This is a genomic window from Micromonospora sp. NPDC050417 (genome assembly GCF_044458865.1).
Taxonomy (GTDB): Bacteria; Actinomycetota; Actinomycetes; order Mycobacteriales; family Micromonosporaceae; genus Micromonospora_G.
On sequence record NZ_JBITIH010000001.1, the window covers coordinates 1 to 57,671 of the forward strand.

Annotated in this window: 35 protein-coding genes and 1 pseudogene (1 of these 36 running past the window's edge); 12 read left to right on the forward strand and 24 right to left on the reverse strand. The window is 69.5% G+C overall.

From position 1 onward, the window contains the following. On the reverse strand, window positions 1-959 hold a 959-nt coding region (locus ACIBF5_RS00005), incomplete at its 3' end, for a S8 family serine peptidase (RefSeq protein ID WP_396806439.1). Between the two features lie 549 nt (window positions 960-1,508). Between ACIBF5_RS00005 and ACIBF5_RS00010 the strand changes: the two genes are divergently transcribed. From ACIBF5_RS00010 to ACIBF5_RS00020, 3 genes are all read left to right on the forward strand, one after another. Next, window positions 1,509-2,165, forward strand: coding sequence for a choice-of-anchor M domain-containing protein (locus ACIBF5_RS00010; RefSeq protein ID WP_396806441.1), 657 nt, complete (start codon window positions 1,509-1,511; stop codon window positions 2,163-2,165). A 49-nt stretch (window positions 2,166-2,214) separates the two neighbouring features. Further along, window positions 2,215-2,868 (forward strand): choice-of-anchor M domain-containing protein, encoded by a 654-nt coding sequence (locus tag ACIBF5_RS00015; RefSeq protein ID WP_396806443.1) that lies wholly within the window; start codon window positions 2,215-2,217, stop codon window positions 2,866-2,868. A gap of 100 nt (window positions 2,869-2,968) precedes the next feature. Then, window positions 2,969-4,906 (forward strand): TIGR03773 family transporter-associated surface protein, encoded by a 1,938-nt coding sequence (locus ACIBF5_RS00020; RefSeq protein ID WP_396806445.1) that lies wholly within the window; start codon window positions 2,969-2,971, stop codon window positions 4,904-4,906. 82 nt (window positions 4,907-4,988) lie between these two features. On the opposite strand, the gene ACIBF5_RS00025 is transcribed toward ACIBF5_RS00020, so the two are convergent. From ACIBF5_RS00025 to ACIBF5_RS00040, 4 genes are all read right to left on the reverse strand, one after another. Beyond that, window positions 4,989-5,837 (reverse strand): anchored repeat-type ABC transporter permease subunit, encoded by an 849-nt coding sequence (locus ACIBF5_RS00025; protein WP_396806446.1) that lies wholly within the window; start codon window positions 5,835-5,837, stop codon window positions 4,989-4,991. A 1-nt stretch (window position 5,838) separates the two neighbouring features. After that, window positions 5,839-6,576 carry an anchored repeat-type ABC transporter ATP-binding subunit gene (locus ACIBF5_RS00030; protein ID WP_396807319.1) on the reverse strand — a complete coding sequence of 246 codons (738 nt, stop codon included), beginning with the start codon at window positions 6,574-6,576 and terminating at the stop codon, window positions 5,839-5,841. A gap of 29 nt (window positions 6,577-6,605) precedes the next feature. Further along, on the reverse strand, window positions 6,606-7,724 hold the full coding sequence (locus ACIBF5_RS00035; RefSeq protein ID WP_396806448.1) for a choice-of-anchor M domain-containing protein: 1,119 nt from the start codon (window positions 7,722-7,724) through the stop codon (window positions 6,606-6,608). A gap of 80 nt (window positions 7,725-7,804) precedes the next feature. Then, complete coding sequence (locus ACIBF5_RS00040) at window positions 7,805-9,433, reverse strand: anchored repeat ABC transporter, substrate-binding protein (protein WP_396806450.1); 1,629 nt, start codon at window positions 9,431-9,433, stop codon at window positions 7,805-7,807. Window positions 9,434-9,609: 176 nt separating this feature from the next. Between ACIBF5_RS00040 and ACIBF5_RS00045 the strand changes: the two genes are divergently transcribed. Further along, a complete protein-coding gene (locus tag ACIBF5_RS00045; protein WP_396806452.1) occupies window positions 9,610-10,248 on the forward strand; it encodes a response regulator in 639 nt (212 codons plus the stop codon). Window positions 10,249-10,251: 3 nt separating this feature from the next. Here the strand turns inward: ACIBF5_RS00045 and ACIBF5_RS00050 are convergent, their stop codons facing one another. Further along, window positions 10,252-11,979 carry a GAF domain-containing protein gene (locus ACIBF5_RS00050; protein WP_396806454.1) on the reverse strand — a complete coding sequence of 576 codons (1,728 nt, stop codon included), beginning with the start codon at window positions 11,977-11,979 and terminating at the stop codon, window positions 10,252-10,254. 216 nt (window positions 11,980-12,195) lie between these two features. Between ACIBF5_RS00050 and ACIBF5_RS00055 the strand changes: the two genes are divergently transcribed. Continuing rightward, window positions 12,196-13,236 (forward strand): alcohol dehydrogenase catalytic domain-containing protein, encoded by a 1,041-nt coding sequence (locus tag ACIBF5_RS00055; protein WP_396806456.1) that lies wholly within the window; start codon window positions 12,196-12,198, stop codon window positions 13,234-13,236. A gap of 102 nt (window positions 13,237-13,338) precedes the next feature. Here the strand turns inward: ACIBF5_RS00055 and ACIBF5_RS00060 are convergent, their stop codons facing one another. Further along, on the reverse strand, window positions 13,339-13,965 hold the full coding sequence (locus ACIBF5_RS00060) for a hypothetical protein (RefSeq protein WP_396806458.1): 627 nt from the start codon (window positions 13,963-13,965) through the stop codon (window positions 13,339-13,341). Window positions 13,966-14,062: 97 nt separating this feature from the next. Beyond that, the gene (locus ACIBF5_RS00065; RefSeq protein WP_396806460.1) at window positions 14,063-14,224 is read right to left on the reverse strand and encodes a hypothetical protein; all 162 of its coding nucleotides are present in this window, start codon (window positions 14,222-14,224) and stop codon (window positions 14,063-14,065) included. Between the two features lie 312 nt (window positions 14,225-14,536). Between ACIBF5_RS00065 and ACIBF5_RS00070 the strand changes: the two genes are divergently transcribed. The 4 genes from ACIBF5_RS00070 to ACIBF5_RS00085 all read left to right on the forward strand — a co-directional run bounded on the left by ACIBF5_RS00070 (window position 14,537) and on the right by ACIBF5_RS00085 (window position 21,231). Further along, a complete protein-coding gene (locus ACIBF5_RS00070) occupies window positions 14,537-15,466 on the forward strand; it encodes a carboxymuconolactone decarboxylase family protein (protein WP_396806462.1) in 930 nt (309 codons plus the stop codon). A 30-nt stretch (window positions 15,467-15,496) separates the two neighbouring features. Then, a complete protein-coding gene (locus ACIBF5_RS00075; protein ID WP_396806464.1) occupies window positions 15,497-16,063 on the forward strand; it encodes a TetR/AcrR family transcriptional regulator in 567 nt (188 codons plus the stop codon). A 309-nt stretch (window positions 16,064-16,372) separates the two neighbouring features. Then, entirely contained in the window at window positions 16,373-17,338 is a 966-nt protein-coding gene (locus ACIBF5_RS00080) for a LysR family transcriptional regulator (protein WP_396806466.1), read from the forward strand. A 329-nt stretch (window positions 17,339-17,667) separates the two neighbouring features. Beyond that, the gene (locus ACIBF5_RS00085; RefSeq protein WP_396806468.1) at window positions 17,668-21,231 is read left to right on the forward strand and encodes a S8 family serine peptidase; all 3,564 of its coding nucleotides are present in this window, start codon (window positions 17,668-17,670) and stop codon (window positions 21,229-21,231) included. Window positions 21,232-21,454: 223 nt separating this feature from the next. Here ACIBF5_RS00085 and ACIBF5_RS00090 read toward each other — a convergent pair whose 3' ends face one another. From ACIBF5_RS00090 to ACIBF5_RS00140, 11 genes are all read right to left on the reverse strand, one after another. Beyond that, the gene (locus ACIBF5_RS00090; protein ID WP_396806470.1) at window positions 21,455-23,125 is read right to left on the reverse strand and encodes a B12-binding domain-containing radical SAM protein; all 1,671 of its coding nucleotides are present in this window, start codon (window positions 23,123-23,125) and stop codon (window positions 21,455-21,457) included. A gap of 100 nt (window positions 23,126-23,225) precedes the next feature. Next, window positions 23,226-28,553 carry an amino acid adenylation domain-containing protein gene (locus ACIBF5_RS00095; RefSeq protein ID WP_396806472.1) on the reverse strand — a complete coding sequence of 1,776 codons (5,328 nt, stop codon included), beginning with the start codon at window positions 28,551-28,553 and terminating at the stop codon, window positions 23,226-23,228. A gap of 54 nt (window positions 28,554-28,607) precedes the next feature. Continuing rightward, complete coding sequence (locus tag ACIBF5_RS00100; protein ID WP_396806474.1) at window positions 28,608-34,970, reverse strand: amino acid adenylation domain-containing protein; 6,363 nt, start codon at window positions 34,968-34,970, stop codon at window positions 28,608-28,610. Then, window positions 34,967-39,814: an amino acid adenylation domain-containing protein gene (locus ACIBF5_RS00105; RefSeq protein ID WP_396806476.1), complete on the reverse strand. Its 4,848-nt coding sequence runs from the start codon at window positions 39,812-39,814 to the stop codon at window positions 34,967-34,969. The genes ACIBF5_RS00100 and ACIBF5_RS00105 overlap by 4 nt, the downstream gene beginning before the upstream one ends. A gap of 97 nt (window positions 39,815-39,911) precedes the next feature. Then, window positions 39,912-40,940, reverse strand: a complete 1,029-nt coding sequence (locus ACIBF5_RS00110) for an isocitrate/isopropylmalate dehydrogenase family protein (protein ID WP_396806478.1) — start codon at window positions 40,938-40,940, stop codon at window positions 39,912-39,914. Next, window positions 40,937-42,109, reverse strand: coding sequence for a pyridoxal phosphate-dependent aminotransferase (locus tag ACIBF5_RS00115; RefSeq protein ID WP_396806480.1), 1,173 nt, complete (start codon window positions 42,107-42,109; stop codon window positions 40,937-40,939). The genes ACIBF5_RS00110 and ACIBF5_RS00115 overlap by 4 nt, the downstream gene beginning before the upstream one ends. Window positions 42,110-42,117: 8 nt before the next feature. Continuing rightward, on the reverse strand, window positions 42,118-42,747 hold the full coding sequence (gene leuD, locus ACIBF5_RS00120) for a 3-isopropylmalate dehydratase small subunit (protein WP_396806482.1): 630 nt from the start codon (window positions 42,745-42,747) through the stop codon (window positions 42,118-42,120). 10 nt (window positions 42,748-42,757) lie between these two features. Beyond that, a complete protein-coding gene (gene leuC / locus ACIBF5_RS00125; protein WP_396806484.1) occupies window positions 42,758-44,158 on the reverse strand; it encodes a 3-isopropylmalate dehydratase large subunit in 1,401 nt (466 codons plus the stop codon). Next, window positions 44,155-45,333, reverse strand: coding sequence for a LeuA family protein (locus ACIBF5_RS00130; RefSeq protein WP_396806486.1), 1,179 nt, complete (start codon window positions 45,331-45,333; stop codon window positions 44,155-44,157). The genes leuC and ACIBF5_RS00130 overlap by 4 nt, the downstream gene beginning before the upstream one ends. Before the next feature lie 523 nt (window positions 45,334-45,856). Then, window positions 45,857-47,749, reverse strand: coding sequence for a DUF2207 family protein (locus ACIBF5_RS00135; protein ID WP_396806488.1), 1,893 nt, complete (start codon window positions 47,747-47,749; stop codon window positions 45,857-45,859). A gap of 28 nt (window positions 47,750-47,777) precedes the next feature. Then, on the reverse strand, window positions 47,778-48,293 hold the full coding sequence (locus ACIBF5_RS00140) for a LemA family protein (RefSeq protein WP_396807321.1): 516 nt from the start codon (window positions 48,291-48,293) through the stop codon (window positions 47,778-47,780). Between the two features lie 297 nt (window positions 48,294-48,590). Here ACIBF5_RS00140 and ACIBF5_RS00145 point away from each other — a divergent pair. Beyond that, a pseudogene (locus ACIBF5_RS00145) lies at window positions 48,591-48,827 on the forward strand (serine hydrolase); the annotation flags it as partial. Between the two features lie 151 nt (window positions 48,828-48,978). Here ACIBF5_RS00145 and ACIBF5_RS00150 read toward each other — a convergent pair. Then, a complete protein-coding gene (locus ACIBF5_RS00150; protein ID WP_396806490.1) occupies window positions 48,979-49,668 on the reverse strand; it encodes a hypothetical protein in 690 nt (229 codons plus the stop codon). Window positions 49,669-50,152: 484 nt separating this feature from the next. On the opposite strand from ACIBF5_RS00150, the gene ACIBF5_RS00155 reads away from it, so the two are divergent. Then, window positions 50,153-50,509: a hypothetical protein gene (locus tag ACIBF5_RS00155; protein ID WP_396806491.1), complete on the forward strand. Its 357-nt coding sequence runs from the start codon at window positions 50,153-50,155 to the stop codon at window positions 50,507-50,509. A 252-nt stretch (window positions 50,510-50,761) separates the two neighbouring features. Here the strand turns inward: ACIBF5_RS00155 and ACIBF5_RS00160 are convergent, their stop codons facing one another. The 3 genes from ACIBF5_RS00160 to ACIBF5_RS00170 form a co-directional block, all read right to left on the reverse strand. Next, entirely contained in the window at window positions 50,762-51,337 is a 576-nt protein-coding gene (locus tag ACIBF5_RS00160; RefSeq protein WP_396806493.1) for a TetR/AcrR family transcriptional regulator, read from the reverse strand. 78 nt (window positions 51,338-51,415) lie between these two features. Next, the gene (locus tag ACIBF5_RS00165; RefSeq protein ID WP_396806494.1) at window positions 51,416-52,828 is read right to left on the reverse strand and encodes an MFS transporter; all 1,413 of its coding nucleotides are present in this window, start codon (window positions 52,826-52,828) and stop codon (window positions 51,416-51,418) included. Between the two features lie 536 nt (window positions 52,829-53,364). Further along, window positions 53,365-54,549 (reverse strand): low temperature requirement protein A, encoded by a 1,185-nt coding sequence (locus tag ACIBF5_RS00170; protein ID WP_396806496.1) that lies wholly within the window; start codon window positions 54,547-54,549, stop codon window positions 53,365-53,367. A gap of 179 nt (window positions 54,550-54,728) precedes the next feature. Here ACIBF5_RS00170 and ACIBF5_RS00175 point away from each other — a divergent pair, with 179 nt between their 5' ends. Beyond that, entirely contained in the window at window positions 54,729-55,916 is a 1,188-nt protein-coding gene (locus ACIBF5_RS00175; protein WP_396806498.1) for a low temperature requirement protein A, read from the forward strand. Between the two features lie 54 nt (window positions 55,917-55,970). Here the strand turns inward: ACIBF5_RS00175 and ACIBF5_RS00180 are convergent, their stop codons facing one another. Continuing rightward, window positions 55,971-57,671, reverse strand: the 3' portion of a protein-coding gene (locus ACIBF5_RS00180; RefSeq protein WP_396806500.1) for a S8 family peptidase. The gene runs 1,500 nt beyond the window's last position; only the last 1,701 of its 3,201 coding nucleotides appear in the window; the start codon falls outside the window, past its right edge — the gene reads right to left on this strand; its stop codon occupies window positions 55,971-55,973.

A 57,671-nucleotide genomic window follows, 5' to 3' on the forward strand; every position in this document is an offset into this window, starting at 1 on the left:
CGGGAGGAGAACGGGGCCAACGACTCGTCCCGATCCACCGCACCAACAGTCAACGCCGACGCTGCCGTGCCGGGCGTACCGACGCTGTAATCCGTGCCCTCGTTACCGGCCGCGACCACGAAAAGCGTGTCACTCTCGGCGGTGATCCGGTCGACCGCCTCGCTCAACGGATCGCCGCCCTCACCCGGGGTGCCGCCGAGGCTCATACTGACCACCGCCGCGCCCTGTGCGGCGGCCCACTCCATACCCGAGATGATCCACGACTCGTAACCGCTGCCGTTGTCGTCGAGCACCTTCCCGACGAGCAGACTCGCACCCGGTGCCACGCCCCTGCGGGAGCCACCCGAGGCGGCGCCGGTGCCGGCCACCGTCGACGCCACATGGGTGCCGTGACCGTGGTGGTCCGTCGCGTCCACACTGTCGGTGAAGTTCCGCGCGGCCGTCACCCTGCCCGCGACGTCCGGGTGGGACTGGTCGATGCCGGTGTCGAGCACCGCGACCTTGACCCCGGTCCCGTCATAACCGGCCTGCCAGGCCGCGGGGGTCCCGATCTGGGCGGTACTCCGATCCAACGTCGAACGGATCCGACCATCCAGCCAGATCTGACTGATCCCCGCACCCAGCGCCGGAGCGGCGGCGGTGCCCGATCGGACCGTGGCACCGGCAGAGTCGGCCGGTACGGTGGTGCGCCAGAAGTCGGCCAGCGAGGACTTCCCGGCCACCAACGCGGCGCCACCGATACTCGGCAACGACCGGGCACCGGTCGTACCCGCGATCACGGCCCGGGCACCAGCCGGCTCCCGATAGCGGACGATGAGCGGCAGCCCAGCGGAGTTCGCGTCGCCGTACCCGTTAGCGATCAACTCCTGCACATCAAAAAGATCCGCGTCGAGCGTTCCAGCCGACACGTACGGCACCACATCACTGGGCAGCACCCGCAACCCACCATCGACCTCCACCGTATGAAAGGTCACCTGCTCCCGACCCGGGCCCGGACGCACCGAAGCAGCGAACCGACCGGCTCCCGCAGCGGAGACTTCGACCACGTCACCCGTGATAAGGGTGACCTTGGAACTGGCGCCGGCCGGCCCAGCAGGCGGGGCAACCGGTGGTACGGCCGCCGGTGGCGCGGCGGAGGCCACCGGTGGGCCAGCGATGATCGCGAGTACGGCCGTCAGGACGACAGCCGTACGACGCACATGCGTAGACATCGTGCGGACTCCTCGGGTTCAGCGGGACGCCATGGAAAATGTCGACAGCTGGGAGTCTGTGGCTTGATCATTTCCTCGTTCCACGTCTCGGGGTGCCGCAGAGGCGACATGGCGCCAAGTGGACATCCCGTCGCGGCTCATGGCGACGCGTGGCAGCACCTCTCCGAAGGATCGCGACAACGACTGCCGTCCCCCCGAAGATCCGTGGACCGCGCCACGTTCCTTGACAAGCAAATGAAAATCATTATCGTTTTGGTCGAGGCGCGGGAGGCGTCTCTGTCCATGAAGGAGAACCACATGCGTGGGAAAACCACAGGGCTCGTCGCCGCCACGGCGGCGTTCACCGCAGGCATCCTGGCCTTCTCCGCTCCGGCGCAGGCCAGCGCCGTCACGGTGATCTCGCAGGGCCACGTCGACGCCATCGACGTGGCCTACGAGGACGGCGAGTGGGGCATCACGATCCACGACGAGTCGGTCGAACCCGACGTCGAACGCGACCCGGCCGACGTCATCCTGGTCGCCAAGCGCGGGGCGAAGACCACCGTGCCCGACGACCCGACGTACGCGTTCCTCGGCGCCCCCGGCGCCAGGGTCTGGGTGCTACCCGAGACGCAGGACACCGCCCTGCTCTGGCCCGGCCTCTCCACCGAAGAGATCGAACCCGGCGTGTTCGTCGGCGACAGCGTCCAGATCCGGTTCAGGCAGGTGCTCGGCCCGGACGGGGTGAGCGTCTTCACCACCGACCCGGTCGGCGCCCCGACCGTCCTCGTCGACAGCGAGGACGGACTCCCGGACGCGGTCACCCTGCCGGCAGGTGCGCACCTGCACGCGAACTGGGCGTTCGAGAAGGCCGGCGTCTATCGGATCAAGGTCGACGCGACCGCCCGGCTCGCCGCGAACGGCACCCGGGTCACCTCGGCTCCGGCCTGGATCACGTTCGCCGTCCTTTCCTGAGACCGCCCGGACCGACCGGTTCGCGCCTCTGACCCCCGGAGGATTTTCCGTGACACTCAAGACCCGACTGCTCACCCTCACCTCGCTGCTGACCGTGGCGGCGACCATCTTCACCGCCTCGCCGGCGATGGCGGCCACCATCGAAACCGGGCACCTCGACGTGCTCGATGTCGACTACAACGCGACGAACAACACCCTCACCCTCGACCTCAAGACCTACGAGCCGGACAACGACGACCTGTCTCCGGCCGGCACGGTGCTCCGGGTGGTGCCCGCCGCCACGGCCACGATTCCCAGTGGGACCGCGTGGCAGTGCCTCGGCCCAGCCGGAACCTCCATGTACGTGGCCCCCCAGACCCTCGTGTCGGACCGGCTCTACGCCGGTTGGAACACCGCCGACGTGCCGGCCTCCCAGGGACCGGTCAAGCTGGAACTGACCGCCTGGACCGGGCCGCCCGGGTCCCGCTTCGCGCTCTACACCACCGCCGGATTCCCCGCGACGCCCAGCTTCAAGCTCAACACCAACACAGCCACCGGCTGCCCGGTCTCCGTGTGGCCGGGCGGCATCGCCAGCGGTACGCACGCCCACGGCAACTGGGCCTTCTCCACGGCGGGCACCTACACCCTGACCTTCAGGGCGACCGCGCAAAACGGCGCCGGGGCGACCTCCGGCGCGGTCACGTACACCTTCCAAGCCGGCTGATCGGCACCTCCGCGACCACGTCAACCGTGCGGGCCGATTCCACCCGGAGTCGGCCCGCACACCTGTTCACGAACATAGGGAGAACCAAGGAATGTCAGGCATGGCGAGAATCCGACTCGCCGCGGCAGCCGCCCTGGCGACAGCGGCGACAGCGCTCGCCTCGGCGGCACTGCCCGCCACCGAGGTCATGGCGGCACCGCCGGAAAGCACCGAGCGAACCGTGATCAACGACGTGCACACCGACGCCGTCGACGTGCAGTACGTGGACGGGAACCTGCGCCTCAAGACACGCATCGGCAACGCGCCGAACCACGTGACCGCCGACCCGAGCGAGGTCGTCTTCCAACTCTTCGACAACGAGTCCTCGGTGGCGGCCGTACCGGACCTCCCGGAGTACGCGTTCCTCGGACCGGTCGGTGCGCCGCTGTGGCTGGCCCCGATGACCCAGGTCGACGGGCTGCTCTGGCCGGGCTGGGACACCGAGAGCCTGCCCGGCGGACTCTTCACCGACAACGCCGTCGACCTCCACCTGCGGGCGGTACACGGACCGGGGCAGGTCGAGGTGTTCCAGACCGACCCGATCGGCATGCCCATCCGCAACTTCAGCTCGGCCGACCCGGCCTACACCTCGCTGCGCCAACCGGTGTTCTCACACGTACACGCCAACTGGGTCTTCACCGCGTTGGGGCGTTACACCCTCACCTTCGAGGTCACCGCCACCATCGCCGGTGGCGCGACACTGACCTCGGGACCGGTCGACTACACCTGGTTCGTCGGCGGCACCTCCGCCCAGGACGTCGTCGGCGCGCAGACCACAACCGTGGTCACGACCAGCCCGTCACCGTCGTCGGCGGGGTCGCCAGTGGCGCTGACCGGCGTCGTCGAACCGCCCGACGCCGACGGGTGGATCGAGTTTCTCGACGGTGACACCTCGCTCGGTTACGGCGAGGTCGGCGCCGACGGCACCGCCGAGCTCTCCACCACGACACTGCCGGTCGGCGAACACTCGATCACCGCCCGCTTCTCACCCCGGTACGGCAACGACTACCAGCCCTCGACGTCGTCGCCGGTAACCCACCAGGTCACGCCCGGCCAGGGCACCCCGCCCCCCACCGGGTCCCCCACCCCGACCGGGTCCCCCACCCCGACCGACACACCCACGCCCACTCCCACGCGCACCGGGTCTCCCGGTCCCACGCGTACCACCTCCCCCACCCCGACCACGGCCGCGACGGTCCGGCCGACCACCGCCGCGCCAACCACCCCGGCCTGCGTGCCGACCAACCGGACGACCGGTGTCGTGTTGAGCCAGGGGCACGTGGACTATGCCGTACGCATCATCGACGGCCGCCTCGTATCGCAGGTCAAGGACGGTACGACCAGCAACGGAACCACCTGGCGCAGCCCCGCACAGGTGGTGTTCCAGCTCAAACCGGCCGCGGCTGTCAGCATCCCGCCCGGCGGGCAGTTCGACTTCCTCGGCACCGCCTCCTCGACCGTGTGGCAGATCCCGCAGACCCAGAACCAGAACCTCCTCTGGGCCGGTTGGAACACCGAAGATCTGAAGGCGTCGCAGGTTTCCGGACCGGTGACGTGGAAACTCAGCGGGGTGAGCGGCCCCGGAGCGGTAGCCGTCTACCAGCTTGACGCGTTCGGCAAGCCGGCCGTCGTCTTCAACAGCAAGGACGGGCTCCCGGACAGCTACGACATCGCCCTGGGTACGCACGCGCACGGCAACTGGGCGTTCACGAAGCAGGGCGTCTACCGGCTCACCTTCACCCACTCGGCGAAACTGGCGTCGGGCACGACCTCTACCGACACCCAGGTGTTGACGGTCGCGGTCGGCGACACCGACCCGACCGCGCTGCTGACGAAGACCACCGCGACCGGCTGCGGCGGCTCGGGTGGTCAGCTTCCCACCACCGGCACATCGCTGGTCAAGCCAGTCTCCGTCGGCGCGGGTCTGCTGCTGGCCGGCACCTCGATGCTCCTGGCCACCAGGACTCGTCGCCGCCGGACGGTCGCGGCCGACAGCTAGGGCTCCCCGCACCACGAAAAACGACGCCGGGCAGGTACGGGTTTCCCGTACCTGCCCGGCGTCGTTCACGTTCCGACGCGGCCTAGCGGACGTACCTGACGAGCAGTCCGTGCCGGGGAGCGAACAGCCACGCCACCAGGAAGACGGCGGTGAGAGCGAGCACGATGGTGCCTCCCACGGGCAGGTCCCACGACCACGAGAGATACAGACCGATCAGGGCCGACAGGCCGCCGATCACGGGTGCCAGGAGCATCATCACGCCCAGCCGATCGGTCAGCAGCCGGGCCGCCGAGGCCGGGGTGACCAGCAGGGCCAGGACCAGGACGTTGCCGATCGTCTGGACCGAGATGACCACCGCCAGGGTGACCATCACGTAGAGCACGATGTCCAGCCAGAACGTCCGGAGCCCGACCGCGCGGGCCATCTCCCGGTCGAGGGTGACCGCGACGAACTCCTTGTGCAGCAGGAACGCGACCAGGAGCAGGGTGACCCCGGTCAGGCCCACGACAAGGATGTCCCGGTCCGGGATGCCGGTGATGGAACCGAACAGAAACTGTTGCAGCGAGCCGGCGTACCCCGGCGCCCGCGAGATGACCACGACGCCGAGCGCGAACGCGGCGACGAAGAAGACGCCGATGACGGAGTCCTCCTTCAGCCTTCGGTTCTGCGAGAACACCGCGATCAACAGGGCGGTCAGCACCCCGGCGACGGTGCCGCCGAGCACGAGGTTGCCCGAGATGACAAACGCGACCGCGAGGCCGGGGAAGACCGCGTGCGCGACCGCGTCGCCGATGAACGCCATCCCGCGCAGGACCACGTGACAGCCGATCACCCCGCACACGATCGCCGACATCACCGCGATGAACAGCGCCTTGGGCAGGAAGGCCAGATCGGGGTTGAGCAGATCGGCAACGAAATCGACCGGGGACATCTCACACCCCCACGGTCGAGGCCGGGGCGGCGGCCAGGCCGAGCGCCCGCAACACATGGCTGCGCTCGCTCACCTGGAACGTCTCCATCCACACCTGACGGTCCCTGAGCTGCTCCGGTGCGCCGGTGGCGATCATCGTCTGGTTGAGCAAAGCCAGCCGGTCACAGCCGTACACCGCCGCCGCCAGGTCATGGGTGGCCATCAGGACCGCACTCTCCTTCGCCAGCGCGGCGAACAACTCGCCGAGCAGTTCCTGCGTGGGCATGTCCAGGCCGGTGAAGGGCTCGTCCAACAGAAGGATCCGCGGCGCGACGGCGAGCGCACGGGCCACGAGTACGCGCTGCCGCTGGCCGCCGGAGAGTTCCCCCACCGGACGGCGGCGCAGGTCGGTCAGGCGTACCCGGTCCAGCGCCTCCCCCACCGCGTGCCAGTCCGACACCCGGGGTCGGCGCAGCAGCCCGATCCGACCGGTCCGGCCGGTCATCACCGCGTCCTCCACCGAGATGGGAAAGTCCCAGGTGAACTCGTGGCGCTGCGGTACGTATCCGACGGTCGCCGTACCCGCCTTCGCCGGCCCGCCAGCGACCGTGATCCGGCCCGCCTTGGCCCGGACCAGGCCGAGTACGGAGCGGAGCAGGGTGGTTTTCCCGGCCCCGTTCGGACCGACCAGCCCCACCAGTTCCCCGACGTCGATCGTCAGGTCGACCTCTCTCAGCGCGAGTCGCCCACCCAACTCCACACTGAGCCCCTCGACCACCAGCAACCCGCTCACCGGTCACCCTCCCGCCGCGCCGTCGCGGTCTCCTGCTCTGCGGCACGAGCGGTGTCCCGGTCTGCGGCACGAGCGGTGTCCTGCTCTGTGGCGCGAGCGGTGTCCCGGTCGGCGACGGGCCCGGTGCGGCCGGCGACCCGTTCCACCTCGGCCCGTCTCTTGGCGCGGGCACCCCGCACCAGCACCCCGATCACCACGCCGACGAGCACCAGCCCGACGACGATGGTCACCACCGTCGCGCCGGCGGCTGCGGGCAATCCACCCCCTTCGGCCGGTGGTGCGGCTTCCGCGTCCGGCGCCGGGACGGCAGTGCCAGCCGCCGGGGTGGCGACCACCGGAAAGCTGGCGGCGAACGCGTCGTCGGTGCCGGTAGCGTCTCCGATCGTGAATCGGAGCACTCCGGTGCCGGTCACCGACCCGCCGTCGGCCAGGTCGGCGGAGATCTCCAGGGCCACCAGGTAGACGCCGGGCGTGGTGAAGACCCAGTTCGCGTGCGTGTGGGTGTTCGTGTCCACCCACAGGTCCTGCGGGAGCGTCTTCGTGGAGTCCCACAGCACCTGCGGGGCGCCGAGGTTTCCCGACTGGAGGTAGACGATCAGGCTGCCCGGCCCCTGGACACCGGCGAGCTTCATCGTCACACCACGCTGGATCGCCTCCATCACCCCGGGGTCCTGGGTGTTCCAGCCCACCCACACCACGTCCCGGTTCTGCGTCTGCGGTACGACGTACACGGGTGTGCCGGGGCGCTGGCCGAGGAACGCGTACGCCTCGTCGTCCGGAATCGGCAGTACGGCGCTGTCCCGTACCCGGATCACCACGTCCGACGGCTGCCGCCAGACCGACGGTACGACGGTGTCGTCGTGTACCCGTACCGTCCATGTCTCGCCTCGGTAGTGCGGGCCGATGTCGACGTGCCCACTGTCCAGCACCACCCGCCCGGTGTCCTCGCGCTGGTTCGGGTCCACGGTCTGTTCCTGACGGTTCTCCGGGCGCGGGGTGGGTGCCGCCGAGAGGGGCTGCGGAGGTGCGAACAGGATCGCGGCCAGGATCGCGGCGGCGGCGCTGGCCAGCCGCGACGGGTACCGACGGCGGGCGGGGGTGGTGCCTCGTGTCATCTCGGTCCTTGTCGTATTCGTCGGTTGAGGCACTCGGTTCATCCGTTGAGGCACTCGGTTCATCGGTTGAAGCACTCGGTTCATCGGTTGAGGCACTCGGCGAGTGAGTCGGCGTTGAAGCGCATCATCTTCAGGTAGGTGTCGACGGTCGGGCCGAAGGCGTCGCCGTAGATGGGGCAGATCGCCACCCCCTGCTCGTGGGCCACCTCGACCAACGTGGCGGAGCGCGCCTGGAGACTCGGTTCGAGGAACACGGCCTTCACGCGCAGATTCCTGATCGTCTCGGTCAACCTGACCCGGTCGGCGAGGCTCGGCTCGGTGGCCGGGTTCGGTGTCACGAACCCGGCCACCGGAATGCCGTACGCCTGGGACAGGTAGGCGAACGCGTCGTGTGTGGTGACCAGATAGCGGTTGGCCGGCGGGATCGCGCCGATCGTCGACGCCACGTACGTGTCGAGTGCGCTGAGTTGGGCCAGGTACGCGCCGGTGTTCCGCCGGTACGTCGCCGCACCCTCCGGGTCGGCCCCGATGAGCGTGTCGCGGATCAGTTCCACGTAGGACTGGGCGTTGCCGACGTCCTGCCACAGGTGTGGATCGATCTCTCCGTGTACGTGTTTGCCGAGAACGGCCTGCGGCAGTTGGTACACGCGGTCACCGGCGCGGCCCAGGAACCGGTACCCACGCCCGGCTGGCACCTCCAGCAGAGCCTTGTTCGGCACCTCGATGACGGTGGTGGCGGGGTCGTACGCCTGCTGGTCGGCCTCGCCGCCGCCGTGCGGGTCGGCGTACAGGTAGAGCCGCTCGGTGTCGACGTCCACCGCGATGTCGGCGTGCCCGCGCGCGAGGACGGACGGATCGGCGAGCCCCGGCACCGAATGCGGGTCGACGCCGACGGCGAAGGTGAACCTCTGCTGCCCAAGCTCGACCGGTGCGGCCTGCGGGGTGACTCTGAGCTGCGCCTTCACCGTGAGGTGGTAGACGCCCGGTTCGGTGAACGCCCAGCTCATGTGCGTGTGGGCGTCCGGCGGCAGGACGGCGCTGTCGTCGCGGTAGCCGTTACCGGGGTCGAACCCGTCGGTCGAGTCGAAGTACCGGTCGGGGGTGCCGAACGACCCCGTGAGGTAGCCCACGAGCTTGCCCGGCCCGGTCACGCTCGTCGCCGACAACACGATGTCCGAGGACCGGTTCGCCCCGAACCGCTCGCCGGTTCCGCGTACCCGTAGGCCGAGCCAGATGGTGTCCAGCGAGGCGTCCTCGACCATCGGGATGATCTCCGCCGCGTACCTGGTCGCGCCCTCGGCGAGGGCGATGTTCGGGACACCTCGCCGGAGGTTGGCGTCCAACGTCTTGACCACGGACTGCGCCTCCAGCAGCAGGTAGTTACTGAACGCGACGTCCGCGTACACGATGTTGCGCACGTCCCGCAGGGTCGGCTCGTACGCGTGCGAATCAGCGTTGTCCGGCACGATCGAGTCGACCAGCACCCGGTCGCCGCCCACGTTGCGGACCAGGTCCGCCAGGATCCCGGTCGTGGTGACAACCTGGACCCGGTCGCTGGTCGAGGTGAACGCGATCGGGGCCGCACATCCGGGCAGCAGGCCCGCGACGGCGACCGCGACGGCCAGCAATGCGCCCCGCCCGCCCGCGCGCCGTCGTGACCGGATCGCGGAGCCGGTCCGAAGCCCTGTCCCGAACCTGGACAATCTCATCCCGCTTTCGTCCTCCAGCCAGCCAAGGCCCACGGCGGGGTGACCACCCCGAACAGGCATAATGAAAACCGTTATCAGTATCCTAACTATCCGACCCGACCGCTGTGAAGCCCGACCGGCGGTGACGGGACCTTCGACCCTGTCCACCCCAGCTCTCCGGGGGTAGAAACGAGCACATGATCCGTGTCTTTCTCCTCGACGACCACGAGGTTGTCCGTCGTGGTTTGGCCGACCTGTTGCAGAGCGCCGGCGACATCGAGGTGGTCGGCGAATCTGGGTTGGCCCAGGAAGCCACCGCCCGGATACCCGCACTACGACCGGATGTGGCGATCCTCGACGCACGACTGCCCGACGGCAGCGGCATCGACGTGTGCCGGGACGTACGCACCATCGACCCGTCGATCCGCGGCCTGATCCTCACCTCGTACGAGGACGACGAGGCGTTGTTCGCCGCGATCATGGCGGGTGCCGACGGGTACGTGCTCAAGCAGATCCGTGGCACCGACCTGGTGGACGCGGTACGTCGGGTGGCGACGGGTCAGTCACTGCTCGACCCGGCGGTGACCCAACGGGTGCTGGACCGCATCCGCAACGGTGTCGAACAGCCACGCGAGCTCAACTCGCTGACCGAGCAGGAACGCCGGATTCTGGAGTACGTGGCGCAGGGGCTGACCAACCGCGAGATCGCCGGCAAGATGTTCCTCGCGGAGAAGACCGTGAAGAACTACATGTCCAGCCTGTTGGCGAAGTTGGGACTGGAACGGCGTACGCAGGCCGCGGTGCTCGCCACCCGACTACTCGGCCAGCACTCCTGAACCTCAGCCGGTCAGCGGAACACTCCACCGCACCCGGGTGCCGCGAGGCTCCACCGGCTCCACCGCGAACTCGCCACCGCGTCCCGCGGCCCGCTCACGCATGTTGACCAACCCACCCCGCGCCGCCTCGGGACCGGTACCGACCCCGTCGTCGACGACGGCGAGAGTGAGTCGCGCCCCGTCGACGCGGAGCAGGACGGTGACCCGGGTCGCGTGGGCGTGGCGGACCGCATTGGACAACGCCTCCCGCAGCACCGCGAGCAGATCCGGACGCACGGCGTCCGGCACGGCGCTGTCCACCGGGCCGAAGATCTCCAACGCCGGCCGGAACCCGAGAGCTTCGGCCGCACCATCTACGGCCTCGCGGATGTCGGTACGCAGGGCCGCGCTCATCGGGGTCCGCAACTCGAAGATGGCCCGGCGAATGTCGCGGATCGTGGAGTCGAGTTCGTCTACCGCCGCGTTGATCCGCCGGCCGACCTCGGCCCGTGCGGTCAGCGGCACGGTGCTCTGCAGTTGCAGTCCGGTGGCGAAGAGCCGCTGGATCACCACGTCGTGCAGGTCGCGGGCGATCCGTTCACGGTCTTCCAGGACGACAAGCTGCTCACGTTCCTCCTGCGCCCGAGCGCGTTCCATCGCCAACGCCGCCTGCGCGGCGAAGCTGGTGAGCAGGGGCACGTCATCGTCCGTCTGCCGTGCCTGCCCGGCCGCGTGCGCCACGATCAGCACGCCGTGCAGGGTGTCGGCGACAGACAACGGGGAGACGATCGCCGGGGTGTCGGTGACCGGATGCGGCCAGGGCGCGGCCTTCGCCAGGCTCTCGATGACCAGGTGTCGCCGGTCGGTCACCGATGCGGCGAAGGTCGTCTCGGCGGCCGGCAGGAGCACACCGACCAACGGAGGTGCGGTGCCACCGGCGGTGTCGACCACCTCGACGGTGAACTGGCCCACCTCCTCGTCGTAGAGCAGGACCAGGACCAACTCGGCCTCGGCGACCTCGCGGGCACGGCGGGCGACGAGCGCCAGCGCGTCCGTACGGCGCACCTCGCCCAACAACACGGTCGTGATCTCGGCCGTCGCGGCGAGCCAACGCTCGCGACGATGGGCGACGGCGTAGAGACGGGCATTTTCGATCGCGACGCCGGCCGCCGCGGCGAGCGCGGCGGCAATCTCCTCGTCGTCCTCGGTGAACTCCCCCGCTCCCCGCTTCTCCGCCAGGTAGAGGTTGCCGAAAACCTGGTCCCGGATGCGGATCGGGGTGCCGAGAAAGCTGTGCATCGGCGGATGGTGGGGCGGGAAGCCGTACGACTGGGGGTGCCGGGTGATGTCGGGCATCCGCACCGGACGGGGGTCGGCGATCAGCAGGCCGAGAACACCCCGCCCGTGCGGCAGGTCACCGATCTTGGCGTGCAGTTCGGCGTCGATGCCGTGGGTGATGAACTCGGTCAGGAGCCGGTCGGGTCCGATCACACCCAGCGCGCCGTAACGGGCGTCGAGCAGTTCGCAGGCGACCTCGACGATGCGCCGCAGTGTGCTGCGCAGGTCGAGATCCGTGCCGATCGCCACCACCGCGTCGAGTAGGCCACGCAGCCGCTCGCGACTCGTGACGACCTCACCGACCCGGTCGAGCATCTCCTGCAACAACTCGTCGAGACGCACCCGCGACAACGGACTCAGGCCCAACGACGGACCGTCGCGCCGGTCGTCGGGGGCAAGGTGCGACGGGTCCATCCGCTGATGCTATCCGGGGCCAGCGGAACCGGCGTTTTCGGCGCCCCCGGCCACGATCACCCGAAGGATCTTCGCGCCCGGCACGACCGCCGGTGAGTTTCGGCGTTCCCGCACGGTCGGGATTTCACCATTGAGACGATCTGGGCGGATGACTTCCGGCGGCCGAGCAGCGTTCATGACAGGGGCGCCGACTCAACCAGGGGCGGGAGAGACCTCATGAAAGCGCTCGTCTACGGCGGGTCCGGACAGCGTCACTGGGCAGAGGCGCCCGATCCGCACGTGGTCGACCCGACCGACGTGGTCATCCGCGTCGACACCGTCACCATCTGTGGCACCGACCTGCACATCCTCGGTGGTGACGTACCGGAGGTGCAACCTGGGCGGATTCTCGGCCACGAAGCTGTCGGCACCGTGGTGGAGACCGGTGCCGCCGTCATGACGGTACGTCCCGGTGACCGGGTTCTCGCCTCCTGCATCTCCGCCTGCGGGCGCTGCCGCTTCTGCCGGTCGGGCAGCTACGGCCAGTGCACCAGCGGAGGCGGCTGGGTGCTGGGCCACCTGATCGACGGCGTGCAGGCGGAGTACGCCCGGATCCCGTTCGCGGACCTGTCCACGTACCCGCTGCCGGAGAACGTCACCGACGAGACCGCCGTCCTGCTCGCCGACATCATGCCGACCGCGTACGAGGTCGGCGTGCTCAACGGGCAGGTCAGTCCCGGTGACACCGTCGTCATCGTCGGCATGGGCCCGATCGGCCTTGCCTCCGTACTCGCCGCACGTCTGTACTCGCCCGCACACGTCATCGCGATCGACAAGGCCGAGAGCCGACTACGGGCCGCCCGACAGTTTGGCGCGGACATCACCGTCGCCCCGGGTGACGACCCGCACCCGGTGGTCTGGGCCGCCAGCGGCGGAGTCGGCGCCGACGTGGTTATGGAGGCAGTCGGTACGCCGGAATCGTTCGAGCTGTGCACCACCCTGGTACGCCCCGTCGGACGGGTGGCCAACATCGGAGTGCACGGTAGGCCGGCCGCCCTGCACCTGGAACAGCTCTGGAGTCGTAACGTCACCATCACCACAGGGCTCGTGGATACCCGGACCACCCCGAGGCTGCTGAGCATGCTGGCGGCCGGGCAGTTCGATCTGGCCCCGATGATCACTCACCGGTTCGCACTGGACGAGATCATGCAGGCGTACGACGTCTTCTCCCAACCCGGCGACACCGGCGCGCTGAAGGTCGTGATGACCCGGACCTGAGCCGAGTCCGGCGGACCCAACTTCCGGGTACGCGAAGAGCCGGGCCCCGTTTTCGGGGCCCGGCTCTTGTTCGCTGTGCTGGTGGTGTCGTTGTGCTGGGTCTTACTTGGTCCAGACGTCCTGGACGATGTGGGCGGCCTGGTTCTCCCACTGCGCGTACGCGTCCGGGAACGCCGACACCTGAACCTTCTGCGCCGCCACCGTCAACGGCAGATCCTGCCAACCATCCACCTGCTTCAGATTGCTCAGGAACGCCGTCGCCGCGTACGTCGGATCGGTGATCTGGGCCGGGGTACCCCAACCCGAGGACGGGCGCTGCTGGAACAGACCCAGGGAGTCGTGGTCGTTCATGTCACCCAGATGACCCAGGTTCTCCAACTTCGACTCCTGCATCGACGTAGCGACCGCGATCACCGCACCACGCTCACCCATACCCAGCTTCTTAGCGGTATCAGTGATCGCCTTGGCGTTGTCGGTCTGCTCCTTCGACAGGCTGATCTGCGACTGCGCACCCTGCGTGCCGTGCGGCACCAGCTTGTCCATGGTCGGCTTGACGGCAGTCTCCTGCGCGACGGTGGTCATCGCCGGGGCAGTGTGCCCGGCCGGGGCCGCGAACGCGTGGCCCACTGGGCCGGCGACAGCGCCACCGATGAAGGCGAGGCTGGCGACACCCAGAGCGGTCCTACGAACGAACGAAGTCTTGGTAACAGCGGTGAAAGTCGTCTTCACGATGGTTCACCTTCCAATCGGGGGCTCTCCCAGCACGCACACACAAAGGGGGAAAGGTGCCGTGCTCGAAGGAAGAAGAAGTACGAGGCCACAGGCGTCACGAGGCGGGGAAGAACACTGCCTCGGCGCTGCTCCGGTCGTACGCGATGTATAACGACCCCACCCCCGCCAACATTCCGCCGATCATGGCCCCGAGCATGTTGATCAAGCCCAAAAACCTCGCACCGGAGACATCCAGCCGCAGCCAGACCTCAGACACGGAGCAGGGCAGCACATATGTCCGCTGTATGACCGAGCGAGTGTTTCGGCCGCCCGGCGGCACCAGAAGCTGGTTCGTCGTTGATATCCGTTCCAGGTTGGGTGCCGGGTTGGACGTCCTGCTGGCGGACTTTCGCGGAACGGGGCACGAGGGAGAGGCAGCTCTGCCCCTGGCGCGCACGCCACAGGCGGCAGCCCGGGCCCGGTGACGCGCAGATGCCAACCATTGACTGTGAGGCAGCACACTAGCAAGCGGACTCGCGAGTCCGCTACGGTTTAGTGGACACGCAAGTCCACTTATAGGAGATGTCACATGGCACACGTCCGCATCAGCGACGCTCTTCTCGCCGTTGCCCTCGATCCGACCGAGGACCTTGAGACAGCGCTCAACAGGTACTACGCCCCCGGCTACACCCACCGGGCCGAGGGCCGGGAGATGGACTGGGCAGAGTTCCGTCAGATGGTCGTTGCCATTCGCGGTCAGATCCGCGGTGGCACGGTGACCGTGCTCGACGAGGTGGTCGACGGCGACCAGTACGCGGAGCGGCACCGCTACCGGATCACGATGAACGACGGCACGATCGCCCAGAAGGAGGTCGTCGTGTTCGGCCGGTTCGCGCCGGACGGCCGTTTCGCCGAGCTCGGCGAGACAGGGGTCGAAATCGGAGACAAGTCTGCCCCGGAAGGGCCACGGCTGCCTGAGCTTGACCCGGCGACCATCCCGCTGGATGTCAGCACCTTCCTCAGCGCACTGCCGGCCGACCCGCAGGTCAAGATGCTCACCCAGTCGACCGGCACGGTGAAGGCGTACATCCAGTTCGCCCGCACCCTCTTCACCAGGACCGAACTGTCCGAACGAGCACGGGAACTGATCATCCTCACGACCGCCGAATACACCGGCTCCAGCTTCACCACCGCCCAGCACGTGCCGATCGCCCAAACAGCCGGCATCAGCGACGAGACCCTCCGGCTCATCAAGGAGCGCCGGCTCACCGATCCGAGCCTCTCCGCGTACGACAGCCTGGTCATGCGTTTCACCGCCGAGATCGCGCAGCGGCCGACGGTGAGCGACGAGCTGTTCGCCGAGGCCCGCGAGTACCTCAGCGACCGCGAGATCGTCGAGGTCATCCACTTCGTCGGCTACTACTGGACCTTCGGTCGGATCAGCACGGTGCTGCAGGTGCCGGTGACCGAGGTCTACGGCGAAGAGACGGTGACCAAGCTCGACGACGAGACGGCCTGAGCACCAGTGGTGGTGTGGGACGCTGATGCGGTGACAGAGCCGCCATCCTCCAGTGCTGCCCGCACATACCGGCGCTCCGACGCCCGCCGTAACCAGGAACAGGTCGTCGCCGCGGCTCAGGAGTTGTTCGCGGAGCACGGCCTCGGGGTGACAGTGCCCCAGATCGCCGCCCGGGCGGGCGTCGGACGCGCCACCGTCTATCGCAGCTATCCGACCAAGGAGGATCTCGTCGCGGCCATTGCCGGCGAACATTTCGACCGGCTGGAAGCCCGGGCACGGCAGGCGCTGGCCGCGCCGGACGCGTACCGTGGCCTGAACGAATACGTCGTGGCTCTCTTCGACGAACTGGCCCGCAACCGTGGCCTGGCGACCGCATTCTTCGAGGCGCGCCTACCGTCGGCCGGACAGTTGCTCGACCTCATCGGGCTGCTACTGCAAAACGCCGCCAGCACCGGCCAGGTACGGCCCGACGCGGGCGTACGCGACGCGCAGGTCATCCTCTGTGGCGTGGTCCGTCAACTGATCGTGCTACGGGAGAATGACCCAGACGTTTGGCGCCAGTACGCGATCATCGTGCTCAACGCGTTCCGCCCCTGACCAGCTTGCCGCACAGCAGAGCAACGGACGTCGGCGAGGCTGCGGGTGCTACTCCGCCCAGGGCGCATCACCTAGACGGGTATGTCTCAAGAGGGTGGTTCCGTAGGGCGCTCCCTGCACGACAGGCTGTCGGCGCCCCCGTCGGCCGACACCCCGTCGCACAGGAGCCCTCGTTCCCCAAGACCTGGCCGCGACATGAGCACGACCATGCGGGCAAACCATCCCCCGCCTCTGCATCGTGCCCCGGACGCCACCCGTCGTGCGGGGATCGGCGTATGCCTTCTGCGGCAGATCAATAGGGTGTTCTCTATGACGCGCGTCGGTGCCGCACAGCCACGGTCCTCTCGGGTCAGTCCCCCGCCCCGCGAGCCCAGCAGCCACCAGCTACGACTGTTCCTGGTGCTGGCCGAGGAGTTGCACTTCGGCCGCGCCGCCCGGCGCCTGTTCCTGGCCCAGCCCACCCTCAGCCAGCAGATCCGCGCTCTGGAGGACCGACTCGGCGTCGACCTGTTGCAGCGCTCCTCCCGGCGGGTCGAACTCACCCCGGCGGGTCAAGCCCTGGTGCCCGAAGCACGCGAACTCCTGGCCGCCATGACCCGCCTCCAAGAGCTGGCCGCCTCCTTCGCCCGGGAGGCGCGGGGTCACGTGAGGATCGGGGCCATCGGCGGGGAGGCCGCCATGCCCTACACGGTCGCCATCCTCGCCGAACTCTCCGCCCGGCATCCCGGAGTCACCGTCGAGATCCGCACCGTCGACCTCGCCGAACAGGTCGACGCCCTGATTCGAGGGGAAGTCGACGCCGCGTTCCTGCGCCCGCCACTGCCGCCCGTACTCCGGAGTCTGCACCTGGCGACGGAGCCCCGCGTCGTCTGCCTACCCGCGAACGACCCACTGGTCGAGCAGGCACCACTCACCCTGGCCCAGCTCTCCGATCATGTGGTGGTCGACCTACCGGCCCAGGTCCGCGAGTGGTGGGACCACTGGACGGTCAACCCCCGACCCGACGGCGGCACGGTCCGCTTCGGCCCACAGGTCGCCGACCTGGAGGCGATGCTGCTGGCCGTCGCCCGGGGCCAGGCCATCACCTTTCTTCCCGCCGCGGCCGGCCGTCTCTACCCACGCCCCGGCATCGCGTACGTCGACGTCACCGACCTGCCCACGTCCACCGCCGCCCTGGCCTGGGTTCCGCACCAGCGGGAGCATCCGGCCCTCGCCGCCCTGGTCAACGCGGCGCGCACCGTCCTGCGGCGCGACGACCACCTCCCGGAGGTATGACCGAGGTTGTCGCGCGGAGGGCTTCCAGCTCGGGCCGTGAAACCAAAGTGATCTTTACAAGAATCTTCAGGGGTGATCGAATTCGGCCAATCTTCAACTCTGGAGGCAATGTGAGGCTATCGCTCACCCGAAGATTCGCAGCGTCGGTCGGCGTCGCCCTCGTCGTCGGTCTGGTGACCCCAGCCGAGGCCCACGGTGCTGCTCCCGCGCCACCGCCCCCGACACCACCGGCCGCGGTCAACGGCGCCCACCGTGCACCTGTGACGGTCACGCTGATCACCGGCGACAGGGTGACGGTAACTCCGGGACCTGACGGCAGAGCCCCCTCAGTGGAGGTTGAGCGCCCGCCGGGCGCCGCAGGCTCGGTGCGCGTCGCCACCGAGCACGGGGACACCTACGTGTACCCGGACGAGGCGATGCCTTACATCACCGCTGGCCGTCTCGACAAGCAACTCTTCGACGTCACCCAACTGATCGCCCAGGGCTACGACGACGCGCAGACCAGCGAACTCCCCCTGATCATCACTCGTCCGAAGGGTTCGGCCGCCCGGCAGGCCAGCGCTCTGCTGCCGGGTGCGGAAACCACGCTGAACCTTCCCTCTGTCGGTGGTGAGGCGGTCCGTACCCGCCGGTCGACGGCAGCCGCCTTCTGGTCGGCCCTCACCGGGGACTGGCGGCACAGCGGTCAGCCGTCGACGGTCCGGACCGCTGGTGCGCCGGATGCCACCGTGGAGCCCTCCTTCACGGCAGGCGTCGACAAGGTGTGGCTGGACGGCAAGGCAAAGGCGACCCTCGCCGACAGCACGGCGCAGATCGGCGCCCCTGCGGCCTGGGCCGCGGGAGGTACGGGAGCCGGGGTCAGGGTCGCCGTCCTGGACAGCGGCCTGGACCCCAGCCATCCGGACCTCGTGGACCGGGTCGTGGCGTCCCGGAGCTTCATCCGTGGCGAGGAAGTCATCGACCGGAACGGACACGGCACCCACACCGCTTCCACCGTCGCCGGGACGGGCGCCGCCTCCGGCGGCAAGGAGCGGGGAGTCGCCCCGGGCGCCGATCTGCTGGTGGGCAAGGTCCTCGACGACAACGGCAGTGGGCCGATGTCGGGGCTGATCGCGGGCATGGAGTGGGCTGCGCTGACCGAGCACGCCAAGGTGATCAGCATGAGCCTGGGCTTCAACGGTTGGCACACCCAGGACGATCCGGTCAGCCAGGCCGTGAACCAGCTGAGCCTCGAAACGGGCGCGCTCTTCGTCATCGCGGCGGGCAACAACGGACCCGGTCCCTACAGCCTCAACGCGCCCGGGACCGCCGACGCGGCGCTCACGGTGGGTGCGGTGGACTCGTCCGACCGCCTTGCCGAATTTTCGAGTGTCGGGCCTCGGATGAACGACGGCGCGCTCAAGCCCGACATCACCGCTCCCGGCGTGGACGTGCTGGCGGCGCGTTCGCAGTACATGAACTGGGGTGAGGGCTACTACCGGGTGGACAGTGGCACCTCCATGGCTGCGCCCCACGTCGCCGGAGCGGCCGTGCTGCTGGCCCAGAAGCACCCGGAGTGGAGCGGGCAACAGATCAAGGACGCTCTGATGAGCACCAGCGTGCGGACTCCCGACTACAGCCCGTACCAGGCCGGGGCTGGTCGGCTGAACGTGGCCGCCGGTTACCACCAGGACCAGGTCACCGCGACCGGCTCGGTGGACGCGGGACTCGTCCGCTGGTCGCCCGGTACGCAACGGAAGCCGATCAAGCGGAGGATCACCTACACCAACACCACCAACCGTCCGGTCACGTTGGATCTCTCCGTCGACCGCGGCGCCTCCCCCGCACAGGTGTTCACCGTCGCCGCCGATCACGTCACCGTGCCGGCGCGCGGAACCTCGACGGTCGAGGTCGTGGTGGACCCGAAGGGGCTCGCGTCGGGCCAGTACGCCGCCCAGGTCAAGGCCGGCTATGCAACCGGTGAGGTGCACACGGCCGTAGGGGTCTCCGTCGAGTCGAAGAAGTACGACCTCACCATCCACCTGAAGGACCGCGACGGTCGGCCCATGAGTGGTGAGGTCGCGATCACGAGCGCCACCGGAGGCTCCACCCTCATGTGGGTCCCGGACGGGACGCTCACCAGCCGCTGGGCTCCTGGCTCCTACACGGTCCACTCCCTCGCGGACGTGGAGGGTCTACACGGACCGCACTCGCTCGGTCTCGCGGTGCTGACCGCTCCCGAAGTCGACCTGACGACCGACGCCAGCGTGGAACTCGACGCGTCGCAGGCACGCGAGGTGAAGGTGGCGACAGCCCAGCCGACCAGTGTCGTCGACAGCCGGATCGACGTCTACCGCTCCTTCACGGAGAGCGAGCCCACGCCCGACGACTGGACCGCCCTGCGTGAGACGATCTGGCCGGGCGCCACGTACGACAGCCTGTGGGCCCTGCCGACCCGGCACAAGGTGAAGAAGGGCAGCTTCGTCTTCACCACCAGGATCCGCGCCCAGCAGACGCCGCTGGAGATCACCCACGAGGGCCGCCCCCTCGTCGACGCCCTCGTACAGCCCGGTTCCCGGCCGCTGCCGGACGGCACCTCGCGCCTGGAGGCCGTGTTCGCCGGCACCGGCGCGCCGGCCGACTACGCCGGCCTCTCCGCCCGTGGCAAGGCCGTGGTCGTACGCGGCGGCGACGCCGTGGCTCCCACGGATCAGGCGACGGCGGCGCAGACCGCAGGTGCGGCGATACTCCTGGTGGTCAACGAGGGCGACGGTCGGAAGAGCGACTGGTACGGCAACTCTGACGCCGTGGCAACCGGACCGCTTCCGGTGGCCTCGTTGACCATGGACGAGGGTGAAGCGCTGATCAAGAAAGTCACCGCGGCAGGCAAGAAGAGGGTACGGCTGACAGTTGAGGCCCACCCCGTGCCGAAGTACCTGTACGACCTGGTCGACTACCACCTCGGCGGGGTGCCTCAGGACCCCTCCGCCAAGACGGACCCTCGCAGCCTCGCCCGGATCGACCTCGACTTCGCCCCGCCTCCTGGCAAGCAGGTCGCCGAGCGACGGGTGGACTATCCGCCGTACGAGTGGTACTCGGCCAGCCCGTTCCCGTGGACCCCGGCCGTCCCGGGGCAGCGAACGGACTGGGTCTCCGCCGGAAACGGCATCACCTGGCAGCAGTACGCCAGCGTCGACGGCTGGACGCAGTCGAAGACCGACCAGGTGACCTACCGGCCGGGCAGCGTGCAGAAGGACCGCTGGTTCGGGCCCATCACACGGCCACGCCTGATCAGCACCGATCTTCCGTTCCGCGGCGAGTACGGGCTCAGCGCCAACGTCCAGGGATTCGGCGACGCGGGGTCCGCGCACAGCGGTGGGTCCGGGATGCCGCAGAGGATCTCGTTCTACCAGGGCGACAAGCAACTGGTCCAGATCGAGGGCTGGCCCGAACTCAACGTCGGTGACCTGGCACCGCAGAAGCTGCCGTACCGGTTGGTCGTGGAGACGAAGGGGGATGCCGGGTTCAGCCCCTACTCCACCACCACCCACACCGAGTGGCGCTTCGTCTCCGGTGCCGCCGAGGGCGTGCAGGCAGTGCCGCTGGTCCAGTTGGACTACGGAACGGATCTGGACGCCGAGGGCAGGGCGAAGCACAGGACGGACTTCTCCGTCACGCCGGTGGTGCTCGGCAGCACCTCCGCCCAGGATGCGGTCTCCTCGCTGAGGCTCGATGTCTCCTACGATGACGGGGCCACCTGGCAGCGGCAGGACCTGAAGGACAAGAAGGGCACCTGGCAGGCGTCGCTGAGCGCACCGCACCGGGCCGACTATGTGTCCATTCGGGTCACCGCCACGCAGCGCAACGGCGGCGGCGTCACCCAGACCGTCACCCGGGCCTTCGGTCTCAGGTGACATCCGCGGGAGGCCGGTGCCCGCACCTGGGCGCCGGCCCCAGCACGGGCGTTGGTACCCGCTCTCCCATCGGCCACGGTCAGGGGTTACGCCGGCCGGCGTGACCCCTGACCGCCTGCGGTTTGCCCGGGCCCTGACGTCGTCGGCGGGTCCGGAGCACCGCCGAGGGCGTCGCACCGGCCTCCACGTCCGCCGCCCGCACTGGCGAGTGTGGTCGGAACTGTCAGCGCAGATCGGCGAAGATCTCGTCCAGCAGGTGGTGTTCGTGGGTCTCCTCGTGGTCGACTCCGCCCAGCATGTAACCGCCGAACTTGATGTTCGCGCCGGCGTTGTCCAGTGCGATGACACCGCGCCCGAGATCGGCGAGCGCCGCTTCCACATCGGCGAGCTGCACCTCGGTGTTCTCTCGGATGTAGAGCTCGGAGAGCTTTCTGATGGGCAGCAGTTCACCGTGCCATTCCCGGACTTCAGCGTGTTGCTTCAACGCGTCCCGGTACATCCGGGAACCGGGAATGATGGCTGGTGCCGCCACCGATATGGTCGTGACCGATCCGGCGTAGGCTTCCGCGATCGAGAGCCAGTTGTCGACTTCCTGCTTGAGCTGACCCAGCGTGGTTCCCGGCAGGCCGAGAATGCCTGACAGGTACATCTTGTAGTCAAGGCTCTTCGCCAGGTCCAGAGCCTCGATGACCCGGTCCGGGCCCTTGTTGATGCCCTTCGAGTTGCCCTTCAACAGTTTCGGGTCGAAGGACTCGATTCCAACATTCCACGTCTTCACGAAACCCTTGCAGAGCTCCGCCGACTGCAGGAACTCGTAGACCAGGCCGTAGGCGAGCATGAACCGCTGCCCGCGCAGCACCTCGGAGTCGGCACAGGCGGCGGCGAGGTCGTCGAGGAACGAGGAGTTCCCACCCCACTGTGCTTGAGACATCCCCAGCGTGGAGTCGCCGGCGGCGTAGACGTTGGACTTCAACTCGCCGACCACCACCTCAAGCGTCGAGACGGCCGCGCTGACGTCGGTCGTCTTCGGGGTGAGCCCCTGGATGGAGCAGTGCAGACACCGGCGGGTGGGACGTCGCCCCCAGTTGCAGCCACCGTCGAGCGGCAGCGTGACCATACGTTTCAGGTCGTAGTGCGACGCGTACCAGACCCTGAACGCGTCGTCGTAGTGGTTGGCCAGCTCGTCCTCGATGAGCCGGTAGTCGGGAAGCCTCCGGTTCGAGAGCGGATAGGTGGGAGCCGCCTGGTTGCGAATGTCCCCACTGTTTCCGCGATAGGCCAACGAGGGAATGCGGGAGATATCCATCTTCCCTTGCAACCACGACAGCAGGCCCATCATGGTGAACGGCCCGTTGTTTCCCGTACAGACGAAGTCCACCACCTTCGAGCCGTAGGTTCCCGAGAGGACCTCACGATGCAGGATTCCGGCGTGGTCGTTGCCGAAAACCACTACGGCGGCCGGGTTCACCCGCTTGATTTCGGCGGCGACGATGTAGGCCCACATCGCGGTGGAGGAGTAGACCGTGAACGCCGCGACGTCCGGCGGATCCGACTGGATCCGCGCCCGTACCTCGTGCCAGTCCAGGTGGCTCAGGTCCAGGTACCGCCAGTCCAGCTCGGGAAAGCACTCACTCTGGTACGTGATCATCTCGACCAGTGAGGCGTGCGGGTAGACCGTTCCCTCGTTCGCGTAACGCGCTTGGTCCCCCGCGCCGTCGATGAGCGCACCGCCACCGGAGTGGCTGCCGCGATGCGCGGAGGTGAGCGGAAGTCCCACGTACCAGACGGTCCGTAGCGTGCTGCGTGGCTCGGCTGACGGCACGTCGACCGGATAGGTCCAGTTGTATCGGGTGTCGCCGGCGGAGACGAGTTCCTCCACCGGTTCAAGGTTCATCATGATGACCTCTCGAAGTTCTACTGTGCTCGGCGCCAGGCGCGGCGTCAGCGAAGCTTGTCGGTTGACGTGTGTTCGTTCTCGTGATGGCCGCGCGGACCTACGCCGCACGACGCGCGGCGGCGAACCGCTGGTCCGCCTGCCGCTGGACAGCGTCGAGCTCGGGCAGGATCTCCGGCTCGGGCGTCGCATCCGGCAGGTCGTCCTCCAGCCGGCGCAAGGGGCGCCAGCACAGACCGAGCGCGCTCCAGACGACGATGCACAGCCCACAGATGATCATTAGGAGTGCCATGCCGCGACCGGGACCCTCACCCAGCACCGCACCCAGCGCGGGCACGCGATGCAGCAACGGAGTGAGCCCGTCATCGGCGAGGGGGCCCGCCGCGAGGAACCCGATCGGCTGCGTGGCGAGCGCGAGCATGAGGTTCGTGGCCAGCACCCTGCCTTGCAGTTGCTGCCCCACCTTGACCTGGATGATCGACAGCCAGTGGGCGTTCAGCACCGCCATCGCGCCCATTCGCACCGCCAGTCCCAGCGCGACAACGGCCACGGACGCGTGCACGCCCATGAGGACCGTCCCGGCGCCGACCCCGAGCGCGGCGCCGATCATGCCGGTCGTCCGGCGTCGGGTCCCGCCCCAGGGCAGCATCAGGAGACCGCCCGCTGCGGCACCCAGCCCGCCGACAGTCGTCACCCAGCCAAGTTGCGTGACTCCGGCGAACGACAGGACGAGCGGCTGCACCGCAACGAACATCACTGCGGCGAACAGGTTCAGAACCGCGGCGAAACCGATCATCAGGAGCAGCGGCTTACGTCGGATGATGAAGTGGAACCCGCCGGTGAGCGCCTTGCCGAACGATTCGCGCTGCCGGGGGAACAACTGATCGGGGAAGCGGACGGCGAGCAACGACCCGACGCCGACCGCGAAGAGGCCCACGCCGACGTAGACCACTCCGGACACGTCCGCGAACGCGATGAGCGTGCCGCCGAGCAGCGGCCCGACCGCCGTACCGAATCCCGTGGCGAGCCCGACCAACGCGTTGGCCTGCGGCAGGTAGGGCTTGGGCACCAGTTGGGCGGTGGCGGCCAGGTATGCCGGACGGTGGAACGCCGACGCGATCGAGGTGGCGGCCACGATGACACACACGGAGACCAGCGTCAGCCGACCGGTCGCCAGCAGCAGGGCGAGTACGGCCATCGCCACTCCGCTGGCCGTGTCCGCGACCAACATGATGCGGCGGCGGTCGACCCGGTCGGCGAGTGTGCCGCCGAGCGGTGTCACCAGCACCGCAGGCAGCGTGGCGAGCATCGTCACGAGCCCGAGGTCGAAGACCCGGCCGCTGCGCTGGTATGCCCACACGCCGAGGGCGAACATGCCCAGCGTGTAGCCGAGCATGGACATGAACTGCCCGCCCGCCACGGTGTAGAACGCGCGCAGACCGGCGGGACGAACGGCAACCCTCTCAACTGGCCCCGGCATCCGTCCCGCGGCCCACTCCGTCACCTGCTCCTTGAGGATGGAGGCGAGCGCGACGGCCTGGTGCCGTACGAAATAGTGGCCCGCGCGGGGGATCGTGGCGAGCCCGACCTGGTCGGCGAACGCACCCCATTCCCGGTACCGCTCCTGGTACAGCTCGGTGGCGTGGTCCGCTTCGCCCACCACACACAGGATCGGTGCCGCCAAGCGGGCGGGTGACGCGGCAAGTTCCCGGCCGAACCACTCCCGTGCCTCGGCGGCGTCGTGGCGCATGGCCCGCAACGCGGTCTCGGTGGCCGCCTCGTTCATGTCGTCCAGCAGCCCGCCCGTGGTGCGCAGGATGTCTCGGTAGTGACGGTTGGATGCCATACGTTCCAGGGGCAGCACGCGGTTGACCCAGGCGGCGACACGTCCCGGCAGGTGAGTGGCGGGGAAGTTGCCGGCCACGACCACCCCGAGCACGCTGCGTCCGCCGGCCTCCAGCCTGCGGGCCAACGCGACCGCCGCCGTGGCTCCCACAGAGTGCCCGTAGACGACGATCGGCCCGGTCACGGTCTCGTCGATCTCGTGGGCAACCCGCTGGACCAGCGCGTCGAGCGACAGGAACTCCTCGTCCGGCCGGGCCGGGTCATGCCCCGGCAGCTCGACGGCGAGCACCGCGAGGTTGTCCGGCAACGCTGCGGCCAGTGGTTGGTAGACGGCCGCCGACCCACCCCCGTAGGGGAAGCAGATCACCGACGCTGTGGTTCCGGTCGAGCCACTGAGCCGGTGCAGCAGCCGGGTGCCATCGGTGCCGGACGCGTCGAGGTGCGCCGCCAGTTCGCGGACGGTGGGCCGGGTGAACAGGTCGATGACCCGCAGTTGGGGATCGCAGGCACGGACGGCCCGTACCGCCGCGAACGAGTCCCCGCCGAGCGCGAAGAAGTCGTCGTCGATGCCGACCTCGGTGAGTCCGAGGATCTCTGCCCATACCCGCGCCAGCCGGTGTTCGGTGGGCGTACGTGGCAGCACCCGCTCCTCGCCGCCGGCTTCGGGCCGGGGCAGGGCGGATCTGTCGACCTTCCCGTTCGGTGTGAGAGGCAGTCGGTCGAGGACCATGAGCGAGGCCGGCACCAGGTACTCCGGCAGCTTCTCCCGCAGCCCGGTGCGGATCTGCCGAACCTCCAGCCGGGCTCCGGCGACCGGCACCACCCAAGCCGCGATCTCCTGGCGCTGCCCGTCGCCGAAGGGCAGGACAACGGCCTCGGCAATGCCTGGCAACTGCCGCAGCGCTTCCGCGACGTCGCCGGGCTCCACCCGGTAGCCCCGCACCTTGACCTGGTCGTCGACCCGCCCACGGAATTCCACCCAGCCGTCCCAGCGCACCCGCAGCAGGTCGCCGGAGCGGTACACGCGCTGCCCGTCGACCGTGACGAACCGTTGCGCGGTGAGCGCTGGCGCGCCGACGTAGCCACGCGCCACCCCGGGTCCACCCACGAGTAGTTCACCCGGGACACCGGGCGGCACGCGACGGCCCTCCCGGTCGACCAGGAAACCGAAGGTGTTGGCCAGCGGGCGCCCCAGGGGAACGATGCCCGTACGCAGGTTCTCCGGTACGTCGTCCACGTCGCAGACCGTGCGAACCATGGTGGATTCGGTGTGCCCGTAGTGGTTCTGCACCCGTAGTCCGGGCCTGGCGGCCCGGGCCCGCTCGACGATCGACCAGGGCAGGGCCTCGCCCGCGAACAGCAGCAGTTGCCGGGGAAGCACCGCGCCCAGATCACCATGGGAGGCGAGCAGTTCGAAGTGGCTCGGAACGAGCTTGATGACGTCGATCGGATTCTCGGCGAGGTAGCCGCCCAGGGCCACCGGATCCATCGCGATCTCACGGGCCACGAAGTGGACGGTGCCGCCGGTGGTGAGCCCCACGTGCAGGCAGGTGTGCGCGAAGTCGGCCGCGATCGTCGACATCACGGCGAAGGTGGCGCCGCGAACCTCGCCGCCCAGGTGTTCCAGGACGCCGTCCAGATAGTCGCTCGCGCTGCCGTGCTCGACGGCGACACCCTTGGGAGTGCCGGTGGATCCCGAAGTGAAGATGACGTGCAGCAGGTGGTGGGGGTGTACGGGCACGTTGGGCCGGTGCGCGGGACTGCCGTCGAGCGCGGCCGGGTCGTCCAGGACGACGACGCGCCGGCTGTTTCCCGCGACCATGCCGGCGAGTGGACGCACCGTCACCACCGTGCGGACGCCGGCGGTGTCCAGAATCGCGGCGATCCGGCTCGCCGGGTGCATGGCGTCCAGAGGAAGGTATCCGGCACCGGCCTTGAGGACGCCGAGCAGGGTGGCGGGGAGCGCGACCCCGTGTTCGAGCAGGACGCCGACGGGCTCGTCGGCGCGGACGCCGGCAGCGAGCAGGGTGTGGGCGATGCGGTTGGCCATGTGGTCCAACTCGGCGTAGGTGAGCCGGCCGTCGGGCGCCACGACGGCAAGCGCGTCCGGCGTACGATCCGCCCACTGCTCGACCAGCGGGTGGATGGTGCGGGCCGTACGCTGACGAACCTCTCCGCGAAGCACCGAACCGGTGGTGGGCGCCAGGGCCACCGCACCCACCGGCTGGTGGGAGTCGCCGAGCATTCCGGTCAACAGGTTCAGATACCACGAGGCGATGTCACGCACGGTCTCCTCGTCGAAGAGATCGCTGCGGTAGTTGAGACTGCCGACAAAACCCGCCGGTCCGTCCGAGAGGGTGAGGTGGAGATCCGACTTGGCCGCCGGGGCCGGCCGGATCAGCGCGGTCACGTCGAGCCCGGGGAAACCCGGGGCTTCCTCGTCCCGGCTGAGGAAGTTGAACAGCGTCTGGACGATCGGGGTCGAGGTGGCGCTCCGGTCGGGCCGCAGCCGTGCCACCACCTGCTCGAACGGCACGTCGGCGTGGGCGAACGCGTCCAGCGCCACCTCCCGGATCCGCGCGAGCAGTTCCGTGCCTGTCGGGTCGCCCGACAGGTCGGTACGCACGACCACGGTGTTCACGAAACAGCCGATCATGGCGTCGGTGCCGGGCCGGCGACGACCTGCCTCCACCACGCCCACCGCCACGTCCGTGGTGCCGCAGATTCGGGACAGCAACGCCTGCCAGGCCGCGAGCAGCACCATGAACGGGGTGCACCGGGTTCGTGCGGCGACGGTCCGGACCTGGTCGGCGAGCGGACCGGGGATCGTCACGGCCACGTCGCCACCGGCGGGGCCCGCGACCGCCGGCCGAGGCCGGTCGGTCGGCAGATTCAGCAGCGGCGCGAGACCGGCCAGCCGCTCCGCCCACCAGTCCACGGCCGCCGGCCGGACGGGGTGGGTGGCGGACCAGGCTGCGTAGTCGGTGTGCTGCGCGGCGGGCGGTGGCGCGTCGCCCAGGCCGAGCCGGGCTCGATACAGGATCGGCAGCTCGGCGCGGATCAGCCCGAGGGACCACCCGTCGACGGCCACATGGTGGAAGGTCAGGGAGAGCACCGACTCACCGCCGCTGCGGAGCAACGCCGCACGCATGGGAGGTCTCGTCGACAGGTCGAACGGCTGGTGGGACTCGATGGCGAGTTCCGCGTCCAAGAGCTGCGGCTCCACGTCCCTGGTGACGACGGGAACCTCGTCTTCGGAGACGACGACGGAGACGAACTCCCCGTCCCGTTCCTCGACCCTGGCGCGCAGCACCTCGTGCCGCCGCGCCAGATCGCGTACGGCGCCCAGCAGGGCCGGTTCGTCCACCGGGCCGCGCAGCCGGAGCGCGAGGCGGATGTGAAACGCGGGGCCGGTGGTGCCGAGCTGATCGAGGAACCACAGCCTGGACTGTGCGTCCGAGAGCGGAACGGGTGCGGAGGGATCGACTCGGCGGGGAATGATGTCGGCCGGTTCGGCCAGTGCCGCGGCCAGTCGTTGTTCCAGCAGTTCGCGGGATCGCGACTGGGGATCGAGGGTGGTCAAGTGTTCAGTCTCCATTGGCGTGCACACAGGTGGGCGGTGATCAGGGACGAGCCGTCATGGCTGCTCTCCGCCCGGTTCGGCCGCGAGGCGGTCGAGCATCATCTGCTGGAGATGGCCGGCGAAGTCCGCGAGCACCGACCGGTCGAAAATGGCTCGGACCGGTACCTCACCGAGCGTTTCGCCCAACCGGCCCGCCATTCGGGTCGCGGCGAGGGAATCCCCGCCCAGGGCGAAGAAATCGTCCTCCCGCCCGACAGCGCGGATGTGCAACACGTCGCTCCAGACCTTCGCGACGAGTTGCTCCATCAGGGTCCTCGGTGCGGTGACCGTTCGCTCCGGCTCGCCGGGCGCGGGCAACGCGGCGCGGTCCACCTTCCCGTTCGCCGTCACCGGAACCGCGTCGAGGAAGACCCATCGGCGCGGGACCATGTACTCCGGCAGCCGGTCGCGCAGATACGCCTCGATCAGCGGCCCCGCCAGCCCGTCGTTCCGGGCGACGACATAGCCCACCAGGTGGTGCTCGCCGGCCCGGCCCAGCACGGTGACAACGGCGTCGGCGACGTCCGAGTGGCCGCGCAGCGCGGCCTCGATCTCGCCCGGCTCGATCCGGTGCCCGCGCACCTTTACCTGGTGGTCGGTCCGCGCCAGATACTCCAGCGCACGGCCACGCCACCGCACCAGGTCACCCGTGCGGTAGCACCGCTCTCCGTCCGGCCCGATGACGAACCGGTCGGCGGTGAGCCCGGCCTGGCCGAGATAACCGTTGGCCACACCCGCGCCGGCGATCCACAGCTCGCCGACGCCACCGGGCAGTGTGGGTCGGTTCCGCCGGTCCATGACGTGCACCCGAGTGCCGGCGATCGGCCGTCCGATCGACACCGGGCCGTCGCCGACCGGCTCGTCCACCCGCGCCATCGTGGAGTAGATCGTGGTTTCGGTGGGTCCGTAGGCATTCCACAGCTCGCCGATCCGCTGGGACAGGTCCCGGGCCAGTGTGGGGTCGAGAACCTCGCCGATACTGATCACGCGCAGCACCGGGCGGCGCGGCGGCTCGGCCGCCATCAGGATGCGCAGCGTGGTCGGGGTCGCCGTCGCGACCGTCACGCCGGTCCGTTCGATCCAGTTCGCGAGTGCGCGGCCGTCGGCGGCGGTGTCCCGGTCCGCGAGCGCCAGCCGGGCACCCGCGGACAGTGTCACCCACAGCTCGTAGCCGAACACGTCGAAGGTGAACGGCACCACCCCGAGGGTCACGTCGTCCTGGTTCATGCCGGGCTCGGCGCGCATGGCCGCGACGAAGGCGGCCAGGTTCGCGTGCGTCACCGCCACGCCCTTCGGCCGTCCGGTCGAACCGGAGGTGAACAGGATGTACGCGACCGCCTGCGGATCCGGATGCGGCAGCTCGGCGTGACCGGACGCGACACCGACCTCGTCCACTCCCGACGAATCCACCTCGATCGCCGTCACGTGCGGCAGGGCCCGCGCCACCACGGCGGTGGTGTCGACGGAGAGCACCACACGCACCCGCGCGTCCACGGCCAGCCGGGCCAGCCGCTCGGCCGGATACTCCGGGTCCAGTGGCACGTATGCCGCGCCGGCACGGAGCACGGCGAGCAACGCGGCCGGCAGCAGACGGCCGCGCGGGAGGCACACTCCGACCGCGTCACCGGGCCGGACACCGCTGGCGAGCAGAGCTGCCCCCACCCGGTTCGACCACCTGTCCAGCTCGCCGTAGTTCATGACGCCGTCGGCGGCGAGTACGGCGACCGCGTCGGGTCTGCGCCGCGCCTGGTCGAGGACGGCCGCGACGACGGTGACCGGCTGGTGCTGCGGGAGCGGTGCACCGGTCGCGGCCGAGCGTTGTTCCGCGCGTTCCCCGGCACTGAGCGGCGGGTCGAGCCCGAGTACCGGCTGGTCCGGCTCACGGAGCGCGGCGTCGAGCAGTCCGACGAACCAACGCGCCCAGCGGCGCACCGTCGTCGCATCGAACAGGCCGGCCCGGTAGGTCAGGCTGCCAGCGAAGCCGGTGCCGTCGTCGACCAGGGTGAGCAGCAGGTCGACCTGCGCGTTGGTGCGGGGCGAGTCGACCCGCGTGGCGATCAGGTCGGCGAACCGGTCGGCGGCAGGCGGCAGGTCGAGGACGTTGAGCATCGCCTGGAACAGCGGTGTGGAATCCGGGTCTCGGTCCGGCCGCAGCCGGTCGACGACCTCCTCGAAGGGCGTCTCGGCGTGGTCGAGCGCCGCCAGCACCCGGGTACGGGTACGCAGCAGCGCCTCCCGCACCGTGGGATCGCCGGACAGGTCGCCCCGCAACACGAGGGTGTTCGCGAAGCAACCGACCATGCGCTCGGTGCCGGGCAACGAACGACCCGACACGGGTACGCCGACCGGCACGTCCTCCACGTCAGCGAGTCGGGCCAGCAGCGCCTGCCATGTGGTGAGCAGCACCATGAACGGGGTGCAGTCGAGTTTCGCCGCGACGCCACGCAGGCGCGCGGTCAGGCCCGGCGGCAGCACCACCGGTTCGGCCGCGCCCGCCCAGCCGGTGGCCGGTCCGCGTTGCCGGTCCTGGGGCAGCGTGAGTGGGGACAGGTCGTGGAGTTGGGCCGACCACCAGTCCAGGTGCTCGTCCGTGCCCGGGAGGCCGTGCCGGGACCGCTGCCACTCGGTCACGTCGACGTACTGGATGTCGAGCGGCTCCGGTGCGGGACCGGTGCCCCGGCGCGCCCCGTACAGGGTGCCGAGGTCGTCGAGGATCGTCGTGGCGGACCAGGCGTCCACGGCGATGTGATGCGCCGTGAGCACGAGCAGGTGTTCGGTCGCGGAGATTCGCAGCACGGACGCCCGGAAGGGGGGCTCCCGGTCCAGCGCGAACGACCGGGTTGTCTCGGCCCGCAGCGCGGCGGTGACACCGCTCGCGTCGACCTCCACCACGGTTGCCGGGACGGCATCGGGGGAAATCGCCACAGCCCGTGGGCCAGCGTCGCTCTCGGCTACGACGGTGCGCAGCACCTCGTGGCGGGCGGCGAGATCCCGTACCGCCGCGCAGAGGGCGTCCGCGTCGAGCGGTCCGGTCAACCGCAGCGCCAGGACGGTGTTGTACGCGTCGCTGTCGGGACGCAGCCGCCACAGAAACCACAGCCGTTCCTGCGCCGACGACAACTGGGCCGGGGAACCCGGATCGCGGCGCTGGATGACCGGCGCCGGGGTGTCCACGTCCGCCATCCGTCGCGCCAGTTCGGCGGCGAGTTCCCGCAGCACCGGTCGTTCGAAGACCACCCGCACCGGCAGCCTGCAACCGGTCGCCTCGGCCAGCATGCCCACCAGCCGGGTGGCGGCGAAGGAATGACCACCGAGGGCGAAGAAATCGTCGTCCGCGCCGATCCGGGGTGCACCGAGGACGGCCGCCCACGCCTGGGCCACCGCTTTTTCGGCGGGGGTGTTCGGCGCGACCTTGGCACGCTCGGGCTCGGCGGGCTTCGGTGCCTCCCGCAGGGCGGCCCGGTCAGGCTTGCCGTTGGCGGTGAGCGGGATGCGGTCCAGCACGACGATGTCGGCCGGCACCAGGTAGTCGGCCAGCGACTCCCGCAACCGGGCACGGATCGCGTCCGGTTGCGGCGCGTGGCCGGGGGCGGGCACGACCCAGCAGGCCAGCCGTCGCCGGTGCGCCTCGCCCTCGGGTAGCACGACAGCGTCGGCCACCTCCGGCAGCGCCCGCAGCGCGGCGGTCACCTCGCCGAGTTCGACCCGGTAGCCGCGCACCTTGACCTGGTCGTCGGTCCGGCCGAGGAACTCCACCACGTCGCCGTCGCGCAGCCGTACCAGATCACCGGTGCGGTACCAGCGTCCGCCCTCGGGATCGTCGACGAACCGTTCGGTGGTCAGATCCGGCCGTCCCACATAGCCGCGGGCCACGCCCGGCCCGCCGAGCAGCAGCTCGCCGGGGACACCGGTCGGCTGCGGCCGTCCCGAGCGGTCCACCACCAGGCCGGTCACATTGGGCAGCGGGCGGCCCAGCGGCACGAGCCTGGTGCGTGCCCCCTCGGGGACCTCGTCCACGTCGCAGATCAGCGACATCATCGTGGCCTCGGTGGGTCCGTAGTGGGTGTGCACGGCGAGGTCCGGTCGTAGCCGCCGGACCTGCTCCACCAGGGACCACGGGCAGCCTTCCCCGCCGAGGATCAGCAGTTTGCCGGGCAGGACGGCGGCCAGGTCGCCATGGTCGGCGAGCATCGTGAGGTGGCTCGGCACCAGTTTGACCACGTCCACCTGGTGCCGCGCGAGGTACCGGGCGTATGCCTGCGGGTCGGTCGCGGTTTCCCGGTCCATCAGGTGCAGGGTGCCGCCGGTGAGCCAGGCGCCGTAGAGGCAGGCGAGGCCCAGGTCCGCCGCGACGGTGGAGACCATCGCGAACGACCCGCCCGCGGCCTGGGGCATCCGGGCGACCAGACCGGTGACGCAGTGGGCCAGGTTGCCGTGCTGGACCGCCACGCCCTTCGGCGCCCCGGTCGAGCCGGAGGTGAAGATGACGTGGGCCAGGTTGTCCGGGGCGACCGACACGGTTGGCCGCGATTCGGGGCCGGCACCGTGGGCGGTTACCGGTTCGACCACGTCCGCGAGCCCTCGTACCCGCTCCGCCGGCTCGCCCGCCGTCACCACCAGCCGCGCGCCGGAGGCGCGGAGCATGTCCCGGACGCGGGAGGCGGGATAGGTGGTGTCCATCGGCAGGTACGCGCCGCCAGCCTTGAGGATGCCGAACACCGCGGTGGCGAAGTCGCAACCGGGGTCGAGCAGAATGCCGACCGGCTGGTCCGGGCGCACGCCGAGCGCGATGAGCCGGTGCGCCAGCCGGTTGGCCCGCAACTCCCACTCGCGGTAGGTGAGCCGGCCGTCGGCGCCCACCACTGCCGTCGTGTCCGGCCGCTCGTCCGCCCACCGCTCCATCAGCGTGTGGACGGGCACCACGGCGGGTTCTGTGCGGGGTCCGGCGAGGGCGGGACCGGCCACGGGTTCCAGCGGGATCTCGCCAACCGGCCGTTCCGGATCAGCGACCATCCCCGCCAGCAGCGTGAGGAACCACCGGACCAGGTTCTCGGCGGTCCGTGGGTCGAACAGGTCGCGTCGGTAGATCAGCCCACCGGAGAACCCGGAGTCGGGTCCGCCGTCGGCCAGTTCCATGTTCAGGTCGAACTTGGCCGCCTGCGGCGGCACGTGCAGCCACTCGGCGCGTACGCCGGGCAGGGCGGGCGCGTTCGTCTCGTCGTACACGTTGAGCAGAACCTGGAAGACCGGTGTGGCCGACAGGGTCCGCTCGGGGTGCAGCCGTTGCACGATGCGTTCGAACGGTGTCCGGGCGTGGGAGAACGCGTCCAGCGCACCGGCCCGGACCCGGGAGACCAGGTCACGTCCGGACGGCTCTCCGGTGAGGTCGGTGCGGAGCACGATCGTGTCCAGGAAGCAGCCGACCGCCGCCTCGCTTGCCGCGGTGTGCCGGCCCGCGTGCGGTACGCCGACCGCGACGTCGTCGGTGCCCGCGAGCCGGCCGAGCAGGGCCTGCCAGGCGGCCATGAGCACCATGAACGGGGACACGCCCAGTTCCGCCGCCACCGTGCGTAGCCGGGCCGTTGTCGCGGACGGCACCGCGAACGCGGTGGCGCCGCCCGGCCAGGCGGACGCCAACGTCCGTGGCCGGTCGGAGGGCAGGTCGAGTACGGGAGGCAGACCGGCCAGGTGCCCGGTCCACCAGTCGAGCCCGGCCGGGTCCTCCGCCTCGTCACCGACCACGTCCGCGTACTGCGGCGCCGGTGGCAACGGCTCGCCGTCACCACACCGGGCGGTGTAGAGAGCCTTCAGCTCTGACAGCACGATCCGCTGCGACCAGCCGTCGATGGCGATGTGGTGCACGGTCAGGGCGAGCACCCAGAAGTCGGGCAGCCGGAACAGCACCGCCCGCATCGGTGGTTCGGCGGTCAGCCGGAACGGACGCCCGGTCTCCTCGGCCAGCGCCGCGTCCAAATCCTCCTCGCTGACGTCCAAGGCCACTACCGGTACGTCTGCGGCTGGACGGGTACGCACCACCGGCTCGGGTCCGTCCGCGTCGATGACGCCGCGCAGCACCAGATGCCGCTCTGCCAGGTCTCGGAGTGCGCCGAGCAGGGCCGCCTCGTTCAACTGACCGCTGAGCCGGAACACCGAGGGCACGTGGTACGCCGGGTTCTCCGGCTCAAGCTGAGCGAGGAACCACAGCCTGCGCTGCACGGCCGACAGCGAGACCGGGCCCGTCGAAGTGGTCGCCGTAGGCCAGGCGGTTGCCCGGGCCACGGTCTCGTGGGCGGCTGCGAACCGCGACTTGAGCTGGTCGCGCAGGGCGTCTGACCAGTCCGGCTCCGGAAACGAGCCGCTCGGTGCCGTGTTGCTCATCTTCCAGTTCCTTGGGATCGTTCACGCAGCTCTTCGAGAACCATCTGCTCGATCGTGGCCGCGAAGTCGGCAAGTATCGGTCGGTCGAACAGCGCCTGCACCGGGATCGCGACACCCAGCGCGTCCCGCAGTCGGCCGACGACCCGGGTGGCGGCGAGGGATTGGCCACCGAGGGCGAAGAAATCGTCGTCTGCCCAGACCTGGGGCCGGTCGAGTACTTCCGCCCAGACGGTCGCGACAAGTTTCTCGGCGTCTCCGTTGGGCGATACGCGAGACCCGCCGGTGGTCGAGGGCTGCGGCAGCGCCGCACGGTCCACCTTCCCGCTGGCCAGGAGCGGCAGCGCCGGCAGCGTCACCCACCGCCTGGGCACCATGTGCTCGGGAAGCCGTGTCCGCAGGCGGGCCTGGACGGCGGCCGGATCGACGTGCTCGGGGACGAGGTAGCCCACCAGGTCGGCGTCCACGTCCGAGCGCGCCACCACGACGACCGCGTCGGAGACGTCGGGGTCGGCCTTGAGCTGTGCCGCGACCTCACCCGGTTCGATCCGCTGTCCGCGCACCTTGACCTGGTCGTCGACCCGGCCGTGGAATTCGAGAGTCCCGTCGGCGCGCCATCGGACGAGGTCGCCGCTGCGGTAGCAGCGCGCGTCGCTCCGGTACGGATCGGTGACGAACGAGGCCCCGGGCAGACCCCGGTAGCCGCGCGCCACTCCGGTCCCGCCGATCCACAACTCCCCGACCACGCCCGGCGGCACCGCCCGGCCGAGGGGATCCATCACGTAGCAGCGTGCTCCCGCCACCGGTCGGCCGATCGGAATCGGGTTGGCCGCACCGGCCAGAACCGGGTGCAGGGTCGAGATGACAGTCGCCTCTGTTGGCCCGTACTCGTTCCAGAGTTCGCCGACCCGATCGAGCAACTGCCCGGCCAGCCAGGCGTCCATCACCTCACCACCGCAGAACACGCGCAGCGCGGGATCCCCGCCCCACCCTGCGGCGAGCAGCATGCGCAGCGACGACGGAGTCAAGATGACCACGGTCACGCCACTGTCGCTGATCCGCTCGGCCAGTGCGTAACCGTCCCTCGCGCAGGCCCGGTCGACGACGACACACCGGCCGCCGACGGACAGGGTGGGCCAGATCTCCTGGGCGGACATGTCGAAGGAGAGGGGCGCGACGACCGCCACGGAGTCCTTGGCGGTGAGGCCCTGGGTCGCGGAGAACCCGGCGACGAACGAGGCGATGTTGGTGTGGGTGGTTTCCACTCCTCTGGGTTGGCCGGTCGAACCGGAGGTGTAGGTGATGTACGCGAGACCTTCGGGGTCCGGTGCGGGCAGCACGCGGGCACCCTGGTCCGTGGCCAACTCGTCCACGTCGAGGCCGGGCAACCCGGCCGGAGCCGGTCCTCGGGTCAGCACCACACCCGCACCGCCGTCTGCGGCCATCCAGGCAAGCCGCTCCGCCGGGTGTTCGGGGTCCAGAGGCAGGTAGGTCGCCCCGGCCCGCCAGACAGCGAGCAGCGCGGCCGGGAGCAGGTGGTCACGAGGCAGGCTCACCCCGACGATGTCGCCGGGACGCACACCGACCGCCACCAGACCGACCGCCACCCGGCGGGACCAAGCCTCCAGTTCCGCGTAGGTGAGATCGCCTCCAGGACTGCTCACCGCGACCGCGTCCGGTCGGAGTGCGGCCTGAGACAGGATCGCCTCCACCAGCGTCGCCGGCCTCGCCTCGGGCAGCGCCGGCCCGTCGGCGAGGGCAAGCAGGGCCGCGTGCTCCTGCGCGGTTACCAGGCCGAAGTCGGAGAGCGGGCGCTCAGGATCGGCCAGCCCGGTGTGCAGGATTCTGATGATGCGGTCCGCGAAGACCTCCATGTCCGGCCGGTCGAAGCGCCGTACGGAGTATTCGACCTGAAGTTCCACCTCGGTGGCTGTTCGTGCCACGTATACGGTGAGTTCGGTCGGAGCGGCGCCCGAGCCGAGTTCGGTGACCAGGTCCAGTCCGATCCGCCCGACGGTGACCGTCGCGGGCTCTTCGATCGGCAGCATGCTCAGGGCCACCGGCGTCCGCGAGGCTCCGGTGAAGCGATGGGTGGGCAGGTTTCCGAGGAGGCTGGAAGCAGGCAGTTCCTGGTGGGCGAGCCCGGCCGAGATCGTGGCGGCGCACTGGCGCACCAAGCCGCGAAAGGTCAGCCCTCCCGCCATGCGCAGCCGTAGCGGCAGCACATCGACCAACGGGCCGAGGAGCGCTTCCGTGCCGGCTCGGTGACGGCGTACGGCCGCCGCCCCCAGCACCACGTCGGCGCGACCGGTCAGGCCGCCGACCACGAGTCCCAGCGCGGCGAGGTATCCGGCAAACGGCGTGGTCCCGCTCGCGGTGGCGAATCGCTGCAACCGGTTCACCAGTTCCCGTTGCAGTGGGATCGTCAGCCGGACACTCTCGTGACCTGGTGGCTCGGCGCGGCCGGGAAGGTCGTCGGGGATGACAGCCCCGGCCAGCTCCGCACGCCAGTACGCGTCGAGCCGTTCCCGTCGTCCCGGCATCGCGTCAAGCTCCCGCTCGTGCAGCGCGACATCACCGACCTGCACCGGCGGGCCGGTCACCGGCTCGCCGGCAAGTTCGGTCGCCAACTCCCGCAGGAACGGCATGGCGGCGCCGCCGTCGAACGCGAAGTGGTCGACGACCAGGATCACCTCGGCGACCTCGTCGGCCAGGCGGGCCATGGTGGCCCGCATCAGCGGCACGTCCCGACGCAGGTCGAACGCGTACCCGGCCGCGGCCCGGCGAACCTCGGTCAGCTGTTCCTGCTGTTCGAGCGGAGGCAGACCGCGCAGGTCGACCTCGTCCACCGGCACCGGCGCTGGCGGACGGACCACCGAGTGCGGCTCCCCGTCGTCCACCACGACGCTGCGCAGCACCTCATGCCGCCGTACGATCGCGGTCAGCGCGTGGTTCAGCACCGAGGCCGTTACCGGGCCGTGCACGGCGATGGCTATGGCGAGTGTGGTGACCGGGCTCGCCGGGTCAAGCTGCCGAAGGAACCAGAGTTCGCGCTGCGTGGCGGTGAGCGGGTAGTGCTCAAGGCCCGGCCGCCGGCGCAGCGACGGTTCCGGCTCAAGTGTGGCGAGTGCCCGGGCCAGTCCCTCCACCGTCGGGTGGCTCAGGAACTCTGCCAGCGGTACGGCGGTGCCGCGCCGGCGGCCGAGTTCGTTCACCACCCGTGCGGCTGCGAGCGAGTGACCGCCGAGGTCGGCGAACCGGTCGTCCACACTGACCTCTGCGATCCCGAGCACCTCGGCGATGACGTCGGCGACCTGCTGTTCGGTCTCGTCTCGTGGGGCGACGTACGAGGCGTCCGGATCGCGGCCGACCGTGATCGGTGGCAGGGCTGCCCGGTCTGCCTTGCCACTGGCCGCGACCGGAATCGCCGGCAACACCGCGATCCGCCACGGCACCATGTATTCCGGCACCCGCGAGCCCAGCCAGGCCCGCAGCTCAGCCTCGGTGACCGCGTCCGATTCGACGTACCCGACCAACCGGTCGGAGTCGACGAGCACGACCGCGTGCCGCACCCCGGGGTGCGAGGCGAGCACGGCCTCGATCTCCCCGAGTTCCACCCGGTAGCCGCGAATCTTGACCTGGTCGTCGACCCGACCCGCGAAGTAGTACGTCCCGCCCTCACGTCGGACCAGGTCGCCGGTTCGGTAGCCGAACGTGCCAAAGCTCTTCGCGGTCGTCTCGGGGCGGCCCAGGTATCCCCGTGCCACACCCGCTCCGGCCACCCAGAGCTCACCGACCTCACCGTCGGACAGAACCCTGCCGTCGGAGTCCCGTACGGACAGTTCCGCCCCACCGATGGGTTGGCCGATCGCGGGCTCCCCGGCGCCGGACCGGTCCACCTCCGCCACCACGCAGATGACCGTGCACTCGGTCGGGCCGTACGCGTTGAGAACCCGTGCGACCTGCGGGTTGGCGTAGATCCGGTCGTACAACGCCCGCGTCGCCGCCTCGCCGCCGGTGACCACGATCCGCAGGTTCGGCGGCAGCTGCTCGCGGAGCAGCACCGAGAGCGCCGACGGCACGACCGCCATCATGGTCACCTCTGACCAGGCCGCCAGGGACGGCGCGGCGAGCAGGTTGTCGGCGAGGATCACCGTGCCGCCGCAGACGAGCGGCACGAAGATCTCCCAGACCGAGGCGTCGAAACACACCGACGACGCCGCCAGCACCCCCCGCACCTCGTCCGGCGAGAAGGTCCGCGCTGCCCAGCGCAGGAAGTTGACCACGTTGCGGTGCTCGACAACCACACCCTTCGGCGTCCCGGTCGAGCCCGAGGTGTAGATGACATAGGCGGCGTCGCCTCCGGTGACCGTGAGGTCGAGACTCGCCGTCGGCGCTCCGTCGTCGACCCGTACCAGCGTGCTCGTCGGCGGCAGGACCTGTGCGGCACCGGCGGACGCCACGATGACGTCCAGCCCCGCGTCCTCGACGACGAATCGTGTCCGCTCCACCGGATACGACCGGTCCAGCGGCACGTAGGCGGCACCAGCCTTCAGCACACCGAGCAGGGCCGGCACCAGCCACTCGTCCCGGTCCACGCAGACTCCGACCAACGCGCCCGGTCGGACCCCCTGCTCGTACAGCCGGCGGGCTACGCCGTCTGCCCGCTGGTCGACCTCGGCGTAACTGAGCCGTGTCAGGCCCACGACCACCGCCGTGCGGTCCGGTGTCCGCCGTGCCTGCCGCTCGAACGCCTCGTGTACGCAGGACACGTTCTCAAGAAGGTCGACGACGCTTCCGAGGGACCGAGGCGCGGACTGGTCGTGCTGGTGGGAGTCGTGTTCCATGGCTCTTACTGCTCTTTCACTGGGAGACCTCGGCGTGCCGGGGTGGGAGTTGTTCGGCTCGTACCAGCCGCGCGTGCGCTGGTCGGGCGGTGGCGGCTCAGCGGATGGCGGCGCGGATAGCGGCGCCGGCCTGCGCAGTGGTGAGCGTGCCCCCGATCTCCGCTGTGCAGCGCCGTGCCGTGACCGTTTCGGCGACCGCCGCCCGGATCGCCGAGGCGGCCCGGTCGAGCGCGAGATTCTCGCAGAGCAGCGCCGCGCTGAGGATCGCCCCGATCGGGTTCGCCAGCCCCTGCCCGGCGATGTCCGGGGCGCTGCCGTGCACCGGCTCGTACAGACCGAAGCCGCTCTGTGGGTTGAGGTTCGCCGAGGCCGCCATCCCGATACCCCCGGCGAGTTGGGCCGCCAGGTCGCTGAGAATGTCCCCGTACGAGTTGTTGGTGACGATGACGTCGAACGCCGACGGGTCCGCGACCAGCTTCATCGCCGCCGCGTCCACGTACAGATGGTGGTGCTGCATGTCCGGATGCCGGCGAGTCGCCTCTCGCCAACAGCGCTGCCAGAGCTGACCGCCGTTGCGTACCGCGTTGGCCTTGTCGACGAGCGTCACCGACCGCCGGGCGACCGAGAACGCGTAGTCGATCAGTCGGGAGACTCCCTGGTAGGTGTTCACCTCCTCGTCGATGGCGATCTCGTTGTCGGTCCCGGGACGCAGCGAACCGCCGATTCCGGCGTAGAGCCCTTCCGAGTTCTCGCGCACGATCACGCAGTCCACGTGCCGGCGGCGGGCGTCCCGCAGCGGGCTCAACCGCTCGTCCCACAGGAAGGACGGTCGGTGGTTCACGTACAGGTCCAGCTCGAACCGCAACCGGAGCAGCACTCCGCGCGCGTAGTCCGGCGTCCGGACCCGGGGGTCCCCGACCGCGCCGAACAGCACCGACCCCGCTCGTCCGATCCGGTCGAGATCCCCGGCCGACAGGCTCTCACCGGTCGCCAGGTAGGTGTCGGCGTTGATGTGGTCGAGAACGTCGAACTCCAGGCCGAGCTGCATCTCTGTGAGAAGCTGGACCGCCTCGGCCGTCACCTCGGGCCCGATGCCGTCACCGGGCACTACCGCGACCAGCGTCACCGTGACACTCCTGGGGCGAGTCGTTGCGCGGCCTGGTCGAGAAGCTGCGGCGGCTTGTTGAACGCGACGCGGATGAATCCCGAGTTCGCACCGCGATCCGAGGAGAAGATTCGCCCCGGTGCGACCAGCACGCCGGTCTCCGCCGCCAGCCGGTACACAAAGTCGGCGCAGTCCTGACCCTGGTACGGACCGTCCAGTTCGGCCACCACGTAGCAGCCGCCCTCAGGGACGTGGCACCGCAGTCCCAGCCCGCGGAAGATGTCCACGGCCCGGTCTCGCAGCTCCTGCAACTGGGGGCGGGGATCCCAGGCGTCCGAGCCGATCACTCCGGAGCGGGCCACCGCCTCCTGCAACGGCGCGACGACCCCGGAGGTCAGGCCCAGGTGCACCTGCCTCAGCGCCCGGGTGAGAGCCGGCGCGGCCCGCAGGAAACCGAGCCGCCAGCCACTGACCGCATATGTCTTCGAGAGGCTGCCCACCACGATGCCGCGCTCGTGCAGGCCCGGTACGTCGACCACCGACAGATGCCGGCGCCCGTCGTAGACGTAGGCGGTGTAGACCTCGTCCGAGATCACATGCAGGTCGTACCGCTCGGCGAGTTCCGCGATCTCGCGCCATTCGTTCGCGTCGAGCACCCGACCGGTCGGGTTGTTCGGCGAGTTGACGATGATGGCCCTGGTACGTGGCCCGATCGCCGCCTGGAGCGCCCCTTCCTCCCAGCGCCAGTGCGGCGGACGGAGCCGGACGAACCGTGGCGTCGCGGAGGCCAACGCGATGGCGCTGAGGAAGTTCTCGAAGGCGGGCTCCAGGACGACGACCTCGTCCCCGGGGTTGAGCAACGTGAGTGCCGCCACGCAGAGTGCCTCCGAGGCTCCCAGGGTGACTGTCACCTCGGTCTCCGGATCGGCAGGGGTCGCGAAGGAGGCGGCGAGTGCGGCACGCAGGCGCGGGTTGCCGCGCACGTCGGCGTACTGGCTGTGCCCGTCGCGCAGCGCGGTCGTGACCTCGTCGATCATCGCCTGGGGTGGCCGTGGCCAACTCGGGGTTCCCAACGCCAGGTCGATCGTGTCCGCCCGCACCGACTCGGTGAATCGACCCAGGCCGCCGACGGGCAGTTGGCGCAGTCGGCGGGCGCCGACGAATTCACCGGCGTCGGCTGGAGCACTCACTGTGTTGGTCACTGGTGACCGGCCTGGTCTGCGAAGGTCGCGCCGCCAGCGCGCCGGGTGGAGGGCAACCAGTGGGAGCGAGTTCTCTCGTACGCCTCGATGTCGGTCTGATCCCGCAACGTGACCTCGATGTCGTCGAGACCGTTGCGCAGCAGCCAGCGGGCGCGCTCGTCGATCTCGAACGACCAGACGTCCGTACCGGCGGTCACCTCGCACCGGTCGAGGTCGACGCTGATCTCGGAGTGGGGGTCGGTCTCGCATCGGCGCATCAGGGCTTCGACCACCCCGTCCGGCAGGGCCACTGTGAGCAGCGCGTTGCGCAACGCGTTCCGGTTGAAGATGTCACCGAACCGGGACGAGATCACAACCGCGAACCCCCAGTCGCGCAACGCCCAGACGGCGTGCTCTCGGGAGCTTCCGGTGCCGAAGTTGGAGTCGGCCAGTAGGACGCTGGCGCCCGCGTGCTCGGGGCGGTTGAGGACGAAATCCCCGTCCGCCCGCCACCGTGCGAACAGTCCATCGCCGAGCCCGGTACGGGTGAGGCGCTTGCAGAATTCGGCCGGAATGATCTGGTCGGTGTCGACGTTGCTGCGACGCAGCGGAACGGCCCGACCGGTGTGTGTCGTGAATGGTTGCATCGCTCGTCCTTCAGACCAGGTCGTTCGGGCTGGCCAACCGGCCGGTCACCGCGGTCGCCGCCGCGACGGCGGGTGACACCAGGTGGGTGCGGGCGCGGTCACCCTGCCGCCCCTCGAAGTTGCGGTTGGAGGTGGAGGCGACCCGCTCACTGCCGGTGAGTCGGTCGGCGTTCATGCCCAGACACATCGAGCAGCCGGGCTGCCGCCACTCGGCGCCGGAGGCGAGAAAGACCTCGTTGAGTCCTTCCTGCTCCGCCTGTGCACGAACCTGGGCGGAGCCCGGTACGACGAGCATCCGTACTCCGGGACTCACCCGGCGGCCTCGCAGGACCGCAGCGGCGGCCCGTAGGTCCTCGATCCGTCCGTTGGTGCAGGACCCGACGAAAACGGTGTCGATCCCGATGTCACGCATTCGGGTGCCGGGTCGGAGGTCCATGTAGGCGAGCGCCCGGCGTGCCGCAGCCTCGTCCGCAGGATCGTCGTACGACTCCGGTGCCGGCACCACGCTGTCCAGAGAGACCACGTGTCCGGGGTTGGTTCCCCAGGTCACGTGCGGCGCCAACGCGTTGAGGTCGATCTCCACCACCCGGTCGAAGACGGCCCCCTCGTCGGTGGCCAGCGTCCGCCAGTCAGCGACCGCGTCCTCCCAGGCAGGCCCGGTGGGAGCGTGTGGGCGACCCTGGAGATAGGCGATCGTGATGTCGTCCGGCGCGATCATCCCGGCCCGTGCGCCCGCCTCGATGCTCATGTTGCAAAGGGTCATCCGGCCCTCTACGGACAGCGCCCGCACCGCCTCGCCCCGGTACTCGATCACGTAACCCTGGCCGCCGTTGGTGCCGACTGCGCCGATCAGCGCGAGCACGATGTCCTTCGCCGTGGTACCCACCGGGGGTAGCCCGACGAACTCGACCGCCATGGTCTTCGGTCGAGCGACCGCGAGCGTCTGGGTCGCCAGGACGTGCTCCACGTCGCTGGTGCCGACCCCGAAGGCGAGCGTGCCCAGTGCGCCGTGCGTCGAGGTGTGGCTGTCGCCGCAGACGACCAACATGCCTGGTTGGACCAATCCGAGCTCGGGACCGACGACGTGCACGATGCCCTGCCGGGCGTCACCGAGTGAGTACAGTTCGATGCCGTGCTCGGCGCAGTTGCGCCGAAGCGCCTCAAGTTGCTCTCTGCCGACCTGGTCGGTCACCGACAACGACCGGGTGGGCACATTGTGGTCCTCGACCGCGAGGGTGAGGTCCGGCCGTCGCACCGGGCGACCGGAGAGCCGAAGTCCTTCGAATGCCTGCGGTGACGTCACCTCGTGGGTCAGGTGCAGGTCGATGTAGAGCAGGTCGGTCCGCTCGTCCACCGCCCGTACGACGTGCCGCTGCCAGAGCTTCTCGGCCAGGGTCCGGGGCGTACTCACGCGGTCGCCCCCATCAGGTCGCCAAGGATCTCCTGACGGAGTACGTCCAGTTCGACGCAGTCGCCGCCGGCCCGGCCGTTGACATACCGCTCGAAGAGCAGGTCGATGTCGTGGTCGGCCGGGTCGAGCCCAGCCTCGGTGAGGACGTGCCGCAGGATGGCCCGGCCCGAGTGACGCGCGATCAGCAGCGTGGTCTTGCGGCCGAACCGGGCAGGCCGCACGTACTCGTACGTTTCCGGGTTCTGCAGGATGCCCTGCTGGTGGATACCGGCGGCGGTGGCGAATGCGAAGGTGCCGACGATCGCCTTGTTCCGGGGCTCCACCAGACCGATCGCCGCACGCAGATCGGTGTACACCTCGTACAGCGATTCGGTTTTGACGTCGGTGTAGGCCCCAAGTTCCGCGCTCTTGTACGCGAGGAGAGCGACCACCTCCTCCAACGCGGTGTTGCCGGCACGTTCACCGATTCCGCCGACGGTCGCCTGGACCCCGTCGGCGCCGGCCGCGATCCCGGCGAGCGCGTTCGCGAGCGCCAGTCCGAAGTCGTTGTGGCAGTGCACGGAGACGGTCACCGGGGCGGGAACCCAGCCACGCACGGCGGTGATGAGGCTGCCGAACTCGGCTGGCGTCGCGCACCCGGTGGTGTCGGCGATGACGATGGACGTGGCCCCCGCCGCGAGGCTGGTCTCGATGGTGGCCTCGATGAGTTGGCGCGACCCCCGGCTCGCGTCCTCCAGCCCCACCGACACGTGCGCGACCCCGAGAGAGCGCGCGTATTCCACGGTGTCGCGCAGCTCGTCCAGGGCAGCTTCCTGGCTGATTCCCCGCTTGTGCTTCAGGTGGATCTCGCTGGCGGTGGCGAGCAACTGGACCTGGTGGTTCTCGATCCCGACCGCCTCGACCGCGAGGTCGATGTCCCGACGGTTCGCCCTGCAGAAGGTCGCGACCTCGGCCCGCGTAAGACTCTTCGAGATCAACTGCGCGGCCCGGTAGTCGCTCGGAGACGAAGCGGGAAAGCCGGCTTCAATCACGTCCACGCCAAGTTCCTCGATCCGCATGGCGAGATCGAGCTTCCGTTCGGGGTCGAGCGCGTTACCAGGGGCCTGCTCGCCGTCCCGTAGGGTCGTGTCGAAAATCGAGATGCGGCGTGGCGCTGGAGAGTCGGCGAAGTGCACTTGCAGTCCTTCGTATGTTCGGGCAGCTACCGCCCCTCGGGCGCCGATCCTGCGGCGTCGGCCCGAGGGGCCCGTGCCAGGGCGGCCATAGCCTTCGGGGCCACTGCATTCGCGGCGCAGCGCCCTGATCGCTTCGCGAATCGCTGCTCGTCGCGCGAATCGCTCTGCCACCACAGCACAGCCCGGCGTTCCCGAGACATGGCTTTGACGGGCCCCTGACGTCACCGGCGGCTTTCTTTACGACGCCCTGACCAAAGCCCGCGCCTGCGTGATGACCCAGGCTCCGACAGCCGGTAACTGCCCCGCTGCCGCCACCTCACGCTCTGCTACCACACGCGCCAAACGCTTTATCGCCTCTTCAGGTGAATGGCCGTGATTTTGACGAATTCGTCTGTCGAGGTTGGACGTCGCGGCGTTACGGCGGTTGCGTATTCACCTGGGCCGCTCAGGCCCCCGGCACACCGCCGGAGCCGCACGTCCGGAGGTGACGAACCCCGGGCACCGGAGCGTCCCGGTGGCGCCGTCAGCTCGTCGGGGCGGCCTGGACCGCGGCCCGATCCAGTGCGAGAGGGAGCAGACCGGCCAGTTGGGTCGCGGCGACGTTCCGCCCAGACGCGAGCATGACCACCACGTCGCCCCGGCGCCCGACCACACGGTCCTTGGCGAGGTACGCCTCGTCCCCGCCCGGGGTCGGCAGCGGTTGGCCGCTTCCCTTGCCGATGTTCATGACGACTCGCCCGGCCCGGCCGCGTATCACACTGACGGAGACCGCGAACGTGCCGGTCAGATCGTTGAAGGTGGAGTTCGTGTAACGCGGGTCGCCTCGGTAGCCCGAGTCCCGGTCCGGCCGCACCTGGCGGCCCACCGCGGCGCCGAGTTCGTCGGCGGTCAGCAGCGACTCGGCGACGTTACCGGCCACGGCGTCCGTACCGGCCGTGCCCTCGGTGAGGTGCGGCGCGGGAGGGGCCGCCCGCAACACGGTGACCTGCTTGACCCGGCGGGTCCAGCGCCGTACCTCGGCGGTCACCACGTCACCCAGCTCGCACTGGCCGGCGATCTCCTTCGGCAGGATCCAGGCCCGGGTCCGATCGGACCGACCGTCGTCGATGACCAGGTAGTAGTTGATCGGTATCTGGCGGCTGCTGTCGTCCGAGGTGTTGTACTGCCACATCTGGTACCAGATCACCTCGCCGGAGACCGTGACCGTGCTCCCCAGATCGGCGAAAACCCGGATCATCGTGTACGCCGCGTAGCCGAGCAGGACAAGCCCGACGAGGAGGATACCGAGGGTGAACGGGTCCAGTCCGGCCACGTTGCGCCACGGCTCGAACCACTGGCCGAAGAGGAAGTGGAGCGGATCGTCGGCCGGGTCGGCCGGCAGGCTGTCCTGGCGGGCCAACGCCGGCCCGACGATGCCGACGAGCGCCCAGCCGAACCAGGCGGCGCCGAGCGCCCGGACGAACGGCCAACCGAGTGGCTGACCGTACCGGGGCAGAGTGCTCGGGTAGCTGACCTCGACCTGGCGCCAGGTGCCGCCGTACGCCGACCAGACACGACTCCGGTCGGCCATGCCAAGGTGGATGACCTGCGACGCCCCCCGGGTCACGCCGAGCGCGGCCCCGTACGACAGGTAGCGGTGCCAGACCGTCACCGCCGCCGGGGGTAGGTCCACGAACGCCTCGTGCCCGGCCAACCAGGCACGGAGGCCGAGCCAACGAGCGGCGACGGCCCGGCCCAGCGGGGTGTCGCGTTCGCCCATGTTCCGTCCCGCGATTCCGGAAAGGACCATCACCGTGACGAAGAAGGCCGCACCCACTCCCCCCCAACGATCGGTTTCCTGGATCCGGGTCAGATAGTGGTAGGAGCCCGAGGCGACGCCCAGCGCGGCGAGGGCGCCGAGCACACCGAGCCCGACGACCAGGCCCTTGGGGAACCGTCGCCGGGTCAGGCCGAGCCGGCGGGCCTCGGCGATCACCGCGCCGCGCAGCGAACTGGACCAGAGACCGGCGCGCTTCTCGTCAGCGAAGGCCAGGGCGGTCAGCGGTACCATCCCGCCGACCGCGCGCTCGACCACCCGGTCGAGGACCTGGCGCTCGTATCCGGTGAGACCATCGGTGCGGCCCGTCGGGTGCACGGTGCTGTCACGCGGATCGGCGCCGGCCTGCCGCAGCTCCAGATAACCCCGGGCGGCGAGGTCGAGCAGGGTCGACTCGGCGACGTCGGTGGTGAGGCTCCACCGGTTGGCCAGCAGGTTGACCACCGCCGGAGACTCCGGGCCGGGCAGCGTCATCGAGGCCGGGGCGGGGGCAACGTCCGCCGGCCGGGTGAGCAGCAGGGCGGCCCAGTAGACACCGGCCCAGCCGAGCAGGCACACCGCCGGCAGTCCCAGCTCCACGGCCATGTCAACGGGATTCATCGCGTGACTCCAGTAGTCGTTCGGGTCTTCAGAACCGCACCGCGATGTCGGCGCGTTCGTCGCCCGCCGCCTCGAAGTACGGCTCGGCACGGAACCCGCCCAGACCAGCGATGATGTTGACCGGCAGCGTCTGTACCGCCGTGTTCATCGACTGGACCGCGCTGTTGTAGAACTGCCGGGCGTACGCGATCTGGTTCTCGGTGCTGGCGAGTTCGCGTTGGAGTTCGACGAAGTTCTCACTTGCCCGCAACTGCGGGTACGCCTCGGCCACCGCGAACAACCGGCCGAGCGCCTGGGTCAGCGCGCCCTCGGCGGCCACCCGGGCCGGCGTACCACCCGGCGTCCCCGACGCGGCGACCCTGGCGGCGGTCACCGCCTCCAGCGTCGTCCGCTCGTGCCCGGCGTACCCACGTACCGTCTCCACCAGGTTCGGGATCACCGAGTGGCGCCGCTTGAGCTGGACGTCCACCTGCGCCCACGACGCCCGCACCTGGGCCCTCAGCCGTACGAGCCGGTTGTAGCCGCGTACCGCGGCGACCAGCAGGACGAAAACCAGCAGGACCAGCGCCACCAGCACGCCCACCACCAGGCTGGAATCCACAGGAACCACCTCTCCGCTCAACCAGGTCGCCCGAGCATCCCCGTCGACCGCCAACATGATCTGCCGTGCAGTTGTCAAGGGGCTAGCGGCTGGTCATCCATCCGATGACTCCATCCGGTCGCCCGTGCACCCAGTTTGGGTGGGGTCCCGGGTCGAGCCCGGTCCGCGCGCGGATGCCGGCACGAACTGGTGAGTCAGGACGGTGGACGGTTTCGGGCCGGCGGGGCGGGCCACGACGGCGCATGCGCCTCGACCGTCAAGGCACTGGCGGCCGGTGCGGTGCTGGCCGAGACGTCGACGGCGGAACTCGACCAGGTCGTACGCTTCACCGCCGCCGACCTGGTCGCCCGCTCACCGGTCACCGAGAAGCGGGTGGACACCGGTATGAGCCTGCGCGAACTGGCCGACGCCGCAGTGCGATACAGCGCCAACAGCGCCGGGAACATGCTGTTGAAACGACTCGGCGCACCGGATCGTGCTCGCGATCCTGTCCACCCGCGACAAGCCGAACGCCACTACGACGACGCGTTGATCGCGGAGGCGGCAAAGGTGGTGCCTCGGCGTCGCGACCGTAGCCTTCGACCACGACGACCGCTGTCGCTCGACGGCGCTGGGTAACTGCCGATCCCTAGACGGCGAGGAAGGCTCGTGACTGGACCGCGGTCACGTCCAGGACCTTCGGCAGGGGCGGGTTACCCGCGCCGGCGAACACGTACCGGGCGGTGCCGGTGGGGGTTGCGTCCAGCCGGTAGACACCCTGGCCTCCGGTGATGTGCCAGACCAGACCCAAGCCGGTGGCGTCCTGCTCGAAACTGGGGGGCGAGGCATAGATCAGGTACTCGCATTTCGGGGCGAGCAGCGGCGACATTTCCGGATCCGGCGCGACGGGGTCGGCGAACTGTGCGATGCGCATGACGCCTCCCGGCCGTACCTGGCCCGCCCGCATCACGCCCGTCAGCGTCGTACGCTTCCCCGGCGCCGCCCACAACACCTCCAAGACCCTGAGGGTCGTGAGCGTGTACGGCAGCGACAGATCCTCCTGTACGGGCCCCGTTCCCCGCACGTGACGTGTCTTACGGATCGCCCCGGTCGCGGCAGCCCTCACCACCACGGCGCTCTCGGCCACAAGGTCGGCCCTCGTGTAGTCCTTCGGCCGTTGGATCCAGCTCTGAGCCGCCGGGGCCGGTTGACTCTCGGCACTGCACGGCGCCGGGCCGGGAATCACCAGCGCGTCCTTGTCCGCGTTCACGGAACCCGCCACGGTCAGCAAGACCAACGCCGTCAGACCGACCAGCCCAGCCCAGATCGTTCTCGACACCACTCACCTCGTCCCTGGTCGAGACTGCCGGCCAGGTCACGAACCAGCGCCCCCACGCTGCCTAACGATCCAACCGGTCCCGCGGACGAGGTCGCGTGTGATCCGACCAGAGAGCCCCGCCGCTGCGCGGAGCAGCATGCGCGTGCCGCGATCCGCCGCACACCGACGGCAACGCGGCCTGGCGACGGGCCCGATCTCCTATCTGGTCGGTGATGTCGTCGGTAACGGCGTCGAACCGGGGCGGTCCGGCTCGGACATCCGGAATGGGGCTCGACCCGATTCAGAAGACGGAGGTTAGCCACTGGGCGAGGCGCCTGTACCGGTCACTCGCGCGTTGGGCGGATTCAACCGGTTGTCGCGACACCTGGGACGGTACGAGTGTGACCCTGAACGGCCTGCGCTTCTTCCGGATTGCCGTACCGGCTGTATTGTCGTACAGTCGATCCGGACCATAGAGTCCGCATAATATTTCGAAGGGTTTCCCATGACACCGGTACGCATCAGTGACGCCATTCGCGACGTAGCGTTCGAGCCTCGCGGTGAGCTGCACGAGGCCCTGGACATGTACTACGCAGAGGGCTTTGTCCACAACAGCGACGGCCGTACGCGCGATCGCGAGGAGTTCGCGGAGATGTGCGCGGGTATCCGCGATCAGGTCGTCGAGGGTGAGGTGACCGTGCTCGACGAGTTGTACGACGGTTCGCACTATGCCGAACGGCACCGCTACCGGATGACGCTGACCGACGGGACGGCCGTCCACCGGGAGATGTACTACTTTGCGATCCTGGCCGAGGATGGGCGCTTCCAGCAGGTTTACGAGACGGGCTTCGACGTCGACTGACAGAGATGACGTTCACGAACACCTCCCGCCGAGGGCTGAACCATCGGTTGACCGACTTCGGTCCCGAACGGTTTGTCGTCCCCGGTCGGGAGGTGCTCGTGCACCCACCCGCGCCGAAAGCGTCGAACAACGCGCCTTGCTACGTGGTCTCGGACGCTACGTCGCCCGCGAGCTCTGACAGGTCATCACCGCAAACAATTCGCGAACTCGCCGCTGGCCGACCATATGGCCATCCATTCGGCGAGAGCCACCTCAACGAGCCGGGTGCAACGCGTCAACCACCATGTCGGCGTACCGGCGCCAGACCTCCGGGTCGCGTTCGTCGAGCACGATCAATTGGCGCACGGTCCCGCAGATCATGACGCGTACGTCTCGGTCGTCAGCGTCCGGACGGATCGGTCCGGCGCTCCGCGCCTTGGCGAGCAGTTTTCCGATCTGCTTCACGATTCGCGCGGCCTGCGGGCTCTCCTCGGCGAATAAGGTGTCGGCGAGCACCCGATTACCGGCCAGCGCGGCGAACAGATTCGGAACGTAGGCGCACAATTCGCGGTAGGCATCCGCGCCCGCGAGGGCGGCCTCGGTAAGCCGTTCGAGATTCTGGAACCCGTCGCGGCTAACCGCCAGGACGAGATCGTGCTTCGCCGGGTAGCTGCGGTACACGGTTGCCTTACCGACCCCGGCGCGCTCGGCCACCTGCGGGATCGTCACCGTGAGGCCGTACTGCGTGAACAGCTCGCGCGCGGCGGCGATGACGCGTTCGTGATTGCGGCGGGCGTCGCTGCGCCGGGCTGGCACAGCGACGCCCGAGATGGGCAGATCGATGGTCACGATCTCAGTTTGCCTCACTACGGTCACTGCGGGCCACGCCGGGTAGGCGGGCCGCGATGTGCCCGTGTGCGCCTGTGATCAGGTCGTCTTTCCGGCGGTTGCGGGCCGCGCGGCGACGGTGACGCGGGGGATGAAGGCCGCGACGACCGCGGCTGCGAGGGCGCCAGCGGCGCAGAACAGAAACGCGGCGGAGTACGCGGATGCGCTGGGGAGCCGACTCCCGGCGGATAGCCCGCCGGCCAGGATGCCGGCCATGACCTGGGTGCCGATCGACGAACCTACGGAGCGGATCAGGGCATTGACTCCGGCGGCCTCCGCCGCACGGGCGGCCGGCACCGCGTGGACGACGGTCGTGGGTATCACCGCCAAGGCCACGCCGACGCCAACGAGAGCGACGAACGACCAGCACAGGATCGCCAGCTGGCTGCCGTGCCCGACGGCGAGCAGGACAGAGCCGAGCGCGGTTACACCGGCTGCGGCCGCAAGCGCGGCACGGCCGCCGTAGCGGTGGTACAGGATGGCGGAAACCGGGCCGCCGGCCATCATGGCCAGGCTACCGGGCAGCAGGAGTAGGCCCGCCCGGGTGGCGTCGGCACCGAAGCCGTACCCGGTGCTTGTCGGCGCCTCGGCGAACTGCGGCACCAGAACGAACACCCCGAACATGCCGCAGCCAACCAGGAACGTCGTGATGTTCGTGATGAGCACCGAGGGCAGGACCAGCAGTCTCAGGTCAACCAGCGGGTGGGCCACACGCCGTTCCACCAGGCCGAAAAGCACCAGCACCGCCAACCCCACGGCGATCAAGCCGATCGTACGACCGGAGGCCCATCCCCAGGTGCTGCCACGGCTGACCGCGAGCAGCGGGAGCGTCACGCCGATGCCGAGCAGCACGGTGCCGATCAGGTCTACCCGCCCGCCGATCGACTGCCCTGCGGCTTCCGGCATGCCAAAGCCGACCGCCACGGCCGACGCGGCTGCCATCACGGCGGTGATCCAGAAGATCCAGGTGTACGAGGTGTGGTCCACGATCAGACCGCCCAGTACGAGGCCGAGCCCACTGCCGACGCCGAAGATCGCCGAGATGACGCCGATCGCTCGGGCACGACGCTCAGCGGGGAACGCCGACCGGGCGATTCCCACAGCCAGCGGGATGACTCCGCCGCCCGCACCTTGGAGCACACGGCCGGCCAGAACCACACCCAGATGGTCGGAAAGTGCGCTGATCACGGATCCAGCCGCAAACACCGCCAGGACAACTACGAGCATTCGGTGCCGCCCGAAGAGATCGCCGAGCCTGCTGAAAACCGGTGTGAAGACCGCTGAGGCGATCAGGTACGAGGTCAACATCCAGGTCACGTTCTGCTGCTCGGTGTGCAGCGCGGACGCGAGGGCGGGCAGGGCTGGCAGGACCGTCGTCTGGGCCAGGGCGTACGCGAGCGTCCCCAGCCCCATGGCGGCGAGCGCTCGGTTCATCGGAAAGGTGTCTTTCATGGCCCCTCATAGGTGGACTCCAGGGTTCGGTTAGCGGGACGAGTAAACCGGACCCTGGAGTTCGTTTGCCGACGAGGCGACCTGAATGTGGTCGACCACACAGCACTCTCGTGAACCGGGAACACAGCGGGAGACCCCTACCGGGCCATGACCGCGAGCTGTGCCTTTCGCCCGGTGACCGGTCACCGGTCACCGGCCGGATGGACGAGCCGGACCCGTCCAGGCGCCAAAGCAGCGGAACGGGCCCTTCACAGAGTCGGAGGACGCGGAAACCGATTCTCGACACTGCTCGGCAACTGCCGGGACGCATCATCGAGACTGGCGCAGTGCGCACGCCCAATGTGCAGTTGGCCCTTCCCCAGGCGACGGCCGCAAGCCACAACGCCTCGGCCTCGTCTTTGGTTTCGCCGAGTTCGACCGCTACCCGGTGAGCCTCGATTGACAGTCGCGCACCGTCCGCGGGCCGGTCCTCGCAGTAGACGAGAACCCTGGGCAGCCAAGTTTCGGACAGCCCTCTGGCGAACCGCCGAGGCTGGTCAGTCGATCGGCAGCGGGGCACCGGCGAGTTGCCGCGACCAAACGCCCAGCTCGATGACCAGGGTGATCAGCAGAACCAGGTTCGCCACCAGCATGATCGCGATCGGCGGCAGCAGCGACGCAGCCGGGCCAACGGCTGCCAGGGCGCCCAGCGCGGCAAGCCGAGACCAGAGCGGCCGGCGAGTCGCGACGAGGTCGAAGAGCACGGCGCCGATCAGGAACAGCGCGGGGCCGCCAAGAAGCGCGGCGGTCCAGCCAGGTGTCGTCTCGCCGAACGGCCGCTCGATGACCAGCGAGACGCTCGCCGACATCAACACGACGCCGCCGACCATCACCAGATGCGCGTAGGAGGTGTAGGTGCTGGACCGGACCCGTTCCACGACCGCGAGCATCTGCGGCCCCAGCAGTTGCCGGACCCGGTGGAAATACAGCTGGAACAGCAGGACCACGCTGGTGAACGCGAGCGCGCACGCGGCCACCCGATCAGCCGTGAACCGATGTCCGGCAAGTCCCAGGCCAGCGGAGAGAACCAGCTCACCGAGCCCGATAATAAAGATCTCCCGGTGCCGCTCGGCCAGATGAGCACCGGTGAAGATCTGGCTTGCCGGTTGGGTCGCGCCGAACCGCGGAGTGGGCCAGCCAATCCAGGCAGCCCCAATATCGATCGCCACCGCGATCGACCAGAGCACCAGCCGGGCCGTACCTTCGGTGAACAGCCCGGCTATCCAGGGCGTGGCGCTGACCCCGAACCAGAAGGCGACCCGCACATGGCGGGCCTGGATGTCCCGGTTCACCCGGGTCCGGGGAATGAGCATGGCGCCGCGGGCCACAGCCATGGCGTAGTACGCGGCCACGAAAATCCACCCGTGCGACCCGAAAGCCTTCGGCACCGCGATCGCCATCACCAACGTGCCCAACATGAGCAGCAACACCAGGGCCTGGATCACCGGCAGTCGCGGACTGAAGAGGTCCGTCACCCACGCGGTCAGCACCCAGATCCACCACGCGGCGAGCAGCAGCACGGCGGTCTGCAGGGCGTTACGGAGGCTGAGATCGTTGCCCAGCCGCTCGGCGAGCCGGGAGAGCATGAAGATGTAAACCAGGTCGAAGAAGAGTTCGAGGAAGGTCGGATACTCGGGATCGCCGCGCCGGCGCAGAATCCGGGGCAGCGGGAGATTCGTCATCGCCTCGTCCTCACTGGCGTTTCACACCCCCCTTTCGGCCGGCGACCGGGCCGCCGCCTGGAGCGCTGGCCACGGGCCACGACGCCAACCCCGGGGCCCATATCACCTATAGACTTACAAACCGGGAGGCAGTTCGAGGGCTGAACGCAAGGAGCGTGGCGGGATGGGGTGACCGGTCGATGACGGACAGCAGCGCCGAGCAGGCCGCCGCCGAGAGCAAGGATCCGGAGCGGCCGGCGTTCCTGGAACTCTTCTTCGACCTGGTCTACGTCCTTGCGCTGATCACGCTTGCAGAAAAACTGGCCGTAGATCCGAGTTGGGCGGGCGCCGGCCAGACGCTGATCCTGCTCCTGACCTTTACGCTGCTCTGGGCGCTGACGGTGTGGGCGGGTGACTCGTTCGATCTGGGCAGTCCGCGGACCCAGCCGCAGGTCGTGGGGATCATGGCGGGCAGCGTGCTCCTGGCGGCCACGGTTCCCGACGCGTACGACTCTCGGGGACTGCTGTTCGCGGTGACCTACGTGACGCTACATCTCGCGTCCGGCCTCTACTTCCAACTGGTCCTGCCAGCATCCCCGCCCAAGGCCAGAGGCGGCCGGATCGTCGTCTGGGAAGCACTCGCCGCAGTGCCGTGGATCCTTGGTGGGCTGGCCGCCGGGACGACCCGCGCAGTGCTGTGGGCGGTCGGGATATCGGTCGAGTACCTCGGCGTCTCGCTCGGCTGGCCACTCCCCCGATCTCGCCGCGTCCCAGAGCCGCGGCTGGTCGGCGAGCGGATCTCCGAACGCTACCGCCAGTTCGTGATCATCGCGCTCGGCGCGTCAATCTTCATCGCCGGAACCTCGTACAGCGAACATCGATACACCGTACGGTCAGCGCTCGCGCTAGCCACGGTGTTCATGATTACTGTGCTGATGTGGCGGATCTACATCTACCGCGCCGGAGAGCTGATGACCGTCGCGCTCATCCGCGCCGTCACTCCGGCCCGGCTCAGCCAACTCACCGCAGTCGCCCATCTGATCATGGTGGCGGGGATCGTAGGCACAGCGGCCACCAGCCAACTCGTCATCGGGCGCCCGACCGGCGACACCCCACCCGCCTGGGTGGCAGTCATTCTTGGCGGTCCGGCCCTCTTCCTGATCGGACGGGGCCTACTCGACTATCTGGTCTTCGGACGGGTCGCCCGGACCAAGGTGGTCGGCCTGGTCCTGTTGGTCGTCCTGGCACCCGCGGCAGCCATGGTGCCACCGATCTTGGTAACCCTGATCGCCGCGGTCGTCCTCACCGCCATCGCCGCGGTCAGCCTGCCGCTGACCCGGGCGAACCCCCCACCTCCGGCACCGCCGAGGCTGACCCGGGCGGCCTAGGCCACCTCGGCCGACCGCACCCCACCGGGATGGAGTGCGGTCGGCCGACGTCCGTCATTTCAGCGCGTAGGCCCGGATGATGGTCTGGCGTTGAGCGTTGCCGTCGGGGTCGGTGACCACGGAACGCAGCGAGACGAACTCCGCGCCGACCGGGTGGTCGACGGTGACCGCCCACCGGCTGCGGTCGCCCCCGACCCTGGTCGGTTTCCAACTCCTGCCGTCGTCGTAGGAGACCTCGACAACCGGGGTGGAGACCCTGCCCGGGCTGTCGCTGCCATTGCGCTGCACCGAGACCGGGATCGTGAACGGCTCGCCGGCGGGTGCGGCGTTGTGGTCGTCGAGATCCGGCGCGTACCGCACCGCGAGCAGCGGCAGGTGGACGGCGTGCAGGGGATCGTCGTTGCGCTGCGAGGCGAAGGTCCACTCCACGTCGACCCGGGTGGACAGTCGGGCGTAGCCGGACCGGTCGGCGGTGGTTCGGAGCGTGTACACCGCCCGTTCCGGTCCGACATCGAACACGCCACGGGTCGCCTCGTCGGACTCGCCGATCACCTCACCGTCGCGCAGCAGTTGGGTCTTCCCAAGCACGAAAGTGTCACCCCAGCGGCCTCGGCCCTGGTCGGAGAGGAGCGACTGTTGGAGGTACAACTGGTCCAGGCCACGGAACGACGCGGCGCCCCCGTACCGGGCGTCGGCCATGGCGGGTCCGAACACGCCCACGTTCCAGCGTACGGTGGTGGTCTTGTTCCGGCGGAAGACCATCGGCGCGTACTGCGTGAACTGGGTACGGATCTCGCCGTCGACGACCTCGCTGAAGGCACGCAGGTCCCACGGCACGTCCGGGGTGTAGTACTCGGTCAGGGCGCCGGGCAGGGGGATGGCGACGGCGAACTCGCGGAGCCCGGTCGAGCCGGGTGTGCTCATGGCGTGCTCGGCGCGGACCTGGGCGAGGTTCTGTCGCCGGTCGTTCCACCCCGGCGTGCGGGGGATCCCGTCCCTGGTGCGCTTGAGCTGGTAGAGGTAGGGGCTGTTGTCGAACGTCTGGCCGTTCCACTTCGCCATCAGCGTCTCGACGGTGAAGGTGAAGTCGTCGTGGCGGGTGGTCGACGGTTTGACGGTCAGGTCGGGGAGTCGCCCGGCCGGTACCCAGGTCGTCGCGCCGACAGGGCCGCGTCCGTTCCCGAGTTCGCGGGTGTAGTCGAGCTGGGTCTGGACGTGCCGCGCGGTCCGGTCGTCGATCGTGATGTCGACCGGCACGGTTTCACGGGCGTCGTAGACCACCTCGGTGTCCCGGGTGACCACGAACGTCGGCTCGGCGAAGTCCGCCAGGCGCCCGGTGTCCGGGTCCGAGATGAAGCCGGTGTAGGTGTATTCCCCGCGCGGCAGGCGGAGGGTGATCGGGCCGGTGGCGAAGCCCTTGTAGATGCCGATGTGGTCGATCGGCACGAACCGGTAGCGGTACTCGTCGGCCGGCGTCCCGTCGTGACCGATCGCCTTCACGGTGACGTCGTAGCTCTCGATCTCCCGGCTCACCGCGACCGGCGTACGGACCGCGCCGCCACCGTTCGACGGGGTCGCGTTGACCACGCCGGTGAAGGCGCCGGTGGGTCCGTCGAAGGTGGTGTCGGCGGTGACGGTGGTGGTCGCCTGGCCACCGGCCGGCACGGTCAGCGTCGCGGGGGCGAAGGTGAACATCCCCTCCGGTGCCGGGGACCGGTCCTCGCTCCGGACATCGGCCGCGAGGTCGAGCGTGAC

What these genes read in the sequence shown, in the direction of transcription:
- ACIBF5_RS00100 (WP_396806474.1), bottom strand. Translation starts at nt 34,970, where the DNA reads ATGAGCAACACGGCACCGAGCGGCTCGTTTCCGGAGCCGGACTGGTCA.
- leuD (WP_396806482.1), bottom strand. Translation starts at nt 42,747, where the DNA reads ATGCAACCATTCACGACACACACCGGTCGGGCCGTTCCGCTGCGTCGC.
- ACIBF5_RS00055 (WP_396806456.1), top strand. Translation starts at nt 12,196, where the DNA reads ATGAAAGCGCTCGTCTACGGCGGGTCCGGACAGCGTCACTGGGCAGAG.
- ACIBF5_RS00175 (WP_396806498.1), top strand. Translation starts at nt 54,729, where the DNA reads ATGACGGACAGCAGCGCCGAGCAGGCCGCCGCCGAGAGCAAGGATCCG.
- ACIBF5_RS00090 (WP_396806470.1), bottom strand. Translation starts at nt 23,125, where the DNA reads ATGAACCTTGAACCGGTGGAGGAACTCGTCTCCGCCGGCGACACCCGA.
- ACIBF5_RS00070 (WP_396806462.1), top strand. Translation starts at nt 14,537, where the DNA reads ATGGCACACGTCCGCATCAGCGACGCTCTTCTCGCCGTTGCCCTCGAT.
- ACIBF5_RS00155 (WP_396806491.1), top strand. Translation starts at nt 50,153, where the DNA reads ATGACACCGGTACGCATCAGTGACGCCATTCGCGACGTAGCGTTCGAG.
- ACIBF5_RS00080 (WP_396806466.1), top strand. Translation starts at nt 16,373, where the DNA reads ATGACGCGCGTCGGTGCCGCACAGCCACGGTCCTCTCGGGTCAGTCCC.
- ACIBF5_RS00050 (WP_396806454.1), bottom strand. Translation starts at nt 11,979, where the DNA reads ATGGACCCGTCGCACCTTGCCCCCGACGACCGGCGCGACGGTCCGTCG.
- ACIBF5_RS00025 (WP_396806446.1), bottom strand. Translation starts at nt 5,837, where the DNA reads ATGTCCCCGGTCGATTTCGTTGCCGATCTGCTCAACCCCGATCTGGCC.
- ACIBF5_RS00035 (WP_396806448.1), bottom strand. Translation starts at nt 7,724, where the DNA reads ATGACACGAGGCACCACCCCCGCCCGCCGTCGGTACCCGTCGCGGCTG.
- ACIBF5_RS00045 (WP_396806452.1), top strand. Translation starts at nt 9,610, where the DNA reads ATGATCCGTGTCTTTCTCCTCGACGACCACGAGGTTGTCCGTCGTGGT.
- ACIBF5_RS00105 (WP_396806476.1), bottom strand. Translation starts at nt 39,814, where the DNA reads ATGGAACACGACTCCCACCAGCACGACCAGTCCGCGCCTCGGTCCCTC.
- ACIBF5_RS00135 (WP_396806488.1), bottom strand. Translation starts at nt 47,749, where the DNA reads ATGAATCCCGTTGACATGGCCGTGGAGCTGGGACTGCCGGCGGTGTGC.
- ACIBF5_RS00010 (WP_396806441.1), top strand. Translation starts at nt 1,509, where the DNA reads ATGCGTGGGAAAACCACAGGGCTCGTCGCCGCCACGGCGGCGTTCACC.
- ACIBF5_RS00165 (WP_396806494.1), bottom strand. Translation starts at nt 52,828, where the DNA reads ATGAAAGACACCTTTCCGATGAACCGAGCGCTCGCCGCCATGGGGCTG.
- ACIBF5_RS00020 (WP_396806445.1), top strand. Translation starts at nt 2,969, where the DNA reads ATGGCGAGAATCCGACTCGCCGCGGCAGCCGCCCTGGCGACAGCGGCG.
- ACIBF5_RS00040 (WP_396806450.1), bottom strand. Translation starts at nt 9,433, where the DNA reads ATGAGATTGTCCAGGTTCGGGACAGGGCTTCGGACCGGCTCCGCGATC.
- ACIBF5_RS00170 (WP_396806496.1), bottom strand. Translation starts at nt 54,549, where the DNA reads ATGACGAATCTCCCGCTGCCCCGGATTCTGCGCCGGCGCGGCGATCCC.